Origin of the sequence: Comamonas terrae (genome assembly GCF_001544075.1) — a bacterium.
GTDB lineage: Bacteria > Pseudomonadota > Gammaproteobacteria > Burkholderiales > Burkholderiaceae_C > Comamonas > Comamonas terrae.
Genome location: NZ_BCNT01000013.1, coordinates 55196 through 103502, shown reverse-complemented (window position 1 = coordinate 103502; position 48307 = coordinate 55196). Strand labels below are relative to the sequence as shown.

At 65.1% G+C, this 48307-nt stretch carries 37 protein-coding genes and 1 tRNA gene (1 of these 38 only partly in view); 18 read left to right on the top strand and 20 right to left on the bottom strand.

All coding sequences use genetic code 11. The features are described 5' to 3' along the window. Positions 1-432 precede the first annotated feature (432 nt). The 4 genes from Cte04_RS16700 to Cte04_RS16685 all read left to right on the top strand — a co-directional run bounded on the left by Cte04_RS16700 (position 433) and on the right by Cte04_RS16685 (position 3411). Entirely contained in the window at positions 433-1263 is an 831-nt protein-coding gene (locus Cte04_RS16700) for a transporter substrate-binding domain-containing protein (protein WP_066480787.1), read from the top strand. 137 nt (positions 1264-1400) lie between these two features. Further along, complete coding sequence (locus tag Cte04_RS16695) at positions 1401-2069, top strand: amino acid ABC transporter permease (protein ID WP_066480784.1); 669 nt, start codon at positions 1401-1403, stop codon at positions 2067-2069. 3 nt (positions 2070-2072) lie between these two features. Next, positions 2073-2849, top strand: a complete 777-nt coding sequence (locus tag Cte04_RS16690) for an amino acid ABC transporter ATP-binding protein (protein ID WP_066480783.1) — start codon at positions 2073-2075, stop codon at positions 2847-2849. A 91-nt stretch (positions 2850-2940) separates the two neighbouring features. After that, positions 2941-3411, top strand: a complete 471-nt coding sequence (locus tag Cte04_RS16685) for an Lrp/AsnC family transcriptional regulator (RefSeq protein ID WP_066480781.1) — start codon at positions 2941-2943, stop codon at positions 3409-3411. Between the two features lie 155 nt (positions 3412-3566). Here Cte04_RS16685 and Cte04_RS16680 read toward each other — a convergent pair whose 3' ends face one another. Next, the gene (locus tag Cte04_RS16680; protein WP_066480780.1) at positions 3567-4829 is read right to left on the bottom strand and encodes an NAD(P)/FAD-dependent oxidoreductase; all 1263 of its coding nucleotides are present in this window, start codon (positions 4827-4829) and stop codon (positions 3567-3569) included. A 158-nt stretch (positions 4830-4987) separates the two neighbouring features. Continuing rightward, the gene (selD, locus tag Cte04_RS16675; protein ID WP_066480776.1) at positions 4988-6046 is read right to left on the bottom strand and encodes a selenide, water dikinase SelD; all 1059 of its coding nucleotides are present in this window, start codon (positions 6044-6046) and stop codon (positions 4988-4990) included. 277 nt (positions 6047-6323) lie between these two features. On the opposite strand from selD, the gene yfiR reads away from it, so the two are divergent. The 3 genes from yfiR to yfiB are packed head-to-tail and all read left to right on the top strand — an operon-like array spanning position 6324 to position 8637. Beyond that, positions 6324-6896, top strand: a complete 573-nt coding sequence (yfiR, locus tag Cte04_RS16670) for a regulatory sequestration protein YfiR (RefSeq protein WP_245633413.1) — start codon at positions 6324-6326, stop codon at positions 6894-6896. A gap of 8 nt (positions 6897-6904) precedes the next feature. Beyond that, the gene (gene dgcN / locus Cte04_RS16665; protein WP_370671035.1) at positions 6905-8122 is read left to right on the top strand and encodes a diguanylate cyclase DgcN/YfiN; all 1218 of its coding nucleotides are present in this window, start codon (positions 6905-6907) and stop codon (positions 8120-8122) included. Between the two features lie 44 nt (positions 8123-8166). Then, a complete protein-coding gene (gene yfiB, locus Cte04_RS22035) occupies positions 8167-8637 on the top strand; it encodes an outer membrane lipoprotein YfiB (RefSeq protein WP_066480830.1) in 471 nt (156 codons plus the stop codon). A gap of 12 nt (positions 8638-8649) precedes the next feature. On the opposite strand, the gene Cte04_RS16655 is transcribed toward yfiB, so the two are convergent. The 8 genes from Cte04_RS16655 to Cte04_RS16620 all read right to left on the bottom strand — a co-directional run bounded on the left by Cte04_RS16655 (position 8650) and on the right by Cte04_RS16620 (position 19645). Further along, a tRNA-Sec gene (locus Cte04_RS16655) sits at positions 8650-8745 on the bottom strand. Between the two features lie 116 nt (positions 8746-8861). Further along, positions 8862-10823 carry a selenocysteine-specific translation elongation factor gene (selB, locus tag Cte04_RS16650; protein ID WP_066480769.1) on the bottom strand — a complete coding sequence of 654 codons (1962 nt, stop codon included), beginning with the start codon at positions 10821-10823 and terminating at the stop codon, positions 8862-8864. Positions 10824-10916: 93 nt separating this feature from the next. Then, on the bottom strand, positions 10917-12377 hold the full coding sequence (selA, locus tag Cte04_RS16645) for an L-seryl-tRNA(Sec) selenium transferase (RefSeq protein ID WP_066480763.1): 1461 nt from the start codon (positions 12375-12377) through the stop codon (positions 10917-10919). Positions 12378-12500: 123 nt separating this feature from the next. Then, positions 12501-13478 (bottom strand): formate dehydrogenase accessory protein FdhE, encoded by a 978-nt coding sequence (fdhE, locus tag Cte04_RS16640; protein WP_066480762.1) that lies wholly within the window; start codon positions 13476-13478, stop codon positions 12501-12503. A 77-nt stretch (positions 13479-13555) separates the two neighbouring features. Beyond that, on the bottom strand, positions 13556-14182 hold the full coding sequence (locus tag Cte04_RS16635) for a formate dehydrogenase subunit gamma (protein WP_066480761.1): 627 nt from the start codon (positions 14180-14182) through the stop codon (positions 13556-13558). Next, the gene (fdxH, locus tag Cte04_RS16630; RefSeq protein ID WP_066480759.1) at positions 14182-15126 is read right to left on the bottom strand and encodes a formate dehydrogenase subunit beta; all 945 of its coding nucleotides are present in this window, start codon (positions 15124-15126) and stop codon (positions 14182-14184) included. The genes Cte04_RS16635 and fdxH overlap by 1 nt, the downstream gene beginning before the upstream one ends. A gap of 10 nt (positions 15127-15136) precedes the next feature. Then, positions 15137-18196 carry a formate dehydrogenase-N subunit alpha gene (gene fdnG, locus Cte04_RS16625; RefSeq protein ID WP_157082074.1) on the bottom strand — a complete coding sequence of 1020 codons (3060 nt, stop codon included), beginning with the start codon at positions 18194-18196 and terminating at the stop codon, positions 15137-15139. 261 nt (positions 18197-18457) lie between these two features. After that, positions 18458-19645 (bottom strand): AI-2E family transporter, encoded by a 1188-nt coding sequence (locus Cte04_RS16620; protein WP_066480749.1) that lies wholly within the window; start codon positions 19643-19645, stop codon positions 18458-18460. A 219-nt stretch (positions 19646-19864) separates the two neighbouring features. On the opposite strand from Cte04_RS16620, the gene Cte04_RS16615 reads away from it, so the two are divergent. The 5 genes from Cte04_RS16615 (at position 19865) to Cte04_RS16595 (ending at position 27825) form a co-directional block, all read left to right on the top strand. After that, positions 19865-22744, top strand: a complete 2880-nt coding sequence (locus tag Cte04_RS16615) for a 2-oxoglutarate dehydrogenase E1 component (protein ID WP_066480747.1) — start codon at positions 19865-19867, stop codon at positions 22742-22744. Positions 22745-22895: 151 nt separating this feature from the next. After that, entirely contained in the window at positions 22896-24140 is a 1245-nt protein-coding gene (gene odhB / locus Cte04_RS16610; protein ID WP_066480744.1) for a 2-oxoglutarate dehydrogenase complex dihydrolipoyllysine-residue succinyltransferase, read from the top strand. An 89-nt stretch (positions 24141-24229) separates the two neighbouring features. Further along, positions 24230-25657 carry a dihydrolipoyl dehydrogenase gene (lpdA, locus tag Cte04_RS16605; protein WP_066480742.1) on the top strand — a complete coding sequence of 476 codons (1428 nt, stop codon included), beginning with the start codon at positions 24230-24232 and terminating at the stop codon, positions 25655-25657. Between the two features lie 177 nt (positions 25658-25834). After that, entirely contained in the window at positions 25835-26932 is a 1098-nt protein-coding gene (gene zapE / locus Cte04_RS16600) for a cell division protein ZapE (protein ID WP_066480741.1), read from the top strand. Between the two features lie 137 nt (positions 26933-27069). Then, complete coding sequence (locus Cte04_RS16595) at positions 27070-27825, top strand: hypothetical protein (protein WP_066480740.1); 756 nt, start codon at positions 27070-27072, stop codon at positions 27823-27825. Positions 27826-27980: 155 nt separating this feature from the next. On the opposite strand, the gene Cte04_RS16590 is transcribed toward Cte04_RS16595, so the two are convergent. Beyond that, a complete protein-coding gene (locus tag Cte04_RS16590) occupies positions 27981-28754 on the bottom strand; it encodes a PP2C family protein-serine/threonine phosphatase (protein WP_066480738.1) in 774 nt (257 codons plus the stop codon). Between the two features lie 166 nt (positions 28755-28920). Here Cte04_RS16590 and yoaA point away from each other — a divergent pair, with 166 nt between their 5' ends. Continuing rightward, positions 28921-30996, top strand: a complete 2076-nt coding sequence (yoaA, locus tag Cte04_RS16585) for a DNA repair helicase YoaA (protein WP_245633412.1) — start codon at positions 28921-28923, stop codon at positions 30994-30996. Positions 30997-31067: 71 nt separating this feature from the next. On the opposite strand, the gene Cte04_RS16580 is transcribed toward yoaA, so the two are convergent. Further along, the gene (locus tag Cte04_RS16580) at positions 31068-31889 is read right to left on the bottom strand and encodes an outer membrane protein assembly factor BamD (RefSeq protein WP_066480733.1); all 822 of its coding nucleotides are present in this window, start codon (positions 31887-31889) and stop codon (positions 31068-31070) included. Between the two features lie 176 nt (positions 31890-32065). On the opposite strand from Cte04_RS16580, the gene dnaE reads away from it, so the two are divergent. The 3 genes from dnaE (at position 32066) to clpA (ending at position 38593) form a co-directional block, all read left to right on the top strand. Beyond that, positions 32066-35599 (top strand): DNA polymerase III subunit alpha, encoded by a 3534-nt coding sequence (gene dnaE, locus Cte04_RS16575; RefSeq protein ID WP_066480731.1) that lies wholly within the window; start codon positions 32066-32068, stop codon positions 35597-35599. A 244-nt stretch (positions 35600-35843) separates the two neighbouring features. Beyond that, entirely contained in the window at positions 35844-36212 is a 369-nt protein-coding gene (clpS, locus tag Cte04_RS16570; protein ID WP_066480729.1) for an ATP-dependent Clp protease adapter ClpS, read from the top strand. Between the two features lie 62 nt (positions 36213-36274). Then, positions 36275-38593, top strand: coding sequence for an ATP-dependent Clp protease ATP-binding subunit ClpA (clpA, locus tag Cte04_RS16565; RefSeq protein WP_066480727.1), 2319 nt, complete (start codon positions 36275-36277; stop codon positions 38591-38593). Between the two features lie 315 nt (positions 38594-38908). On the opposite strand, the gene Cte04_RS16560 is transcribed toward clpA, so the two are convergent. The 7 genes from Cte04_RS16560 to cyoA form a co-directional block, all read right to left on the bottom strand. Further along, positions 38909-39460 carry a response regulator transcription factor gene (locus Cte04_RS16560; RefSeq protein WP_066480725.1) on the bottom strand — a complete coding sequence of 184 codons (552 nt, stop codon included), beginning with the start codon at positions 39458-39460 and terminating at the stop codon, positions 38909-38911. Positions 39461-39495: 35 nt separating this feature from the next. Then, the gene (locus tag Cte04_RS16555) at positions 39496-40803 is read right to left on the bottom strand and encodes an ATP-binding protein (protein WP_245633415.1); all 1308 of its coding nucleotides are present in this window, start codon (positions 40801-40803) and stop codon (positions 39496-39498) included. Between the two features lie 211 nt (positions 40804-41014). After that, complete coding sequence (locus Cte04_RS16550; RefSeq protein ID WP_066480724.1) at positions 41015-41740, bottom strand: SURF1 family protein; 726 nt, start codon at positions 41738-41740, stop codon at positions 41015-41017. Between the two features lie 56 nt (positions 41741-41796). Beyond that, positions 41797-42204 carry a cytochrome o ubiquinol oxidase subunit IV gene (gene cyoD, locus Cte04_RS16545; RefSeq protein WP_066480722.1) on the bottom strand — a complete coding sequence of 136 codons (408 nt, stop codon included), beginning with the start codon at positions 42202-42204 and terminating at the stop codon, positions 41797-41799. Further along, on the bottom strand, positions 42205-42837 hold the full coding sequence (cyoC, locus tag Cte04_RS16540) for a cytochrome o ubiquinol oxidase subunit III (RefSeq protein ID WP_066480720.1): 633 nt from the start codon (positions 42835-42837) through the stop codon (positions 42205-42207). It lies immediately after the preceding gene. Continuing rightward, the gene (cyoB, locus tag Cte04_RS16535; protein ID WP_066480715.1) at positions 42830-44833 is read right to left on the bottom strand and encodes a cytochrome o ubiquinol oxidase subunit I; all 2004 of its coding nucleotides are present in this window, start codon (positions 44831-44833) and stop codon (positions 42830-42832) included. Before cyoB ends, cyoC begins: the two co-directional genes overlap by 8 nt. Positions 44834-44901: 68 nt before the next feature. Then, positions 44902-45948, bottom strand: a complete 1047-nt coding sequence (gene cyoA, locus Cte04_RS16530) for a ubiquinol oxidase subunit II (protein ID WP_066480714.1) — start codon at positions 45946-45948, stop codon at positions 44902-44904. 393 nt (positions 45949-46341) lie between these two features. On the opposite strand from cyoA, the gene Cte04_RS16525 reads away from it, so the two are divergent. Continuing rightward, entirely contained in the window at positions 46342-47682 is a 1341-nt protein-coding gene (locus Cte04_RS16525) for an MFS transporter (RefSeq protein WP_066480712.1), read from the top strand. Between the two features lie 61 nt (positions 47683-47743). Here the strand turns inward: Cte04_RS16525 and Cte04_RS22030 are convergent, their stop codons facing one another. Then, complete coding sequence (locus Cte04_RS22030; protein ID WP_245633411.1) at positions 47744-48175, bottom strand: hypothetical protein; 432 nt, start codon at positions 48173-48175, stop codon at positions 47744-47746. A 121-nt stretch (positions 48176-48296) separates the two neighbouring features. On the opposite strand from Cte04_RS22030, the gene alaS reads away from it, so the two are divergent. Next, on the top strand, positions 48297-48307 hold the 5' end (the start) of the coding sequence (gene alaS / locus Cte04_RS16515; protein ID WP_066480710.1) for an alanine--tRNA ligase. Its footprint extends 2614 nt past the window's final position; 11 of the gene's 2625 nt are visible here — the first part of the coding sequence; its start codon is at positions 48297-48299; its stop codon lies beyond the right edge, outside the window.

Here is a 48307-nt window from a genome sequence, read left to right as displayed (position 1 = left end):
AGGTTCGAGTCCTTCCTCCCCTGCCAAGATAGAAAACCCCGTCTGTGAAAGCAGGCGGGGTTTTTGCTTTGCGCGCCTGGTTTCCATGCCGTGGCGGGTATTCCGGCCTCGCTTTTCGTGCGCGGGGGATGCCGCGCACTCCTGTTCCACCATGAGCGGCCTGTTGCGTCTGGCGTGTGTTGCCCTGCCGTTGTGCGGCTGAACGAAGGGAACCGAATCTGCCTGCGGCAGTGCGCCGGAGCCGTCTGGAAGGCATGATGGGATGCACGTATTACTACGTACAAGGCGAGGAAATTGCAATCTTTTGTTCAAAATGACGAAATGTATTCGTCAAGTCGTCATTTTTTTCAAAGATAAATTGCGAGCAGCTTATAGACTCTGCGCTCTTTTGTTCGATTTTTATCGTTGCTGATCTCAATCCCTAGGAGCGGTATGCCTTCCAAACGTCTATTTCTTCAGTCCGCGGCCCTGGTGGCTGGTTTGTGCCTGGGCGCCGCAGCCGTGGCACAGGAGAGCACCATGGCGCGTGTGGAGCGCACCAAGGTGCTGCGCGTGGGCGTGATTTCGGGGGCGACGCCGTATTTCCACAAGGACCTGGTTTCGCAGAAGTGGGAGGGCTTCGGCCCCGACTTTGCCGAGAGCCTGGCCAAGAAGCTGGGTGCCAAGGTGGACCTGGTGGAAACCACCTGGGGCAATTCGGTGATGGACCTGCAGGCCAACAAGATCGACGTGATGTTCGGCATGGGCCCGACGCCGGCCCGCCGCGAGATGGTGGACTTCTCGGACATGCTGTTCAATAACACGCTGACCGTGGTCTGCAAGAAGGGCTTCGGCCCCGTCAAGACCTGGGAGCAGCTCAATGATCCCAAGGTCAAGATCGTGGTGGACGTGGGTTCGAACCAGGACCAGTACGCGACCAAGATGCTGCCCAAGGCCACGATTTCCCGCCTGGACAGCTCGGGTGCGGCCTCGATGGCCGTGCAGACCGGCCGCGCCGACTGCCAGGTGCTGATGGTGCTGCTGGCCCAGCCGCTGCTGGCCAAGCGCCCGGACGTGGGCCAGATGTTCGTGCCCGAGCCGGTGACGACCTCGCCCACGCACATCGGCCTGCCCAAGAGCGCGAACAAGGATTTCGAAAACGCGGTCAACGCCTGGCTCAAGGATGCGCGTGGCCGCGGCGAGGTCCAGTCCGTCATCGTCCGGAACATGGAAAAGCTCGCGGGCGTGAAGCCCGAGAGCTTCCCCAAGCAGGTGAAGTTCTGAGGGTTTGCCTGCGGGCGTGGCCGATGCCCGCGGGCCGCTGCGGCGAATGACGGGCAGCCAGTCCCGTGAGCGTGGCAGGCCGTTGCCCGGGCGGCGGCCCGCGGGTCCATAGGCTGGCGAGTCCGAGAGGAGTTTGAATGTACGAGTGGGATTTTTCCCTGCTGTGGACCTACCGCACGCTGTTTCTGCAGGGCATAGGCTACACGCTGCTGTTCACGGCGATCTGCGTGCTCGGCGGCCTGGCCGTGGGGCTGGTGGCCGGCCTGGGTCGGCTGTCGCACAGCAAATGGGTGACGGGGCCGCTGCGCGCCTTCGTCGAGGTCTTTCGCTGCACGCCGGTGCTGGTGCAGCTGGTATGGTTCTATTACGCGCTGCCCGTGCTCACGGGCATCGAGATGTCGGCTCCCATGGCGGCGGCGCTGTGCCTGTCCCTGTATGGCGGCGCATTCTATTCCGAGATCATCCGCGGCGGCATCATTTCCATCGACCCGGGGCAGACCGAGGCCGGGCAGGCGCTGGGCATGACGCGCTTTCAGGTCATGCGCCGGGTGGTGCTGCCCCAGGCCTTCAAGCGCATGGTGCCGCCCCTGATGAGCCAGTCCATCATGCAGCTCAAGAACACCTCGCTGCTGTCCGTGCTGGCCGTGCCGGACCTGCTGTACCAGGGCCAGGTGATCGCGCACGACACCTATCGTCCGCTGGAGGTCTATACCTTCATCGCCGTGGCGTATTTCGTGATCCTGCTGCCGGCCACGATGTGGGCCAAGCGCATGGAGCAGAACCATTCTTCGGGCAAGGAGGCGTAAGCGATGTCTGCTCCAGTGATCGAGATCAGGGGCCTGAGGAAATCCTTCGGAGATCTGGCCGTGCTCAAGGACATCCACCTGACGGTGGAGCGCGGCTCCGTGGTGGCGCTGATCGGGCCGTCCGGCTCGGGCAAGTCCACGCTGCTGCGCTGCGTGAACCTGCTGACCGTGCCCGACGGCGGCGATATACGCGTCGGCGAGCAGTCGCTGTCCTTCCGCGGCAAGGACACCCAGCTGCCGACCGACAAGGTGCTCGCGGGCTTTCGCGCCCGTACCGGCATGGTGTTCCAGCATTTCAATCTGTTCCCGCACATGACCGTGCTGCAGAACGTGATGGAAGGGCCGGTCACCGTGCTCAGGAAGAGCCGGCCCGAGGCCGAGGCCAGGGCGCGTGCGCTGCTGGCCAAGGTGGGCCTGGCCGAGCGCGCCGACATGTATCCCGACAGGATGTCGGGCGGCCAGAAGCAGCGCGTGGCCATTGCCCGTGCCCTGGCCATGGAGCCCGGCGTCATGCTGTTCGACGAGGCGACGTCGGCGCTGGATCCCGAGCTGGTGGCCGAGGTGCTGGGCGTGATCCAGTCGCTGGCCAGGGAGGGCATGACCATGATCCTGGTCACCCACGAAATCGCGTTCGCGCGTGAAGTGGCCGACAAGGTGGTGTTCATGCGCGACGGGGTGGTGGTGGAATCCGGGCCGCCGTCCCAGGTGATCGACAACCCCGAGCAGGAGGCGACGCGCAGTTTTCTGGGCCGCATCCTGGGGAGAGCACAGGTCGCGTGACCGGGTTCGACAAGGCTGGCTTGCGCACGACAGAACCAGCGCGCACTGCCGCGATGCGCTCCTGCGGGAGCAAGTTCTACAAGGATGGGGTATGGAATACCGTTTGGATGAAACCGATCGCCAGTTGCTGCGCCTGCTGCAGACCAATGCACGGGCCTCGACCGCACACCTGGCCCGGCAGATGAATCTGGCCCGCACCACGGTGGTGGCGCGCATTGCCAAGCTCGAGCAGGAAGGCGTGATAGCGGGCTACGGGGTGCGCCTGGGTTCGCGCCTGGAGCAATCGGCCGTGCGCGCCTATTGCGGCATCCGCGTGCAGCCCAAGACGGCGACCTCGGTGATGCAGGCGCTCAACCGCTTCACCGAAGTGGAGGAAGTTTCGGCCGTCAGCGGCCAGTATGACTACATGGTGTTCGTGCGCTGCGAGAGCAATGAAAAGCTCGACGCCCTGCTGGACCGCATCGGCCTGATCGACGGCATTCAGCAGACCTATACCTCGGTGGTGCTGAGCCGCAAGATCGATCGCCGCACGACGGCCGAAGTGGTGAGCCAGCCCGCCTGAACGAGCCGCGCAATTCGCCCCTGGCCCCTGGCGGCGCACTCGCCGCCAGGGTGGAATGAGGGTGAAAACGCATTCAAACGCTTATGTGGCAAGCGCTTGAAGCTATGAAAAAAGGATTTGTCTGCCGGCTGGCCGCCCCGGCCAGCCATTCCTGCCTACAGAAAGCGGCTGGCCCTGAACGGGTGGGGGTCCAGCGGCAGCCGGGTGTCGCCCTGCATGAGGGCGCCTAGCAGCGCGGCCGTGCCCGGACCGGTGGAAAAGCCGATGTGCTGATGGCCGAAGGCCAGCCACAGGCCGGGGCGGCCCGGCATTTCGCCGATCACGGGGCGGGAGTCGGGCAGGGTGGGGCGGCGGCCCATCCACAGCGGCTGGTCCAGGCGCGGGCCCAGCGGCAGCGCCTGGCGCGCGGCGGCTTCGGCCAGCTCCAGCTGCACGGGCTTCATCGGAGCGTCGCAGTCATTGAGTTCCACGCCCGTGGACAGGCGCATGCCGTGCTCCATGGGCGAGAGAACATAGCCGCCTGCCGTGTCGTAGATGGGCCGCTGCAGCGACCTGGCGCCGGCGCCCTCTGCATAGTGCAGGTGGTAGCCGCGCTCGAAGCCCATGGGGATTTCCACGCCCAGGCCGGCCAGAAACTGCCGGCTCCACGGGCCCAGGGCCACCACCACGCGGTCATAGGCCTGGCCCGTACCGCTGCTGTCGATCACGGTCCATAAGCCATCGCCCGTCTGCTGAACCGTGCGCAGCTCCGTGGTCTGCACACGTCCGCCGCGCGCGGCAAAGGCATCGGCGTAGGCCCTGACCACGGCGCCCGGGCTGTTGACGGAATAGCTGTCCTTGATCCACAGGGCCTTGGCAAAGAGGGGGTTGAGCACGGGCTCGAGCGCCTGCAGCTCGCCGGCCTGCAGCACCTGCGTGGCAATGCCGTATTGCGCCATGGTCTCGCGGCCCAGCCGTGCGCCAGGCGCCTCGAAGCTCGCCGCGTGGCGGTAGAGAAACAGCCAGCCGTTGTCGCGCAGCCTATCGAGTGCGTTGACTTCGGCGAGCAGGCGGCGATGCTCGTCGGTGGACAGGCGGATCAGGCTGTCGAGCGCCGCGGTGGTCTCGCGGAACACGCTGCGGCGCGCATTGCCGACAAAGCCCAGGGCCCAGCGCAGATTGGAAGCCACGAAGGCAGGGCTGTAGCGAAAGCCCGTACCCCGGTTCCCGAGCAGGCCGGGCAGCGTACCCCAGAGCCTGGGATGGTTGAACGGCATGAGCGAGCTGCGCGCGATCACGCCGGCATTGCCGTAGGAGGTTTCAAGGCCCGGCGCACGCCGGTCCAGCAAGGTGACGGCCATGCCGCGGCGCTGCAGTTCGAGCGCGGTGGCCACGCCGACCATGCCTGCGCCGAGTACGGCGACGGAAGGGGTTGTCATGAGTGCATGTGCGCTGCGCTACAAGGCTTGCGCAGCGCCGTGGGGTCCATCGGAACAAAGGGCTGCCGCGCGCCTGCACGTCGGCCTGGCCTCCATTGTCGCGCTGCAGCGGGGCGGGCGCGGCGTTCGCCGCAGGATTTTCCCGTGCGGGCAGGCTTTCAGTCCACGATCACGCGCGGCTCGCCGGCTTCCATGCGGCCCACGACGGCAGCCTCGGCAAAGCCGCCATCGGCAAAGACCTGGAGCACCTGTTGGGCGGCTTCCGGGGCGCAGGACACCAGCAGGCCACCCGAAGTCTGCGGGTCCGTCAGCAAGGCACGCTGCGCGTCGCCCAGGCCGGCCGGCAGCTGCACATTCTGGCCGTAGGAGGCCCAGTTGCGGCCCGAGGCTCCTGTGAAGATGCCTTGCTCGGCCAGGGCCTGCACGCCGGGCAGCACCGGCAGCCTGCGGCTGTCGATGCGGGCCGTGAGCTGCGCGCCGCGGGCCAGTTCCAGGCCGTGGCCCAGCAGGCCGAAGCCCGTCACATCGGTCAGCGCGTGCACGCCTTCCAGCCTGGACAGCGCTGCGCCCGGGCGGTTGAGCTGGGTGGTGGCTTGCACCATGGCGCGGTAGCCGGCTTCGTCGAGCAGATTTTTCTTGAGTGCGGCCGACAGAATGCCGACGCCCAGCGGCTTGCCCAGGATCAGAACGTCGCCGGCTTTGGCATCGGCGTTGCGCTTCATCTGCCTGGGGTTGACGATGCCTATGCCCACAAGCCCGTAAATGGGTTCGACCGAATCGATGGAATGGCCGCCGGCCAGCGGAATGCCGGCATCGCGGCAGACCGATTCGCCGCCTTCGAGGATCTTGGCGATCACGTCATGGGGCAGCACGTTGATGGGCATGCCGACGATGGCCAGGGCCATCAGCGGCGTGCCGCCCATGGCATAGATGTCGGACAGTGCATTGGTGGCGGCGATGCGGCCGAAGTCGTACGGATCGTCGACGATGGGCATGAAGAAGTCCGTGGTCGCGACGATGGCCTGCTCGTCGTTGATGCGGTAGACGGCTGCATCGTCCGCAGTCTCCGTGCCCACGAGCAGGTCGGGAAAGAACTGCCGGGGCAGATTGCTCCTGGCTAGCAGTTCGGACAGTACGCCGGGCGCGATCTTGCAGCCGCAGCCGCCGCCATGGGACAGGGAGGTGAGTCGGGGAGCTTGGATGGTATCGATGGTCATTGGAGATTCTTTGGCTGGCGGTACGGGCGGCTCGCGCAGCCTGCATGCGCAGGCCGGCGCGGGAAACCGGAAATCGGTGCAAGTATTATCGGCAGCCCGCGCCTGCTCTGCGCGGACAGTGGGACAAGCATGCGGCTGCGTGCTGTAATTGCGGGGCTTTTTGCTGGAGAAGGCTTACACGGCATTCTCCAAAGTTGTGAAAAAATGTTTGTCCTCGGACGTGCACCGCTTGCCGTGGGCCATCCGCAGGGCCGCCGCAGTCCCCAGGGAGCCGTTGTTGACATCTTTCAAGCCAGATCGTGGTCATGGAGTGCCGCCCCGCCGTGCCGGCGGCCGGGCATGGTTGCTTGCCGCCTGCCTGGCCTGGACGGCCGTGTCTGCGCGGGCGGACGCCGCGGCCGAAGACCATGTGCAGGGCGTCGCGCGCACGGTGATCGGCATCCTGGGCTACACGCATTGGCCGGCTGAAAGCGGAGGGCTGCGCCTGTGCGTGGTCGGCTCCACGGAATATGCGGCCGGGCTGATGCACAGCTCGGGGCAGGCGGTGGGCAGCCGCCAGCTTGACGTCAGGCGGGTGGAACTGGATCAGGTGAAGAACGCCGACTGCGACGGCATCTATGCCGGCGAGATGGACGAGCAGCAATGGCGCAGCCTGATGCGGCAGCAGGACGGCCGACCGCTGCTGACCATCAGCGAGCGCGGTGCGCTGTGCCGTATCGGCGCCATGTTCTGCCTGCGGCGCCAGGGCGAAGGGCCGGGCTTCGAGGTCAACCTGGATTCCGTGGCGCGCAGCGGCCTGCGCATCAGCCCCAAGGTGCTGCAACTGGCCCGTACCAAGGCGGCACCATGAGCTTGCCCATGAGCAGCAATGATTCATTGCATGCGGTGATCCGCCGTGCCCATCTGCGCATGGCGGGCATGGCCATTTCGCTGGCCGGCGTGCTGCTGCTGCTGGTCGGCGTGGTGGTGCTGCGCCTGTACCTGCTCAACAACCTGCATCTGATGGCCCGCTCGCTGGCCTATACGGCCGAGGCATCGCTGGTCTTCAACGACCGTGACGAGGCGGCGCGGATGCTGGAGCAGATGCTGCGCGGCGAGGATGTGGCGCGGGCCCAGGTGTTCGATGAGCGGGGGCAGGTGTTTGTGCGCTGGTCTTCGGGCCAGTCCGCCACGGGCGGTGCCGGCGAGGTGCTGGCCGCCGTCATCGGGATGCAGCCTGGAGAGGCCGAAGTGCGCCAGAACGGCAAGCCGGTCGGGCGCGTGGTGCTCTACAGCGACGGTGCCGGCTTTGTGCGTTTTCTCTGCGCCGGCCTGGCGGTGCTGGCCTTGTGTGTGGGCATCAGCGGCTATCTGGGCATGCGCCAGTCGCGCCGCATGCTGGCGGATATCGCGGAGCCGCTGCAGCAACTGGCCCGGGTGGCCCGGGCCGTGCGGCACGACCGTTCCATGGACCAGCGCGTGCCTGCCGCCCGCATTGCCGAACTGAACGAACTGGGCGACGACTTCAACGCCCTGCTGTCCGAGCTGCAGATGCGCCACGAGCGCCTGCAGCAGCAGAACTCCGTGCTGGAACTGAAGGCTTCGCGCGACAGCCTGACCGGCCTGGCCAACCGCTCGCATTTCGAGCAGCGCCTGCGGCAGGCGCTGCTCGATGCGGACCAGGCGGGGCGCAAGCTGGCCGTGCTGTTCCTGGACAACGACCGCTTCAAGCAGGTCAACGATGTCTATGGCCACGCGGCGGGCGATGCATTGCTCAGGGCCGTGGGAGAGAGGTTGCATTCGCTGGTGCGCGAGGCGGACCTGGTCGCCCGCCTGGGCGGTGACGAATTCGCCATCCTGCTGTACCCGGTCGGCGGCGTGGACGATGCCCGGCTCGTGGCGGACAAGATCGAAGAGGCAATGCGCGAACCTGTGGTGACCGGTACAGGCGTGCTGCTGAATCCTTCGGTCAGCGTCGGCATTGCCGTCTTTCCGCGCCATGGCCGCGACATGGAGACATTGCTGAACCATGCGGACCAGGCCATGTACGAAGCCAAACTTGCGCGGCATGCCGGGCATGCCGCCATCAGGGGATGATGCATATGGAATGGAACAGAAAGATTCTGGGTGGGCGGCGGTTCATGGACTGGAGCCGCTGGTGCATGGCCATGGCGCTGGCCCTGCTGCTGGCCGCCTGCCAGACCCCGCAGCCCCAGGGCCTGACAGCACAGCAGCAGCAGGTCCTGAGGGCCCAGGGCTTCGCGCCCGGCGAGGATGGATGGGAGCTGCAGATGTCGGGCAAGCTGCTGTTTGAATTCGACTCCGCAGAAGTCGGTCAGCAGGCGCGGGGCAAGGTCTCGGATCTGGCACGGGCGCTGCTGAAGGAGGGCATAGACCGGTTGCGCGTGGAAGGCTATACGGACGACCGCGGCAGCGATGCCTACAACCTGCGGCTGTCCCTGCGCCGGGCGCAGGCCGTGGCGGATGTACTGGCGGAGGCCGGCATGCCCAGGCAGAACATCGAGGTCAAGGGGCTGGGCCGGGCGGCACCCGTGGCGGCGGGCAATGCTGCGGAAAACCGCCGCGTGGCCATCATCGTGCCCCTGCTGTAGCTGCCGGCACAGTGGCGGAAAGCAGCTGGAGTCGAACCAACCCGGGAGCGGCTGACGCCCCCCACCGGGTTTGAAGCCCGGCCGCGCCACCGGGCGCGATTGCCTTCCTTCTTGTAGAAGATGCGCGGATTGTATCCAGCATTCATGGCTGGCGGGACCAACTGCAGCGGCACACCCTCTATGAATGCTGTAGCAACCGGCGCTTGTCCTTGCCGGGCCGCAGGCTATGTGGTGCGGACGGCGCTGCCGGCAGCCGGGGCCGGATTCCATTGCACATCGGGCCGCAGCAAATGGGCGTCGCGCACGCGGCGCGTATAGCCGATGCGGTCGAAGAACTCCAGGATCTGGATGGCGCGCTTGCGGCCCAGGCCCGTGGCATCGCGAAAGGCCCGGGCTTCGACTTGCGCATTGTCGGCTCCGCTGGCCAGGGCTGCCACCAGCGCCGCCAGCTCGTCCATGCAGGATGCGGCATAGAACAGGTCCTTGACCACCTGGAACAGCTGGCCCTGGCGCGAGAGCTTGCGCAGCAGCTGGCGCACCACTTCCTCGCCCGCGCCATGGTCGCGGGCCAGATCGCGCACCCAGGGCGGATCGAAGCGGCCGGCCGCAATCGCGGGCAGCAGCTTCTGGGCCAGAGCCTGTTCCGCATCCGAAAGCTGCACGCTGTGGCCCGGCAGGTGCAGCCAGGCGCCTGTGCCGGCCAGCTGCCGCTGCGCAAGCAGGCTGTCGAGCAGCCCCTGGTACAGCGCATCGTGCGCCGCCTGCTGCAGACCGGGCAGGGCCATGCGGCGCAGGCGCGCCGCATTCACGCCGGGCTCGTCGGGCGATTTCTCGTGGAAGCGCGTCAGCGCCTGCAGCACCTGTGCCTGCAGTGCCTGCCAGCGGGCGGCATCCATGACCAGGGCATCGTCGCCAGCCATGGGCAGAAGGACCGCATGCGCGGGCAGCTGGTCTGCATGAAGGGCCCGGCCGGCCAGGCGCATGAGCTGCGACAGCGCAGTGCCATAGGGTGCCTGGGCTATCAGCGGCGCAAGGTCGCCATGCGCAACCAGCTGTTCGATGGCATCGAGGTAGGCCATGCGCTCGGCGCCGCGGCGCTTGCGCGCGGGAGCGTAGGGGTCCAGCACCATGCCGCCGGCGATCGTGCGGGTGGCCTGCGCGTTGCGCAGGATCAGGCGGTCGCCGGGCATGGCAAACACGGGTGCGTCAAGTACCAGCTGCGCGCGCGCCGCGGTGCCGGGGGCGATCGGGCCGTCCTGCAGCAAGGCCACATGGCCGGTGCAGCGCCGTGTGCCCAGGTGAACATGCACGGGCGTCCACTGCTGCATGGGCGCGGCATCGGCCAGCAGCTGCAGCGCGATGTCGATGCGATCCGTGGCCTGCAGCGCGCGTGCATCGGCCACCCAGTCGCCGCGCTCGATGTCCTCCCTGGCAATGCCTGCGAGATTGAGCGCGCAGCGCTGGCCGGCCACGCCGGTGTCGCTGGACTGGTTTTGCGCATGGATGCTGCGCACGCGCACCGCCCTGCCGCTTGCCGAATGCAGCAGCGTGTCGCCCACGGCCACCTGCCCGCCGAAGACGGTGCCGGTCACCACCGTGCCCTGGCCGGCCAGCGTGAAGACGCGGTCCACTGCAAGGCGGAACAGCCCGTCGCGTTTGCGCGCGGGCATGGCCTGGGCCTGCTGGTCGAGGTGCTGGCGCAGCGCAAAGATGCCTGAAATGTCGGGGTTGTCGGCCACTGCCGCCGCGGTCTCGAAGATTGGCGAGCTGGCCAGGGCCGTGTCCGCGAGCAGCGCGGCGATCTGCCCGCGCACTTCGTCGATGCGCGTGCGCGGCACACGGTCCACCTTGGTCAGGGCCACCGTGCCCTGCCGGATGCCCAGCAGCTGCAGGATCTCCAGGTGCTCGCGGGTCTGGGGCATGATGCCGTCGTCCGCTGCCACCACCAGCAGCGCGTGGTCTATGCCCACGGCGCCGGCGGCCATGGTGTGCACGAATTTCTCATGGCCCGGCACGTCGATGATGCCCAGCACATCGCCATTGGGCAAAGGCGCATAGGCATAGCCCAGCTCGATGGAAATGCCGCGCGCCTTTTCCTCCTTGAGGCGATCGGTTTCCACGCCGGTCAGGGCGCGCACCAGGGTGGTCTTGCCGTGGTCGATATGGCCGGCGGTGCCGATGATCATGTGTGGGTCGCTCCGTGTCGCACCGCGTTGCCGATGCGGTCAATCTTTTTGATGGAAATTATCTCGGGATGCTTGATTGGCAAGCGTTTCTTGCTATTTTCCCAGTAGCGAAAGCTGTTCGCTGAAGGCGTGCTGCATGGCCGCCTCCAGGCAGCGCAGGTCCAGCCACAGCGCGTCATCGCGCAGGCGCGCGATCACGGGGCGGGGCAGGGCGCGCAGGCGCGCTTCCAGCTGTGCGAGCTGGCGGCCTGCCTGCCTGCCGCTGGCCGGATGGATCCTGAGGCCGAAGCTGGGCAGGCTTTCAACGGGCAGGGCGCCGCTGCCGATCTGGCTGGTCATGGGCGCGGGCTCGACCACGAAGGCCGGGCCCAGCGCCTGTTGCAGCACGGGCTGCAGCTGCAATGCCTGTGCCTGCATGTCGGCCTGCGGCCGGGTGAACAGGCGCAGCGTGGTCAGCTGCTCGGCCAGCTTTTCGGGATGCAGGTACAGGCGCAGCGTGGGCTCCAGCGCCGCCAGCGTGATCTTGCCCACGCGCAGCGCTCGCTTGAGCGGGTTCTTCTTGATCCGGGCGATCAATGCCTTTTTGCCCACGATGATGCCGGCCTGCGGGCCGCCGAGCAGCTTGTCGCCGCTGAAGGTGACGAGGTCGGCGCCGGACTCGATGGTCTCGCGCACCGTGACCTCGTAGGGCAGTCCCCATTCGCGCAGGTCGATGAGGGTGCCGCTGCCCAGGTCGACGATCAGGGGCAGGCCCTTGTCGTGCGCAATGCGGGCCACCTGCGCATCGCTCACGGCCTTGGTGAAGCCGGTGATGGCGTAGTTGCTGCAATGCACCTTCATGAGTGCGGCCGTGCAGTCGGTGACCGCTTCGCTGTAGTCGCGCTCGTGGGTGCGGTTGGTGGTGCCCACTTCCACCAGGCGCGCACCGGCGCGCGTCATCACATCGGGGATGCGGAATGCACCGCCGATTTCCACCAGCTCGCCGCGCGAGACAACCACTTCCCTGCGCTCGCCGGCCGCAGCCAGCGTGGAAAGCACCAGCAGCACGGCCGCGGCATTGTTGTTGACGATGGTGGCGGCCTCCGCGCCCGTGAGCTCGCAGATCAGCGCCTCCACCAGATCGTCGCGGTCGCCGCGCCCGCCGTCTTCGAGGTCGTATTCCAGATTGGCCGGGGACGTCATGGCCTGCACCACGGCATCCACGGCCGCCTGCGGCAGCAGCGCGCGGCCCAGATTGGTGTGCAGCACCGTCCCCGTGAGATTGAAGACGGTGCGCAGCCTGGGGGCAAAGATCCGCTGCAGGCGCAGCCCCGCCGCCTGCACAATGCTTGCCGGATCCGCCTGCAAGCCGGCCGCGGGCGCTTCTTCGCCGCCCAGCAATTGCTGGCGCAGGCTGCCCAGCACGTCGCGCACGGCCCGGGTGCAGGCATCCAGGCCATAGGCTTCGCGCAAGGGCTGCAGGCTCGGGTGCAGCAGGATCTTGTCCACGGCCGGCAACTGGGAAGGGTGCGTGATGTCAGCGGTTGGGGGCTCGGGCGCTTGTGTGGCGTGCATGGGTGCTTCGGGAAGTGAAGTGGGCGCGAGATTCCTGCCGATGCGGGCGGTCATCGTCCTGAAATGAAAAAGGCGGCTGGCGCAAGGCCTGCCGCCCTTTATTGTGGCGCAGCGGACAGGCTGTCAGGCGCAGGGATCGATCAGCGCGCTGTCCGCCTCGGCCTCGGCCTGCTCCTCGGCAAACGCCACGTAGAGCAGCGGGTTGGGACTGGCCCGCTGGAATCGGGTTTCGCTCATCAGCAGATCCAGCATCAGCGTGGCCAGGTCGTCGGCCAGCGGGTCGAGCATGGGATTCTTTTCCTGGTTGACGATCTTGCGGTAGCTGCCGCACTCGTCGCAGGTTTCGGCCAGAACTTCCTCGCCCGCGCCTTCGACGCCCTGGTAATGAATGCCCTTGGTCGATGCGCAGTGCGAGCATTTGACGCGCACCATCTGCCATTCGCAGGCACAGGTGCCGCAGTGCAGATAGCGGTGGCCGGAGGCCCTGCCGCCGATGCGGACCACGCTGGCCACGGGCTCGCTGGCGCAGACCGGGCAGATGGTGGCCGGATCGGTGTAGGGCACGTCCTGGGCCGTGAGGTCGGCGGTGCGCCGGGTGAACGTGACCTGCAGCGCCGCCATGATGAAGGGCGCCATGCCCACGTGGCGCGCGGCGACTTCCTTTTGCAGCAGCTTCCTGGCGATGTCGTCACGCGTCTCGGCCGGCAGGCTGCGCAGCTCCTGCAGCAGCGGCTGCAGCGGCGCGGGCAGGGCGGCGGACCGATCGCCGTCCTGCAGCGTGTCCAGCATGGCGTCCAGCACGCCTTGCCAGGCCGGATCGATGTTCTCCACGGCGGGCAGCAGCGGCATCGAGTGCTCCTGCGCCCGCGCGATCAGTGCGGCATCGGGCGCTGCCAGCGTGAGGCCGGCGGCCGCATTGTGCTGGGCGTCCATGATCTTCGCGACGAACTGCAGGTAGTCGGCAATGGGATTGCCGTCGGCCAGCTGGCGCAGCCGGGCCGCGCGCTCGGCAAACAGGCTGGCCGTCGCCGGCAGGAGCACGCGGGGAAAACTGGTGTGGTCCAGGGCTTCGATCTCGCCAGGTTGAAGAATGCGTTGCATTGGCAGGGATCTCCAAAAAGTTCAGCCGCCAAGCGCCTGGTGAGCGCTTGGCGGCCGGATGTCAGAACAAGGGGGCGTCAGTCGTTGTCACCGGTGACCTTGCGGTACCAGCCGCGGTGGTGCTGCTTGGCCCAGGCGCGGGTCACCGTGCCATAGAGCATGGCGCGGATCGTACCGCGGGTCCAGATGGCCGCGTAGACGTGCAGGATGATCAGGCCGATCATCCACACGGCCGCGACGGCGTGGACCAGCGATGCCGCGCGCACCACGTTCACGGGCAGCGTCCACCAGGCGCGCCACATCAGAAAGCCGGTGACGACGATGAACAGCATGCCGATGACCAGGCCCCAGAACAGGAGCTTCTGGCCGCCGTTGTACTTGCCCTGCTCGGGCATGTCATGGTCGTCGCCATCGATCATCTTGTTGACGTTCTTGAGCCATTCGATGTCGCGGGGCTCCACGACATTGAGCTTGGCAAAACGGCCGGCCATGACGATGAAGAACAGGGCCATCACCACCCCGATGTAGGGGTGCAGGATGCGGGTCCACGGGCCGCCGCCGAACAGGTTGGTCAGCCAGAAGAACGCCGGATGGAAGAACGCCAGGCCGGACAGGGCCAGCAGGATGAAGCAGATGCCCACGATCCAGTGGTTGGCACGTTCCGACGCGGTGTAGCGTACGAGGTCACGAGGATTGCGTTGCATCAGCGGGCCTCCTTTCCGGCGCTGTGGGCGGCACTGTCGGCAGCCCGGTCCTTGCGTTCCATTTCATCCTCGAGATCCTTGGACACGTCGTTCGGACCCTTGGTGATGTAGTGGAACAGGCTGCCGACGGCGGCGGCGCCCAGCGCCGCCATGGCCAGCGGCTTGGCGACGCCCTTCCACAGGGACACCATGGGGCTGATCGACGGATCGTCAGGCAGGCCCTTGTACAGCGAAGGCTTGTCCGCGTGATGCAGCACGTACATCACATGCGTGCCGCCCACACCCTGCGGGTCGTACAGGCCAGCCTCGGCATAGCCGCGCTCCTTGAGGTCGACCACGCGGTGCGCGGCCTGCTCCTTCATGGCCTCCTTGGTGCCGAACATGATGGCGCCCGTGGGGCAGGTCTTGACGCAGGCGGGTTCCTGGCCGACGGCCACGCGGTCCGAGCACAGCGTGCACTTGTAGGCCTTCTTGTCCTTCTTGGAGATGCGCGGGATGTTGAACGGGCAGCCGGTCACGCAGTAGCCGCAGCCCACGCACTGATCCTGCTGGAAGTCCACGATACCGTTGGCATACTGCACGATGGCGCCGGGAGACGGACAGGCCTTGAGGCAGCCGGGATCCTCGCAGTGCATGCAGCCGTCCTTGCGGATCAGCCACTCCAGGTTGCCCGTGGCTTCGTTCTCGTACTCGGTAAAGCGCATCACGGTCCACGATTCCGATGTGAGATCCGTCGGGTTGTCGTAGACGCCGGCTGCAGCCGTGCCGATCTCGTCGCGCAGGTCGTTCCACTCCATGCAGGCTGTCTGGCAGGCCTTGCAGCCTATGCACTTGGAAACGTCGATCAGCTTGGCCACCTCGCCCGAATGGGCGCCACGCGCGCCGGGGGCGGGCGTGGTGGTGGCCGAGCGGCGCTTGATATCTAAAGACATGGTGGATGACATCAGCTGCTCCTTAGATCTTTTCCACCTTCACGAGGAAGGTCTTGGATTCAGGGGTCAAGCTGTTACCGTCACCCACCGAGGCCGTCAGGTTGTTGGCCAGATAGCCCTTGCGTCCCGTGGACGAGAAGCCCCAGTGGATCGGCACGCCCACGTGGTGGATGGTCTTGCCGTCGATCTTCATGGGCTTGATGCGCTTGGTCACGATGGCTGCCGCCTTCACGAAGCCGCGCTTGGAACTGACCTTGACCTTCTGCCCGGTTTCGATGCCGAGCTCCTTGGCCAGCGCCTCGCCGATTTCCACGAACTGCTCGGGCTGGACGATGTTGTTCAGCTGCACGTGCTTGGTCCAGTAGTGGAAGTGCTCGGTCAGGCGGTAGGTCGTGCCCACGTGCGGGAACTCGCTGGGCGAGCCTGCCGTGTCCTTGACCGAGTCGAAGATGCGCATCGCGGGGTTGATGACTGCCTGCTTGTTGTTGGGATACATGGGGTTGTAGCCCAGCGGGTTGTCGAAAGCCTCGTAGTGCGTGGGGAACGGTCCCTCGTTCATGCCCTTGCGCGCAAAGAAACGCGCAACGCCCTCTGGGTTCATGATGAAGGGGTTGGTGGTCTCGGGCGGCATGGTCAGGCCCATGTCGGGCACATCGAAGCCGGTCCAGCTGGTGCCGTTCCACTTGACGAGCGCACGCTTGGGGTTGAATGGCTTGCCTTCGCGGTCGCAGGATGCGCGGTTGTACAGCACGCGGCGGTTGGCCGGCCAGGCCCACGCCCAGTTCAGCGTGTTGCCCAGACCGCTGGGGTCCGAGTTGTCGCGGCGCGCCATCTGGTTGCCGGACGAGGTCCAGCAGCCGGCCCAGATCCAGCAGCCGCCCAGCGTGGAGCCGTCGTCGCGCATTTCGCCGAAGCCCGCCAGCTGCTCGCCGGCCTTGCGAATGACCTTGCCTTCGGCGTCCTTCAGGTCCAAGAGTGCGCGGCCGTTATATTCCTTGGCGATCTCGTCGGCACCGGGATGGGCCGCCTGGGCGTAGGGCCAGTACAGATTGACAATGGGGTCGGGGAACTTGCCGCCGTCCTTCTGGTACAGAGCCTTCATGCGCAGGTGCAGTTCGGACATGATGTTGATGTCCGTCTTGGCCTCGCCCGGCGGCTCGGCCGCCTTCCAGTGCCACTGCAGCACGCGCGAGGAGCTGACCACGGCGCCGTCTTCCTCGGCAAAGCAGGTCGTGGGCAGGCGGAACACCTCGGTCTGGATGGATGCGGATTCCACGTCGTTGAACTCGCCATGGTTCTTCCAGAACTCGGAGGTCTCGGTGACCAGCGGGTCCATGATGACCAGGAACTTGAGCTTCTTGAGGCCTTCGCGCACGCTGTTGCTGTTGGCCAGCGCCGCCAGGGGGTTGAAGCCCTGGGCGATGTAGCCGTTGACCTTGCCCTGGTTCATCAGTTCGAAGATCTGCAGCATGTCGTACTGGCGGTCGAGCTTGGGCAGGTAGTCATACGCCCAGTTGTTCTCGGCCGTCGCCGCGGGGCCCCACCAGGCCTTCATCAGGCTCACATGGAACTTGGGCGTGTTCTGCCAGTAGTTCATCTGGCCCGGACGCAGCGTCTTGGGTGTGCGCGCGGCGATGTACTGCTGATAGTCCTGCTCTGCGTCATTGGGCAGCGTCAGGTAGCCGGGCAGAGAGCCCGAAAGCAGGCCCAGGTCCGTCAGGCCCTGGATGTTGGAGTGGCCGCGCAGCGCGTTCATGCCGCCGCCAGCCACGCCGATGTTGCCCAGCAGCAGCTGGATCATGGCGCCGCAGCGCAGCATCTGCGCACCGATGGTGTGCTGGGTCCAGCCCAGGGCGTACATGATGGTGGCCGAGCGTCCGGCCTGCGCCGTCGAGGCCAGCTTCTCGCACACATGCAGGAACTTTTCCCTGGGCGTTCCGCAGATCGCCTCGACCTTCTCGGCGGTGTAGCCGGCGTAGTGCTTCTTGAGCAGCTGATAGACGCAGCGCGGATGCGCGAGCGTGGGGTCGATCTTGACGAAGCCGTCGTCGCCCAGCTCATAGTCCCAGCTGCTCTTGTCGTAGCTGCGCTTTTCGGGGTTGTAGCCCGAGAAGATGCCGTCGTCGAATGCGAAGTCCTCGCGCACGATGAACGAGAAGTCCGTGTAGTTCTTCACGTACTCGTGATGGATCTTGTCATTCGAGAGCAGATAGTTGATCACGCCGCCCAGGAAGGCGATGTCGGAACCGGAACGGATGGGCGCATAGAAGTCGGCCACCGATGCCGAGCGGTTGAAGCGCGGATCGACCACCATGAAGTGAGCCTTGTTGTGCTCCTTCGCTTCGGTCACCCACTTGAAGCCGCAGGGGTGTGCTTCGGCGGCATTGCCGCCCATGATCAGGATAACGTCCGCGTTCTTGATGTCGACCCAATGGTTCGTCATCGCTCCACGGCCAAACGTCGGGGCAAGACCTGCCACCGTCGGGCCGTGTCAGACACGTGCTTGGTTGTCGAATGCAAGAAGGCCCCAGGAACGGGCCACTTTGTGCGTGACGTAGCCGGCCTCGTTGCTGGCTGCGGAGGCGGCCAGCATGCCGGTGGTGAGCCAGCGGTTGACCTTCTGGCCCTTGTCGTTGGTCTCGATGAAGTTGGCGTCGCGGTCGTCCTTGAGCAGCTTGGCGATGCGGTCCAGGGCTTCATCCCACGACATGCGCTTCCACTCGCTGGAGCCGGGGGCGCGGTATTCGGGGTACTTGAGGCGGTGCGGGCTGTGCACGAAGTCCAGCAGCGAGGCGCCCTTGGGGCACAGCGTGCCGCGGTTGACGGGGTGGTCCGGGTCGCCTTCCACGTGGATGACGGACAGCTTGGCATTCTTGACGCCGTCGCCCAGCGAGTGCATCAGGATGCCGCAGCCTACGGAGCAGTAGGTGCAGGTCTGGCGGGTGACCGTGGTGGCGGACAGCTTGTACTGCCGCACCTCGGCGAGCGCAGCCGTGGGCGAGAAGCCCATCAGCGCCAGGCTCGAACCCGCCAGCGTCGAGCCAGTCACTTTCATGAACTGGCGTCTGGAGAATTGGACCATGTGGGTACCTTTTCGGATTAACGCTTTTATGTGAAAGCAAATTCTACGTAGGTACCTCTTGACGCCGGTGGTTACAAACCCTGAATTCTTGAGCTGTGCCCTGCGGTATTGATGGCGATGGGGCCTGTTGCTATGAAATTTAAGCGCCTGGAGGCGGAAGCGGGTGGTTTCTCAAGAAAGTGCAACGGCCCAAGGCCATGAAGCCCGCAGGGGCAGTTGTTTGCTTGTCCGGTCAGGGAGGGTGCGCGGGGATGACCACCCTCAGGCTTTGACCTCTCCTTGATCCGATTCCGGCACGGGCGGTATCTCCCGTGCCCCGGCTGGAGCCGGTGGGACTTCTACCGGTGTGCCAACTGGCGCCAGGGCCTCGCCCTGCGGCGACAGCAGGGGCTGCTGCTCCGCTTGGCGCTGCATTTCGGCAAACATGTCCCAGGCAGCGATGAAGAGCGCAGCGATGGCCGGTCCCAGTACAAAGCCCGTCAGTCCGAACACGGCCATGCCGCCCAGCGTGGAGATGAGGACGATGTAGTCGGGCATCTTGGTGTCCTTGCCCACCAGCAGGGGACGCAGCACGTTGTCGACCAGGCCGATCACCAGAAAGCCATAGGCGGCCAGGACAACGCCCTTGGCCGTATCGCCGGTGGCAAGGAAATAGATGGCGACCGGCCCCCAGACCAGACCGGCCCCCACTGCGGGCAGCAGGGAAAGAAATGCCATGACCACGGCCCACAGCACGGTGGCCTGAATGCCCAGTATCCAGAAGATCAGGCCGCCCAGCGCACCCTGCGCGGCAGCAACGGCGAGATTGCCCTTGACCGTGGCGCGGATGACGGTAGTGAACTTGCTGGCCAGCTCGCGCTTGTGCTCGGGCTCCAGCGGCATCGCTTCGCGGATGCGCTGCATCAGCAGCTTGCCGTCGCGCAGCAGAAAGTACATCAGGTACAGCATCACGCCAAAGCTCACGACGAAGCCCAGCGTGTTCTGTCCCAGGCCCACGGCGCGGGTGGCTGCGAGCTTGCTGGTCTGTACCGCCACCTCGGTGAGCTTTTCCTGGAGCTCGCTCAGCGACCCCAGGTGCAGCCTGTCCAGCCATGGGGTGATCCAGGGTGGCAGTGCGTCGAATATCTGCTGCAGATAATTGGCGGAGGACAGGTTGCCGCTGCTGACCCGCTCGTAGATGGCGGCGGTCTCCCGCACCAGCGAGATGCCGATCAGCACCAGTGGAAGGATGACCACCACAAGGCAGAGCAGCAGGGTCAGCAAGGTGGCCAGGTTGGGGCTTCTGGGCATGCGCACCAGGATGCGCCTGTGCATGGGGGCGAACACGATGACGAGGACCACGCCCCAGAAGATGGCACCCACGTACTCCCATAGCACCACTCCAAAACCCAGCGTGACGGCCGCCAGCAGCAGGATGAACGTGCGTTTGTGAAGCTGCGAAAGGGGCATTTGATTCCTTGGTTGTCAATAAGCGCCAATGTAAGCGAGTTCGATGAAGGGAAACGCTAGGTCTTTCATAAGAGTACGGCTTTGAAAAGTGGCACAATGCCAGACGCAACCTAAGGCCCTTCCCAGCCACAGTCGCATCCGCCAACCGGTACAGCCGTGTCGCGGAAGGTTCTACAAACCAGCTAATGCTTCCTCAAGGGAGGCGGAGGTCAGCGCAATATGAGCGATCAGTCATCGATCTATCAAGCCTATCAAGGCAATACCTATCTCTTTGGCGGCAATGCGCCGTACGTCGAAGAGATGTATGAGAACTACTTGGCCAACCCCGGCAGCGTGCCGGACTCCTGGCGCGAGTATTTCGATGCCCTGCAACACGTGCCCGCCGTGGACGGCACGGACAGCAAGGACGTTCCCCACCTGCCCGTGATCAATGCCTTTGCCGAGCGTGCAAAGCAGGGCGGCACCAAGGTGGTGGTCGCCTCCGGCGCCGACTCCGAGCTGGGCCGCAAGCGCACCGCCGTGCAGCAACTGATCGCTGCCTACCGCAACGTGGGCCAGCGCTGGGCCGACCTGGATCCTCTCAAGCGCACCGAGCGCCCCGAAATTCCCGAGCTGGAGCCGTCGTTCTACGGCTTCACCGACGCCGACCAGGAAGTGGTGTTCAACACCAGCAATACCTTCTTCGGCAAGGAGTCCATGACGCTGCGCGAGCTGATGAATGCCCTGCGCGAAACGTATTGCGGCACCATCGGCGCCGAATACATGTATGCCACCGACCAGAACCAGAAGCGCTGGTGGCAGCAGAAGCTGGAAACCATCCGCAGCAAGCCTTCGTTCAATGCCGACGAGAAGAAGCGCATCCTGGACCGCCTGACGGCGGCCGAAGGCCTGGAGCGCTATCTGCACACCAAGTACGTGGGCCAGAAGCGCTTCTCGCTGGAAGGCGGCGAATCCTTCATCGCCGCGATGGACGAGCTGATCAATGCCGCCAGCCTCAAGGGCGTGCAGGAAGTCGTGATCGGCATGGCCCACCGTGGCCGCCTGAACGTGCTGGTCAACACCCTGGGCAAGATGCCCAAGGACCTGTTTGCCGAGTTCGACCACACCGCCCCCGAGAATCTGCCCGCAGGTGACGTGAAGTACCACCAGGGCTTCAGCTCCGACGTGTCCGCCAAGGGCGGCCCGGTGCACCTGTCGCTGGCGTTCAACCCTTCCCACCTGGAAATCGTGAACCCCGTGGTCGAAGGCTCGGTGCGCTCGCGCATGGACCGCCGCGACGACCCCCATGGCAAGCAGGTGCTGCCCGTGCTGGTGCACGGCGACGCCGCCTTTGCCGGCCAGGGCGTGAACCAGGAAACCCTGGCGCTGGCCCAGACCCGCGGCTACTCCACCGGCGGCACGGTGCACATCATTATCAACAACCAGATCGGCTTCACCACTTCCGATCCGCGCGACGCACGCTCCACGCTGTACTGCACCGACATCGTCAAGATGATCGAATCGCCCGTGCTGCACGTCAACGGCGACGATCCGGAAGCCGTGTGCCTGGCCATGCAGCTGGCGCTGGAATTCCGCATGGAATTCTCCAAGGACGTGGTGGTGGACATCATCTGCTTCCGCAAGCTGGGCCACAACGAGCAGGACACGCCGGCACTGACCCAGCCGCTGATGTACAAGAAGATCGGCGCCCACCCCGGCACCCGCAAGCTGTACGCCGACAAGCTGGCCACGCAGGGCCTGGGCGATACGCTGGGCGACGACATGGTCAAGGCCTACCGCGCCGCCATGGATGAAGGCCGCCACACGGTGGACCCCGTGCTGACCAACTTCAAGAGCAAGTACGCCGTGGACTGGAGCCCGTTCGTGGGCAAGTCCTGGACCGATGCCGGCGACACGGCCATCCCGCTGACCGAGTGGAAGCGCCTGGCCGAGAAGATCACCACCATCCCCGGTACCGTGACGCCGCATGCGCTGGTCAAGAAAGTCTATGACGACCGCGCCGCCATGGGTCGCGGCGAAATCAACGTGGACTGGGGCATGGGCGAGCACATGGCCTTCGCCTCGCTGGTCGCGTCGGGCTACCCCGTGCGCCTGTCGGGCGAGGACTGCGGCCGCGGCACCTTCACGCACCGCCATGCCGTGATCCACGACCAGAAGCGTGAGAAGTGGGACGAAGGCACCTACATCCCGCTGCAGAACGTGGCCGAGAACCAGGCTCCGTTCGTCGTGATCGACTCCATCCTGTCCGAAGAGGCAGTGCTGGGCTTCGAATACGGCTATGCATCCAACGATCCCAACACCCTGGTGATCTGGGAAGCCCAGTTCGGCGACTTCGCCAACGGCGCACAGGTCGTGATCGACCAGTTCATCGCCTCCGGCGAAGTGAAGTGGGGCCGCATCAACGGCATCACGCTGATGCTGCCGCACGGCTACGAAGGCCAGGGCCCCGAGCACAGCTCGGCCCGCCTGGAGCGCTTCATGCAGCTGGCCGCCGACACCAACATGCAGATCGTGCAGCCCACCACGGCCAGCCAGATCTTCCATGTGCTGCGCCGCCAGATGGTGCGCCCGCTGCGCAAGCCGCTGGTCATCATGACGCCCAAGTCGCTGCTGCGCAACAAGGATGCGACCTCGCCGCTGTCCGAGTTCACTGCGGGCGGTTTCCAGACCGTGATCCCCGAGCAGGACGAAGCCGTCGTCAAGAACGCCGCCAAGGTCAAGCGCATCATCGCCTGCTCGGGCAAGGTGTACTACGACCTGGTCAAGAAGCGTGCCGAAGGCGAGGCCAAGGATGTGGCCATCATCCGCGTCGAGCAGCTGTATCCCTTCCCGCACAAGGCCTTCGCTGCCGAAGTCAAGAAGTACAGCAACGCGACCGAGATCGTCTGGTGCCAGGACGAGCCCCAGAACCAGGGCGCCTGGTTCTTCATCCAGCACAACATTCACGAGAACATGCGTGAAGGCCAGAAGCTGGGCTACTCGGGCCGCGCCGCATCGGCTTCTCCGGCTGTGGGTTATTCGCACCTGCACCAGGAGCAGCAAAAGGCGCTGGTCGATGGCGCATTCGCCAAGCTCAAGGGTTTTGTCCTGACCAAGTAAGGCTGTAAACCCACTCACATACGCGGTTACCTCACAGACAAAACACCTAGGACTTACGCAAACCAGCATGCATATCGCCGTCTTGCCCATGGGCAGATGCCTTGCTAGAACCTGATTGCGTAAGTCGTCACACTTTTGGAAAGAATTCAAAATGGCTATCGTAGAAGTCAAAGTTCCCCAGCTGTCCGAGTCCATCACGGAAGCCACCATGCTCACTTGGAAGAAGAAGGTGGGCGAGGCCGTGGCCGTCGATGAAATTCTCATCGAGATCGAAACCGACAAGGTCGTGCTCGAAGTGCCCGCTCCCTCGGCTGGCGTGATCACCGAAATCCTGCAGGGCGACGGCGCCACCGTGACGGCCGAGCAGGTGATCGCCAAGATCGACACCGAAGCCGTGGCCGGCGCCGCCGCACCCGCCGCTGCTCCCGCGGCTGCAGCATCGGCTCCTGCCGCAGCGCCCGCCGCTGCCGCTCCCGCCAGCGCCGACAAGAGTGGCGTGGCCATGCCTGCCGCCGCCAAGATCCTGGCCGACAACAACCTGTCCGCCGCCAATGTGGCCGGCACCGGCAAGGACGGCCGCGTGACCAAGGGCGATGCCCTGGCTGCCATCAAGGGTGGCGCTGCCATCCCCACCGGCGTGCCCACCAAGGCCCTGCCCCAGGTCGCCGCACCGGCCGCCAAGGAAGACCTGGGCGAGCGTCCCGAGCAGCGCGTGCCCATGACCCGCCTGCGCGCCCGCATCGCCGAGCGCCTGCTGCAGTCGCAAGCCACCAACGCCATCCTGACCACGTTCAACGAAGTGAACATGGCTCCCGTGATGGAAATGCGCAAGAAGTTCCAGGACCAGTTCGTCAAGGAGCATGGCGTGAAGCTGGGCTTCATGTCCTTCTTCGTCAAGGCCGCGGTGCATGCGCTGAAGAAGTTCCCCGCGGTGAATGCCTCCATCGACGGCAACGACATCGTCTACCACGGCTACTTCGACATCGGCATCGCCGTGAGCTCGCCGCGCGGCCTGGTGGTGCCCATCCTGCGCAACGCCGACCAGATGAGCTTTGCCGACATCGAGAAGAAGATTGCCGAGTTCGGCCAGAAGGCCAAGGAAGGCAAGCTGGGCATCGAAGAGATGACCGGCGGTACCTTCTCCATCTCCAACGGCGGCACCTTCGGTTCGATGATGTCCACCCCCATCATCAACCCGCCCCAGTCGGCCATCCTGGGCGTGCACGCCACCAAGGACCGCGCCGTGGTCGAGAACGGCCAGATCGTGATCCGTCCGATGAACTACCTGGCCATGTCCTATGACCACCGCATCATCGACGGCCGCGAAGCCGTGCTGAGCCTGGTGGCCATGAAGGACGCGCTGGAAGATCCTTCGCGCCTGCTGTTCGACCTGTAATCCGCCACGGGTCCCTCGCACGAAAACCCACCCAGGCCAGGCGCCCAGCGGTGGGTTTTTTCAAGCACCAAACACAAGAGATTTGAGCCATGAGCAAGCAATTTGACGTCATCGTGATCGGCGCCGGCCCCGGCGGCTACATCGCGGCCATCCGCGCGGCCCAGCTGGGCTTCAACGTCGCCTGTATCGACGAGTGGAAGAACGCTGCCGGCGGCGCCGCGCCCGGCGGTACCTGCACCAACGTGGGCTGCATCCCCTCCAAGGCGCTGCTGCAGTCGTCCGAGCACTTCGAGCATGCCAACCTGCATTTTGCCGACCACGGCATCTCCACCGGCAAGGTCGAGATGGACGTAGCCAAGATGATCGCCCGCAAGGATGCCATCGTGAAGCAGAACAACGACGGCATCCTGTACCTGTTCAAGAAGAACAAGGTCACCTTCTTCCACGGCCGCGGCTCGTTCGTGAAGGCGGTTGAAGGCGGCTACGAGATCAAGGTGGCCGGCAAGGAAGAGGAAACCATCACCGGCAAGCAGATCGTGGTGGCCACAGGCTCCAATGCCCGCGCGCTGCCCGGCGTGCCCTTCGACGAGGAAAACGTGCTGTCCAACGACGGTGCGCTGCGCCTGGGCAAGACGCCCAAGAAGCTGGGCCTGATCGGCTCGGGCGTGATCGGCCTGGAAATGGGTTCGGTCTGGCGCCGTCTGGGCACGGAGGTGACCGTGCTCGAAGGCATGGACAAGTTCCTGCCCGCCGTGGACGAGCAGATCGCCAAGGAAGCCAAGAAGGCCTTCGACAAGCAGGGCCTGAAGATCGAGCTGGGCGTGAAGGTCGGCGAAGTCAAGGTCGGCAAGAAGGGCGTGTCCGTGGCCTACACCAACGCCAAGGGCGAAGCCCAGACGCTGGACGTGGACAAGCTGATCGTCTCCATCGGCCGCGTCCCCAACACCAATGGCCTGAACGCCGAAGCCGTGGGCCTGCAGCTCGACGAGCGCGGCTGCATCGTGGTCGACGACCTGTGCAAGACCAATCTGCCCGGCGTGTGGGCCGTGGGTGACGTGGTGCGCGGCCCCATGCTCGCGCACAAGGCCGAGGAGGAGGCCGTGGCCGTGGCCGAGCGTATCGCCGGCCAGCACGGCCATGTGAACTTCGGCACCATTCCCTGGGTGATCTACACCAGCCCTGAAATCGCCTGGGTGGGCCGTACCGAGCAGCAACTCAAGGAGCAGGGCGTCAAGTACAAGGCCGGCAGCTTCCCGTTCCTGGCCAACGGCCGCGCGCGCGCGCTGGGCGACACGACCGGCATGGTCAAGTTCCTGGCCGATGCCGAGACCGACGAGATCCTGGGCGTGCACATGGTGGGCCCGATGGTGTCCGAGCTGATTTCCGAAGCCGTGGTGGCCATGGAGTTCAAGGCATCGAGCGAAGACATCGCCCGCATCTGCCACGCACACCCCTCGCTGTCCGAATCCACCAAGGAAGCGGCCCTGGCCGTGGACAAGCGCACGCTCAATTTCTAAGAGCGTGGGCTCTGCCCGGACGACCCGGCTTGCGCACAGGCAATGACATGGCAATGAAGCGCCGGTGCGCAGGCTGAAGTGGTTCGGGTTTGGAGTGGAAATGGCTGCTAGTGCTTGATACGCAAGCGTTAGCAGCTATTGTTTTTTTGAGCGTCTGGATGGGAATGGAGACGGAGAGTGAACGTAAAACAGGCCTATGAGGCAGAACTGGCAGCCAAAGGCTTTCACAGCGACCCCGCGCAGCTGCGGGCCGTGGAGGCCCTGCAGCGTTGCGCCGACGACTGGGCGGCCTACAAGCAGCGCCGCTCCAATGCGCTCAAGAAGCTGATCAACCATCCCGACCTGCCCAAGGGCGTCTACATGTACGGCGGCGTGGGGCGCGGCAAGAGCTTTCTGATGGAGTGCTTCTTCAACGCCGTGCCGATCAAGCGCAAGGTGCGGCTGCACTTTCACGAATTCATGCGCGAGGTGCACCGCGAGATGCACCTGATGCAGGGCACGCAGAACCCGCTCGATGCACTGGGCGCCAAGATCGCCAAGAAGTACAAGCTCATCTGCTTCGACGAATTCCATGTGGCGGACATCACCGACGCGATGATCCTGTACAGGCTGCTCGAATCGCTGTTCGCCAACGGCGTGGGCTTTGTGACCACGTCCAACTTCCGGCCCGACGACCTGTATCCGGGCGGCCTGCACCGCGACCGCATCCTGCCCGCGATCGCGCTGCTCAACGAGCGCATGGAAGTCGTGAACGTGGACAACGGCACGGACTACCGCCGCCGCACGCTCGAGGATGCCAAGCTCTACCACTGCCCGCTGGGGCCCGAGGCCGATGCCGCCATGCAGGACACCTTCAACCGTCTGGCCGAGGCCCATGACGAAGAGCCCGTGGTGCAGATCGAGACGCGCAGGATCGCCGCCAAGCGCCGCGCCGGCGGCGTGGTCTGGTTCGATTTCCGCGAGCTGTGCGCGGGTCCGCGCTCGCAGAACGACTATCTTGAAATCGCCACGCAGTTCCACACCATCCTGCTGTCGGACGTACCGCAGCTGCATGTGAACATGGCCTCGGCCGCGCGGCGCTTCACGCTGCTGGTGGACGTGCTGTACGACCGCCATGTCAAGCTCATCATGTCCGCCGCCGTGCCGCCCGAGCAGATCTATACCGAGGGCCCGCTGGCCCACGAGTTTCCGCGCACGGTCTCGCGCCTCAACGAGATGCGCTCCAAGGAATACCTGCAGCTGGAGCGGCGCACCGTCGATACCAGCTTGACCTGAACTTTGCGGGGTGGATTGCGGCAGGCCGTAAGATGGCAGCCTGTCCATCGATCCGCCGGATCCAACCACGACTTGCGCAGGCCCGTTCCGGGAAGGCCGCTGCGGCCGGACCATGGCTTGCGCAAGCCCTGCCCCACATGCTGAAACTCAAGTTCCTACACGCCCGGCCGTTGCAGCTGGCGCTTTCCCTTTCGGTGCTGCTGGCCGTGGCGGCCCCCCAGCCTGCGGCACGGGCCGCCGAGCCGGCCACCGCCGCGCAGCGGGCGCAGCGCGACCAGCAGCGCGCGCAGGTCAAGGCGCAGCGCGAGGCCGAGCGTGTGGAAATCGCCCGGAAACGCGCCGTCATCGAAAGCCAGCAGATGGCGGCCGAAGCGCTTTGCTACAAGAAGTTCGCCGTGGAAGACTGCCTGCTGGAGGCCCGGCGCGAGGCGCGTGACAAGGATGCACCGCTGCGCGCGCGCGAACTCGAGATGAACGAGGCCGAGCGCCGTGAACGCGCGGCCGAGCGCCTGCAGCAGATCGAGGAGAAAAAGGCCAACAAGGCGGCTTCGCCGATGAAGGGCCAGCAGCGCGACAAGGCGCCGGGCGTCGCTACGCCGGGCGCCGCCTCCGCGCCTTCGGGCAAGGGTCCCAAGCCGCCCGTGGACGAGCAGGCCATGCAGCAGCAGCGTGCGCAGGAGGCCCAGCAGCGCGCGGCCAAACAGGCCGACTATGTGCAGCGCCACCAGGCCGAACAGCAGCGGCGCCAGGCCGAAGCGGCGCAGCGCGAGCCCAAGGCGCGCGCAGACTACGAAGCCAAGCTCAAGGCCGCAGCCGAGCACAAGGCCAAGGCCCAGCAGGCGCTCAAGGAAAAAGGCCAGACGGCTGCGCCGCTGCCGCCGCCTGCGCCCTGAAAGCATCCCTGCTAGGGCCGTACCAGCTCTGCTCCTTGAAAAGCAGCTGTTTGCGCAATACAGGCAATGGTTTCAAATGAATAAAAGCCTGGAATCAGGAGCCGGCAAGCGCAGCAAGCTATTGTTTCAGTAGTGACGCAGGGCGTTCGGCCCGGTCAGGCCGAAGAGGCCTCGGGCAAGGCCGCAAACTTGAGCACGGCCAGCGACAGATTGTCGCCGCCGCCCGCGGCGCGGGCGCGCGCCTTGTCGATCAGAAAGGCCGTGGCTTCGCGGGGCGCCAGGCCGGCCAGCACCGTGCCCAGCTCCTGCGTGCTGAAGTAGTGCCAGATGCCATCGGTGCAGGCCATCAGCGCGTCCCCGGGCTGCAGCCGCTCGATCAGGTGATGGGTCAGCGTGGGCGGCTCCTGCGTGCCCAGGCAGCCCAGCAGGATGTTGGACTGCGGATGGTGATGGGCCTGTTCCTCGGTCAGGGTTCCGCGGTCCACCAGCGCCTGCACATAGGAGTGGTCCTTGCTGCGGAAAAGCAGTTGCTGGCCGTGGTAGTGGTACAGGCGCGAATCGCCGGAATGCAGGCAGTGGCAGCGCCCGCTGGGCAGCACCACAAAGGCGGCCAACGTGCTGTGAGGTTCCTGCTCGGTCGAAATGGCCGTGAGCCGGATCATCGTGTGGGCATCGTGCACAATGCTGCGCAGCAATTGCTCGCCGCTCTCCGTGGCGGGATCGAAGTGCTCGAACAGCTGCCGCGCCGTGAGCATGACCTGGTCGGAGGCCTTTCGCCCGCCGCTGCGCCCGCCCATGCCGTCGGCCACCACGCCCAGCACGCAGCCCTGCACATGCGGATGCGGCATGAGCAGGACCTGGTCCTGCTGGTATTCCCTGTCGCCGCGGTGGATGCCGGTGGCGGCCTGGATGCGGTAGCTGGAAGACATGTGGGCAATGAAGGCGCGAAGGCGCCTGCCAGTGGCGAAGCTGCGTATTATCGGCCGCGCTGCCCGGCCTTGCGGCCAAGCCGCGCAAAACCCTGGTGGGGCGTGAAGGCGGCAGGGATGCGGCCGCAGGCCGGCGCTGCCGGGCCATGCAGAAAGTGACAAGGACTTGGATTCCCAGACAAACTCCCTGGCCCGCGCCGTGAGCGAGGCCTTTGCGCCGGGCGGAGTGCTTTCCCGGGCCGAGCCGGCCTACCGGCCGCGCGCCGGCCAGATCGCCATGGCCGAGGCCGTGGCCCAGGCCATAGAGGCGCGCCGCGTGCTTGTGGTCGAGGCCGGTACCGGTGTCGGCAAGACCTATGCCTATCTCGTGCCGGCCCTGCTCAGCGGCCAGCGCGTGCTGGTCTCCACGGCCACGCGGGCCCTGCAGGACCAGCTCTTTGCGCGCGACCTGCCGCGCCTGGTCCATGGGCTGGGCCTGCCGCTGCGCATGGCGCGGCTCAAGGGGCGCAGCGCCTACCTGTGCCTGGAGCGGCTCGATCAGGTCCGTCAGGGGCGCACGGCGCCGCAGGACCCCCAGGTGCTGCGCGGCGTGGCGGCGGTGGAACGCTGGGCGCGCACCACGCACACGGGCGATCTGGCCGAGCTGCCCGCGCTGGACGAGCGCTCCCCCGTGGTGCCGCTGGTCACCTCCACCAAGGACAACTGCCTGGGCTCGGACTGCCCGCACTGGCAGGACTGCCATGTGAACCGGGCCCGCCGGCAGGCGCTGGAGGCCGATGTGGTGGTGATCAACCACCACCTGCTGTTCGCGGACCTGGATGTGCGCGAATCGGGCGTGGCGCAACTGCTGCCCAGCACCGGCGTGGTGGTCATCGACGAGGCGCACCAGCTCAACGACACCGGGGTGCAATTCGCGGGCGAGGCGCTGACCAGCCAGCAGCTCATAGGCTATGCCCGCGATGTGCTGCGTACCACGCAGGCCCATGCACGCGGAATGGCCGACTGGCTGGTGCTGTGCGCCACCGTGGAGCAGGCCGTGCGGGAGCTGCGCCTGCAGGTTGCCGGCACGGCGGCCGGCTCGCGCCTGGCCTGGCAGGGCGTGACGCCCCAGGGGCTGGATGCGCAGCGCTGGCGTGCGGCACTGGTGCGCCTGGGGCAGAGCCTGCGCGCGCTGCTGGCGCCCCTGGCCGCCATGGAGGCCATGGCCGCCGAACTGCAGCGCGTGCACGAGCGTGGCGCCGTGCTGCTGTCCCGGCTGGCGGCCTTTGCGGCCAGCGCCGAAGAGGACAGCGTGCGCTGGCTGGAAGTGGGATCACAGCACCTGCGGATGCTGGCCTCGCCCCTGAACATCTCCCGCATCATGCGCGAGCGTCTGCTGGGCCGCAGCCTGGAAGCCGGGGCTGCCCCGGAGGAGGGCGACGCCGGCGAGGCCGGACGGGTGGCCTGGATCTTCACCTCGGCCACGCTGGGCAGCGACGCGCAGCTGAGCTGGTTCACCGAGCCCTGCGGCCTGCGCGGCGCGCATGTGCTGCGCGTGGACAGCCCTTTCGACTATGCGAACCATGCGGCGCTGTATGTGCCGCAGCCGTTTGCGGCGCCCGGCTCGCCGGCCCATGGCCTGCAGGTGGCCCAGCTGGTGCGCGATGCGGCCGAGCGCATCGGCGGGCGCGCGCTGGTGCTCACCACCACGCTCAAGTCCCTGAACCTGATCGGCGAGCAGTTGCGCCAGTCCCTGGGGCTGTTCAGCAACCTGGAAGTGCTGATGCAGGGCCAGGCTCCCAAGCTGGCGCTGATGGAGCGCTTCATGGCTGCCGGAGCGATGGCGCCGCATGGCAAGGACGCCGGTGCCGGCCGCGGCTGCATTCTCGTGGCCTCGGCCACGTTCTGGGAGGGAGTGGATCTGCCCGGCGATGTGCTGCAGCTGGTGGTGATCGACAAGCTGCCGTTTCCGCCGCCCGACGACCCGCTGGTGGAGGCGCGCGCGCGCAGGCTGGAGAGCGTGGGGCGGCACGCCTTCCACGATTACATGCTGCCCGAGGCGGCCATGGCGCTCAAGCAGGGGGCGGGCCGCCTGATCCGCAGCGAAACCGACCGCGGCGTGCTGGTGGTCTGCGATCCGCGCCTGCAGACCATGGGCTATGGCGCCGAGCTGATGGCGGCGCTGCCGCCCATGCGGCTGCTCGCCAGCAAGGCAGAATTCCACAATGCGCTGGAGGCCCTGGCGGCAACTCGCGGCCTGTAAGGCCGAAAGGGCTTCCATCGAAGATGCCCCCTCTCCCGAAGAGAAGGGGTGTGAAGCGCCTCAGAGGCGGATTACCAAAGCTTCCACCAGGAGTCTTTCTTGTCCGAGCTCAGCGTGAGCTCGCTGTCCTTGCCGTAGGTGCTCTCCATGACGCGCTGGGCATCGTCGCGCAGCTGGGTCATGTTCAGGGCGTCGTAGGACTTGATCAGAATTACCATGGCATCGCGGATCGCGGGCACGCCCTGGTATTCCTTGATGGCGGTCTGCGAGCGCGCAATGGCGGCCACATAGGCGCCGCGGTCGTAGTAGTAGCGCGCCACGTGCACTTCGTACTTGGCCAGGGAGTTCACGATGTACTGCATGCGCAGGCGCGAATCCTCGGCGTACTTGGAGTCGGGAAAGCGCGTGACCACCTGGCGGAAGGACTCGAACGAATCCTTGGCGGCCTTCTGGTCGCGCTCGGACAGGTCCTGGCGCGACAGCCAGGCGAACATGCCCAGGTTGTCGTTGAAATTGACCAGACCCTTGAGGTACAGCGCGTAGTCCATGGCCGGGCTGGCCGGATGCAGCTTGATGAAACGGTCCAGCGTGGCCAGGGCCTGCACTTTTTCGCCGCCCTTGTACTGGGCATAGGCCTTCTCGAGCTGGGCCTGCTGGGCCAGCGGCGTGCCGGCCGCGCGGCCCTCGAGCTTCTCGAACAGCGGTACCGCCTTGTCGTAGGCGCCGGAGGAGGACTCGTCGCGCGCTTCGGTGTAGATGCGATCGGGTGTCCACTTGGCCGTGGGATCGTCCTTGGTGCTAGAGCAGCCGGCCAGCACGCTGGCAACCAACACGGCGGGGACAAGGGTCAGTGAAATACGACGCGGCATGATGGACAGTTTTCTAGCAATCATTGGCTGTAGGGAAGTGCAGGGCGGCCATGCCGCACGGCGCCCAAGATGCGCACCGCGGCGCCGCGCCCGCGGCACCCCTGAAAAGGAATCAGGGCATTGTAATGGGCTGCCGCCGCAGCCTGCCGACTTCGTCCCGCAGGCTCCAGGGGTGAGGCAGGCTTTCTACAATAGCGCCCATGTTTGTCCATTTGCGCCTGCACACAGAATTTTCCGTCGTTGACGGAACCAACCGCATAAATGCCGTGGTCAAGGCGGCTGCAGAAGACGGGCAGGTGGCAATGGCCATCACCGACTTCAACAGCCTGTTCGGCGGCATCAAGTTCTACAAGGAAGGGCGGGCTAAGGGCGTCAAGCCCGTGCTGGGCGCTGAGATCGTCATGGAAGGCGAAAACGGTGCGCCGGCTTCGCGCATCATCGTGCTGGTCCAGAACACGCTCGGCTACCGCAACCTCTCCGAACTGCTGGCGCGCGGCTGGACGCGCGGCGTGGTGCGCGACCAGGCTCAGCACAAATGGGAATGGCTGCAGGAACTGGGCGAGGGCCTGATCGTGCTTTCGGGCGCCCAGGCCGGCCCCGTGGGCCAGGCGCTGATGCGCGGCGACGAGGCCGGCGCCGCAGCCATCGCGCAGCGCATGGCCAGCATGTTTCCCCACCGCTTCTTCCTGGAGCTGCAGCGCGCGGGCCGTGCGGACGACGAGGCGCATGTCGCCGCCTGCGTGAGGCTGGCCCACCGGCTCAACCTGCCGGTGGTGGCCACGCATCCCATCCAGTTCTTCGGGCCCGACGACTACGAGGCCCATGAGGCGCGCGTCTGCATTGCCGAAGGCGAGATCCTGGGCAATGCCAAGCGCGTGCGCCGCTTCACGCGCGAGCAGTACTTCAAGACGGCGCAGCAGATGCAGGAGCTGTTCGCCGACATTCCCAGCGCGATTGCGAACACCGTGGAGATCGCGCGCCGCTGCAGCCTGACCCTGGTGCTGGGCAAGCCGCAACTGCCCAGGTTTCCCGTGCCCGAGGGCATGACGGAGGAGGAGTTCTTCCGCCAGGAGTCCTATGAGGGCCTGGACGAGCGCCTGCGCCATCTGTACCTGGACCCGGCCAGGCGGGAAGCCGAGCGGCCGCGCTACGTGGAGCGCCTGGAGTTCGAGCTGAACACCATTTTGAAGATGGGTTTCCCGGGCTACTTCCTCATCGTGGGCGACTTCATCAAGTGGGCCAAGCAAAACGGCTGCCCCGTCGGGCCGGGCCGCGGCTCGGGTGCCGGCTCGCTGGTGGCCTATGTGCTCAAGATCACGGACCTGGACCCGCTCGAATACAACCTGCTGTTCGAGCGTTTCCTCAACCCCGAGCGCGTGTCCATGCCCGACTTCGACGTGGACTTCTGCCAGGCCAACCGTGACCGCGTGATCGATTACGTGAAGGAGCGCTACGGCCGCGATGCCGTGAGCCAGATCGCCACCTTCGGCACCATGGCCGCACGCGCCGCCATCCGCGACGTGGGCCGCGTCATGGACATGAGCTATACCTTCTGCGACAGCATCTCCAAGCTCATTCCCAACAAGCCGGGCCTGCACGTCACGCTCAAGTACCCGCCCAACCCGAAGAAGGAAGGCGACAAGTACACCTATGCCATCGAGGCCGAGCCGCTGCTGGCCGAGCGCATCGAGAAGGAAGAGGACGTCAAGACCGTCATCGAGATGGCGCAGAAGCTCGAAGGCATGACGCGCAACATCGGCATGCACGCGGGCGGCGTGGTGATCGCCCCCGGCAGGCTGGCCGACTTCTGCCCGCTGTACCAGCAACCGGGCAGCGACTCGGCGGTGGCCATGTACGACAAGGACGACGTGGAGGCCGTTGGCCTGGTGAAGTTCGACTTTCTGGGCCTGGCCACGCTGACCATCCTGGAGATCGCGCGCGAATTCATCATGAAGCGCCACAAGGGCCAGGAGAATTTCGCGTTCGAGAACATTCCGCTGGACGACTACGCGACCTACAAGCTGTTCTCCGACGGCAAGACCGAGGCCGTGTTCCAGTTCGAATCGCGCGGCATGCAGCAGATGCTCAAGGAGGCCAAGCCTTCGCGCCTGGAGGACCTGATCGCCCTGAACGCCCTGTACCGCCCGGGCCCCATGGACCTGATTCCCAGCTTCATCGAGCGCAAGCACGGGCGCGAGGTGGTCGAGTACCCGCATCCGCTGGTGGAGAAGGTGCTGGCAGAGACCTACGGCATCATGGTCTACCAGGAGCAGGTGATGCAGACGGCCCAGGTGCTGGGCGGCTACTCGCTCGGCGGCGCCGACCTGCTGCGCCGCGCCATGGGCAAGAAGAAGGTCGAGGAAATGGTCATGCACCGCGGAATCTTCCGCGAGGGGGCGGCCAAGAACGGCATCGACGAGGCCAAGGCCGACGAAGTGTTCGACCTGATGGAGAAGTTCGCGGGCTACGGCTTCAACAAGTCGCACGCGGCCGCCTATTCGCTGCTGGCCTACCACACGGCCTGGCTGAAGGTGCACTACACGGCCGAGTTCTACTGCGGCAACATGACCGTGGAAATGGACAACACCGACAAGCTGCGCGTGCTCTACGAGGACGCGCTGCGGATGGGCATGAGCTTCGAGCTGCCGGACGTGAACCGCGGGGTCTACCGTTTCGAGCCCGTGACCGACAAGGTCATCCGCTACGGCCTGGGTGCGATCAAGGGCACGGGCCAGGCGGCCATCGAGGCCATCGTGGCGGCCCGCAACGGCGAGGGCACCGGCCCCCATGGCGGCGAGAAGGGGCCGTTCAAGAGCCTGTTCGACTTCTGCCTGCGCGTGGACCGCAGCCGCCTGAACAAGCGCACGCTGGAGGCGCTGATCAAGGCCGGCGCCTTTGATTCCCTGGACATGAACCGCGCCTCGCTGGTGGCGTCCATCGACACGGCCTTCGAATTCGCCAACACCTCGATCGCCAATGCCAACCAGGGCGGCCTGTTCGACATGATGGGCGACGATGCGCTGGGCTCCAGCACGGCCGAGCCGCCTCTGACCGAAGCGCTGCCCTGGGGCGTGAAGGAGCGGCTGACCCAGGAAAAGACGGCCGTGGGCTTTTACCTCACGGGCCATCTGTTCGACGAGGTGGAGGCGGAAGTGCGCCGCTTCGTGCGCACGCCCATCGCCGAAATGCGCGACAGCCGCGAGCCCCAGACCATGGCCGGCATCATCAGTGAGTTCCGCACCATCAACGGCCAGCGCGGCCGCCTGGCCATCTTCAAGATCGACGACAAGTCGGGCGTGATCGAGGCTTCGGCGGACGAGAAGGTGCTCAATGCCTGCAAGGACCTGCTCAAGGACGACGAGTTCGTGGTGGTCACCGGCAAGCTGCAGCCCGACCACTTCAGCGGCGGGCTGCGCATGAAGGTGCAGCAGATGTGGAGCCTGGCCGATGCGCGTTGCCGCTTCGCGCGCTATCTGCAGGTCGACGTGGGCGAGCAGATGCCGGACGTGCCCGGCCTGCTGCGCCAGTTTCCGGCCCGGGTGGAGGAGACCGAGCACGGCGCGCTCACGCACGGGCTCAAGGTGCGCCTGGGCCTGGTCTGCAGCGACGAGCGCGGCTCGGCCGCCTGCGAGCTGGCGCTGGGCGAAGGCAGCCGCTTCTATCCCAGCGATGCGGCCCTGGCTGCCTGGTATGCCCAGGCCGGCTCGGCCCAGGTCAAGGTGGTTTACGAATGAGGCGCGGGGCGGTAGCCCTGTTTCGCCTCAAGGCGCGCATCGCGGCGCATGCCTTTTTGTATCCAGAGGTACTGGGTCCGGCCTGCGTTGTCCATCATGGTAAAAAATGTAGCAGCTGACGCAAGTGGGGCCTGGGTTTGTGTACAAAAAACCATTGAATGCCCCGTGCCTGCAAGCGAGGCCTTGAAATCCCTAACAATGCTATGCATATGCCAGCGCAAAAACAGCGTCTTGGCTCGCTAGAATGGATTTCATGGCAACCCAACCTCCATCCGTCCCGCCCGTATCGCCTTCGGTCAAGAACACGCCCGATGAAGGCGGAGCCTTGGTGCTGGAACGCCGCAGGCAGCGTACCGAGCCGCCGCGCATGTACCAGGTCGTGATCCTCAACGACGACTTCACGCCCATGGAGTTTGTGATCGTGGTATTGCAGGAATTCTTCGGCAAGGACCGCGAGACGGCCACCCAGATCATGCTCAAGATCCATCTGAACGGCCGCGGCGTCTGCGGCGTGTATTCCCGCGACGTGGCGGCCACCAAGGTCGAGCAGGTGCTCCAGGCAGCCCAGAAGGCAGGCCATCCGCTGCAGGCCACATCCGAGCCTGTTGAATAACTGCCGGACGACCTCAATTAAGGTTCAGTCAATCATTCCAAGCAAGCGTAAAGGAGTCGCAAATGATCGCTCAAGAACTGGAAGTCAGCTTGCACATGGCGTTCGTCGAGGCGCGTCAACAGCGCCACGAATTCATCACCGTGGAGCATTTGCTGTTGGCGCTGCTGGACAATCCCAGCGCGGCAGAGGTGCTGCGTGCCTGCTCTGCCAATATTGATGACCTGCGCTCGTCGCTGTCCAACTTCATCAAGGACAACACGCCCCAGGTCGACGGAACCGACGAGGTCGATACCCAACCCACGCTGGGCTTCCAGCGGGTGATCCAGCGCGCCATCATGCACGTGCAGTCCACGGGCAATGGCAAGAAGGAGGTGACGGGCGCCAACGTGCTCGTGGCCATCTTCGGCGAAAAGGACTCCCATGCCGTGTACTACCTGCACCAGCAGGGCGTGACGCGCCTGGACGTGGTCAACTACATCGCCCACGGCATCAAGAAGGGCGAGCCGCCCGAGCCTGCCAAGTCCGAAGCGCCTTCGGATGCGGAAGAGGGTGCCGGCGGCGAGCGCAACGAGAAGGCCTCGCCGCTGGAGCAGTTCACGCTCAATCTCAACCAGGCGGCCAAGGACGGCAAGATCGATCCGCTGATCGGGCGCGACTACGAGGTCGAGCGCACCATCCAGATCCTGTGCCGCCGCCGCAAGAACAACCCGCTGCTGGTGGGCGAGGCCGGCGTGGGCAAGACGGCGATTGCCGAAGGCCTGGCCTGGCGCATCACCGAAGGCACGGTGCCCGAGGTGCTCAAGGAGGCCGTGGTCTATTCGCTGGACATGGGCGCGTTGCTGGCGGGCACCAAGTACCGCGGCGATTTCGAGCAGCGCTTGAAGGGCGTGCTCAAGTCGCTCAAGGACAAGCCCCAGGCCATCCTGTTCATCGACGAGATCCACACCCTGATCGGCGCCGGCGCGGCCTCGGGCGGCACGCTGGATGCCTCCAACCTGCTCAAGCCCGCGCTGTCCAGCGGCCAGCTGCGCTGCATCGGGGCGACCACGTTCACGGAATACCGCGGCATCTTCGAGAAGGACGCCGCTCTGTCCCGCCGCTTCCAGAAGGTGGATGTGGTGGAGCCCACGGTGCCGGAGACCATCGACATCCTCAAGGGCCTGAAGTCGCGCTTCGAGGAGCACCACAGCGTCAAGTACGCTGCGGAAGCCCTGCAGGCGGCCGCCGAACTGTCGGCCAAGTACATCAACGACCGCCATCTGCCCGACAAGGCCATCGACGTGATCGACGAGGCCGGTGCCGCGCAGCGCATCGTGCCTACCGAGCAGCGCAAGGAAACCATCGGCAAGGCCGAAATCGAGGCCATCGTGGCAAAGATTGCGCGCATTCCGCCTGCCAATGTGTCCAACGACGACCGCAGCAAGCTGCAGACGCTGGAGCGTGACCTCAAGAGCGTGGTCTTCGGTCAGGACAAGGCGCTGGAAGTGCTGGCAGGGGCCGTCAAGATGTCGCGCTCTGGCCTGGGCAAGGTGGACAAGCCGATCGGCTCCTTCCTGTTCAGCGGCCCCACGGGCGTGGGCAAGACCGAGGCTGCCAAGCAGCTGGCCTACATCCTGGGCATCGACCTGATCCGCTTCGACATGTCCGAGTACATGGAGCGCCATGCGGTCAGCCGCCTGATCGGCGCGCCCCCGGGCTATGTCGGATTCGACCAGGGCGGCCTGCTGACCGAGGCCATCACGAAGAAGCCGCATTCGGTGCTGCTGCTCGACGAAATCGAGAAGGCGCATCCGGACATCTTCAACGTGCTGCTGCAGGTCATGGACCATGGCACCCTGACCGACAACAACGGGCGCAAGGCCGACTTCCGCAACGTGATCATCATCATGACCACGAATGCGGGCGCCGAGACCATGAACAAGGCCACCATCGGCTTCATGAATCCGCGTGAAGCCGGCGACGAGATGGCCGACATCAAGCGCCTGTTCACGCCGGAGTTCCGCAACCGCCTGGACGCGATCGTGAGCTTCAAGCCGCTGGACGAGCAGATTATTCTGCGCGTGGTGGACAAGTTCCTGCTGCAGCTGGAGCAGCAACTGGCCGAGAAGAAGGTGGAAGTCACCTTCACCGACGGCCTGCGCAAGCACCTGGCCAAGAAGGGCTTCGATCCGCTCATGGGCGCCCGCCCCATGCAGCGCCTGATCCAGGACACCATCCGCCGCTCGCTGGCCGACGAGCTGCTGTTCGGCCGGCTGGTCAACGGCGGCCGCCTGGAGGTCGATTGGGACGAAGCTGCGGCCGAGGGCAAGGGCGAGGTCAAGCTCGTCATTACCGAGCTGCCCAAGGACACGCCCAAGGCCGAACCCGCAGTTGCCGAATAAGCAGCAGCGTTGAAAACAAAAAAGCCGACAGTTTCGACGCTGTCGGCTTTTTTGTTGGTGGCCGGTTGCTTGTCTGCGAACGCTATGGTGCTTTGGGACGGACTGCGCGTGCGACGAGATTCGCCAGGCCCACCACAATGCCCTTGCTCAAGGGCAAGGCCGCGAAGGCCAGAAAGAAGATGTGGTTGGCCAGCCAGATGGGCTGAGTGCACGGATGGCGCAAAGCAGCACCGGCGTGGCCGCCTGTTATGGCAAAGGCCACGCCAGCGATGAGCAGTGCCAGCAGCAGCAAGACGAGCGGGCCGAGTGGGCTGGCTACTTGATCTGCCGCTTTTCCAGCTTGCGCGCCAATGTCCTGCGGTGCATGCCCAGACGCCGCGCGGCCTCGGAGATATTGAAATCGGTCTCGGCCAGGGTTTCGTGGATATGTTCCCACTCCAGGGTCTTGATCGAGGTGGTCTGGCGGCTCACCTCCACGTCCGTGCGGCCTTCCACGCGGCTGAACGCGGCCTCGATGTCGTCGGTGTTCGATGGCTTGGCCAGGTAGTGGCAGGCGCCCAGCTTGACGGCTTCCACGGCCGTGGCAATGCTGGCATAGCCGGTGAGCACGACGATGAGCGCTTCGGGATTGTGCTGATGCAGCATCTGCACGCAGTTCAGGCCCGAGGCATTGCCGGCCAGCTTCAGGTCCATGACCGCGTATTGCGGGCCCTGGGCGGGGCCGTAGTCGGCCAGCAGCTCCTGCACTTCCTCGGCGCTGACGGCGTGCAGCACGCGGTAGCCGCGCCGCTCGAAGGAGCGCCGCAGCGTGCGGGCAAAGGCCGCATCGTCTTCCACAAGCAGCAGTAATCGTTGGCGTTCTTCCATGCGATGCGAAAAGAAAATGCGTTGACAGGCTGTCCTCAGATGGCGATGGCCGAGCGAGGAATGCATACCTGCACCTGGGCACCGCCGCCCGCATGGGAGGGCAGGTTCAGCGCCTGGACGCTGCCGCCCAGTGCACGCACCACGTTCATGACCAGGAACATCCCGAGGCCGCGGCCCGGGCGCTCCTGCTTGGTCGATACGTGGCGCTGGCCCAGCTGCTGCAGCACGGCAACATCGAAGCCGGGGCCGCGATCCTGCACCTGCAGCAGCACCTGGCGGTCGTCGGAGGCGATGGACAGCTCCACCCAGCCGGGAGATGCTTCCAGCGCATTGTCCAGCAAATTGCAAAGCATTTGCTGCAGCGCGGTATCCGAGAGCATGGCGAAGTCCGTCACGCCCCGGTCGCGCAGTGCGAAATGGTCCACATGGTGGTGCATCTGCCAGTGGCTGACCACGTCGCGGATGAAAGTCTGGAACGTGGTGCTTTCCGTGCTTTCGGCTCGGGCTTCGCCTGCCGACAGCAGCACGCCGGAGACGATGGACTTGCAGCGCAGCAGCTGCTGCTGCATCTCCTGCAGGTCTTCCTGCAGGTCCCGGTCCTGCATCAGCGCCGGCATATGCTGCCAGTCGCCCAGGATCACCGACATGGTGGCCAGCGGCGTGCCCAGCTCGTGCGCGGCGCCGGTGGCCAGCAGACCCATGCGCACGATGTGCTCCTCCTCGCTGGCGCGCTGGCGCATGTCGGCAATGCGTGCATCGCGCCGGCGCAGGTTGCCTACGATGCGGGTGAGAAACACGATGGTCAGGGTGCTGGTCAGAAGCAGGCTGATGAGCACGCCGATCACGTAAAGCCGCGACAGCCCCTCGGCGCTCTCGAACGACACCTGCAGGGGCTGGTGCAGAAAGCCCAGGCCCAGTGCACCAATGGCCGTTGCAGCAGCCACGCACCAGGCGTAAAAGGGCTGCAGCAGCACGGCACCCAGGATGGCCTGCAGCAGATACAGGTAGATGAAAGGGTTGCTGGCGCCGCCGCTCAGGTACAGCTGGATGGTCAGCGCCAGCACGTCGGCCAGCAGCGCATAGGCCAGGCTGCTGGCATTGACGGTGCGCGGCCCCTGGCTCCAGTAGATATAGGCGAGATTGGTGGCCACCAGGGCCACGAGGACCAGCGCCATGGGCAGAAGGGGAAGGGCAATGCCCAGGCCGTAGTGCACCAGGGAGATGGTGACCACCTGCCCCACGACGGCGATCCAGCGCAGCTGGATCAGCAGCTGCATGTTCTGGCGCTCGGTCAGGCGCTCGACCCGGAACAGGGAATCGGAAGTTTTGTTCACGGCGGCCATTTTCCACGAGGAGAAGGCAGCCTGCGGGCCGGAGGCCTTGGCGTTCTGGTGTAGATGCCAGCACAGTCCCCGTTTCGGGATCGGCATGAGTTCCTCACTGCCCCATGCATCGCCTCTTTCGCGTGGGACACCGGGCAAGGGCCTGGGCAGCTCGCCGTTCCGCAGCGAAGGCGTCGGCGCCCTCCCGAAGAAGGAGGGCAAGCCCCGTAGCTCAGGGAGTGCGCCGTACGAACCAGGCTGCCACCAGCACCATGGCGGCAAGGCCGTACCAGGTCAGCGCATAGACCAGGTGGCTGTTGTGGAACTGGATCACCGTCATGCCCGAACGCAGTATGCCCGCCTGTTCGGCGGCGGGCCTGGCCTCGCCGTAGGCAGGATTGCCGGTAGGCAGGCCCTGGTCGATGAAATAGGGCGCCGCATGGGCCAGGCCCTGGCTTCGGGCAATGGCTGCCACATCGCGCGAGAACCACTGCTGCGTGGCGGCATCGTTGTGGCGCAGAAAACCGCCGCCGGGCTCGCTCATGCGCATCAGGCCGATCACCGTGACAGGCACTGCCGAAGGGCTGGCTTCGGCAATCTGCTTGAGCCATTCGGCGCGCATTTTCTCGGGCGTGAAGCCGCGATTGACGAGGATCTGCGTGCCGTCGGCCTGCTGCAGCGGGGTGAGGAGCCAGAAACCGGCGCCGTCCTCGGTCAGTGCCTTGGTCAGCACACTCTGTTTTTCCAGCCATACGCCCTGCGCCTTGACCGGCAGGTATTCGTAGCCGGCCGCGTCGATCCGTGGCCACTGGTCCGGAGTTGGCACGGCCACGGGAGCCGCGTGCACGCGCTGCTCTACGCGCGCGATCAGGTCCAGTTTCCAGGCGCGGCGCTGCACCTGCCAGGTACCCAGGGCCGTGAAGCCCAAAAACAAGGCGATGCCCACGCAAATGAGCATCGCCTTGGCGAGGGGGGAGCGCCGGCGGGCGGCGCTCCGGTCTTTGGCTGTCCCGGTCAAGGTGTGACGGTGGCGGGCGCCGATGCGGCGGGGGCCGCGGGCATCACATGCTCGGGCATCATGTTGGTGTTCATGTGGTACATGACCCACAGCGTGCCCGCGATGCCGATGGCCACGAAGACCACGGTGAAGATGGTGGACAGCATGGTCCAGCCGCCCTGGATCTTGCCGTTCATGTGCAGGAAGTAGACCATGTGGACCACGATCTGCACCACGGCGAACAGGCCCAGCACGGCCACGGCGGTGGGCCGGTCCTGGATCACGTTGCCCATCACCAGCCAGAAGGGGATGGCGGTCAGGATCACGGCCAGGATGAAGCCCTTGACATAGTCGCCCTTGGAAACATGCAGATCGTCATGATCGTGGTGGACGTCATGGTCGGCGTGAATATCGTGTGCGCTCATTTACAGCACCCCCATCAGGTACACAAAGGTGAACACGCCGATCCAGACCACGTCCAGGAAGTGCCAGAACATGGACAGGCAGTTGATGCGGCGCACATTGGCTTCGATCAGGCCGTGCTTGCTGATCTGGATCATCAGCGTGACCAGCCAGATCAGGCCGAAGGTCACGTGCAGGCCGTGCGTGCCCACCAGCGTGAAGAAGGAAGACAGGAAGGCGCTGCGCGTGGGGCCGGCGCCTTCGTGGATCAGGTGGTGGAACTCATAGAGTTCCACGGCCAGGAAGGCCAGGCCGAACAGGCCGGTGATGGCCAGCCAGGTCAGCGTGCCCTTCACGTTCTTCTGCTGCTTTTGCAGCATGGCAAAGCCGAAGGTGATCGACGACAGCAGCAGGAAGGCCGTGTTGACGGCCACCAGGCTCAGGTCGAACAGCTCCTTGCCGTTGGGGCCTGCCGCATAGTTGCGGCCCAGCACGCCGTAGGTGGCGAACAGGGCGGCAAAGATCAGGCAGTCGCTCATCAGGTAGAGCCAGAAGCCCAGCGAGGTGCCGTTTTCCGGATGCGGCTCATGGGCGAGGTGGTACTCGCGCGGAGCCAGGGCGGCCGCGCCGCCTGCGTTGATATGCGTATTAGACATGGGCTGCTGCAAGCTGCTTGGTGCGGGCTTCTTCCGTGGCGGCCACTTCGGCTGCGGGGATGTAGAAGTCACGCTTGTAGTTGAACGTATGGATGATCGAGGCCAGCACGGTGGCGGCGAACGAGGCCGCGGCCAGAGGCCACATGTGCCAGATCATCGCAAAGCCGAACACGGTGGACAGGCCGGCGATCACGATGCCGGCGCCGGTGTTGGCGGGCATGTGGATGGGCTCGAAGCCTGCCAGCCTGCGCTGGTAGCCATGCTTTTTCATGTCGGCCCAGGCGTCGATCTCGTGCACCACGGGAGTGAAGGCGAAGTTGTACTGGGGAGGAGGCGAGGAAGTAGCCCACTCCAGCGTACGACCGCCCCAGGGGTCGCCGGTCTCGTCGCGCAGCTCGTCGCGCTTCATGATGGAAACGGCCAGCTGGATGAAGAAGCAGGCAATGCCCAGTGCGATCAGCGCGGCACCGAAGGCAGCCACGATGAAGTAGATCTGCAGCGAGGGGTCCTCGAAGTGGTTGGCACGGCGCGTCACGCCCATCAGGCCCAGGATGTACAGGGGCGTGAAGGCGACCCAGAAGCCGACCAGCCAGAACCAGAACGATGCCTTGCCCCAGAACTCGACCAGGCGGAAGCCGAAGGCCTTGGGGAACCAGTAGTTGATGGCCGCGAACACGGCAAACACCACGCCGCCGATGATCACGTTGTGGAAGTGGGCGATCAGGAACAGCGAGTTGTGCAGCACGAAGTCTGCGGGAGGCACGGCCAGCAGCACGCCGGTCATGCCGCCGATGGCGAACGTGCACATGAAGCCCACGGTCCACAGCATGGGCACCGAGAAGCGGATGCGGCCCCGGTACATGGTGAACAGCCAGTTGAAGATCTTGGCGCCCGTCGGGATCGAGATGATCATCGTCGTGATGCCGAAGAAGGTGTTCACGCTGGCGCCGGAGCCCATGGTGAAGAAGTGGTGCAGCCACACCAGGTAGGACAGGATGGTGATACACACCGTCGCATACACCATGGAGGTGTAGCCGAACAGGCGCTTGCGGCTGAAGGTGGCCACGACTTCGGAGAACACGCCGAAGGCGGGCAGTACCAGGATGTAGACCTCGGGGTGGCCCCAGATCCAGATCAGGTTCACGTACAGCATGGGGTTGCCGCCCAGGTCGTTCGTGAAGAAGTTCGTGCCGATATAGCGGTCCAGCGACATCAGCACCAGGGCTGCGGTCAGCATGGGGAAGGAGGCGACGATCAGCGCGTTGGTGCACAGCGAAGTCCAGACGAAGACGGGCATCTTCATCAGGTTCATGCCGGGCGCGCGCATCTTGATGATGGTCACGATCAGGTTGATGCCCGATAGCGTCGTGCCGACGCCTGCGACCTGCAGGCCCCATATGTAGTAGTCAAGACCCACGCCCGGATTCTGGTGGCCCAGGTTGGACAGGGCCAGCCAGCCGGAAGTGGAGAATTCGCCCAGGAACAGGGACAGCATCACCAGCACGGCGCCGCCGGCCGTCATCCAGAAGCTGAAATTGTTCAGGAACGGGAAGGACACGTCGCGTGCGCCGATCTGCAGCGGCACCAGATAGTTCATCAGGCCGGTCACGAAAGGCATGGCCACGAAGAAGATCATGATCACGCCGTGGGCGGTGAAGATCTGGTCGTAGTGGTGCGGGGGCAGGTAGCCCATGTTCTCGCCGAAGGCCATGGATTGCTGCAGGCGCATCATCACCGCGTCGGCAAAGCCGCGCAGCAGCATCACCAGGCCGAGGATCATGTACATGATGCCGATCTTCTTGTGGTCGATCGAGCAGATCCAGTCCTTCCAGAGCGGGCCCCAGAGGCGGAATTTGGTGATCGCGGCCAGCACGACGAGGCCGCCGAGCACCACGGCGATAAAGGTCCACAGCACGATGGGCTCATGCGCCATGGGAATCTGGTCCCAGGTGATGCGGCCCAGCAGCCAGTGGGCCGGGGAGTTTGTTTCAGACATGTTCGGTCTCTTGTGTCTTCATGGCGCGGAGGGCGCAGCCTAAGCAGCAGTCCGCAGCCGTTGATTGCTTATTGCTGTGCGACAGCTCCTGGGGTTGCGCGCTGGTCCAGCAGGGCCACCACACGGTCGGCATTGCGCACCGTGCACACGTCCTGCGGCAGATTCAGTCCGGCGCTCTTCAGATAGGCTTCGCCGCCAGCGGCATCGATGGCCATCATGTGGTGCATGCACATCTTGCCGTCCTCGACGCAGCGGTTGAGGATCTTGTTGTACAGGCCTTCATCTACGGCAGAGAAACGCTCCACGGGGTTGCGTTCGCTGGGCTTGGCCAGTGCCAGATAGGCATCGCGCGTCAGGGGCTTGCCATCGGTCTTCGCCTTGGCAACCCACTGCGCAAACTCTTCGTTGCTCACGCCGTGGAACTTGAAGGTCATGCCTGCAAAGCCCGCGCCGCTGTAGTGCGAAGCCAGGCCGTTGTAGACGCCGGGCTTGTTGATGACGGCGTTCAGCTCGGTCTGCATGCCGGGCATCGCATAGATCATGCCGGCCAGGTCAGGCACGTAGAACGCATTCATGGTGTTGGTCGAGGTCAGCTTGAAGCGGATGGGGCGATCCACCGGGGCTGCGAGTTCGTTCACCGTGGCGATGCCCTGCTCGGGGTAGAAGAACAGCCATTTCCAGTCCATGGCCACGACTTCCACTTCCAGGGGCTTGACATCGGCCGTCAGCGCCTTGCTGGCGGAGATGCGGTCCAGGGGGCGATAGGGGTCGAGCTTATGGGTGCTGATCCAGGTCAGCGCGCCCAGGGCGATGATGATCAGCAGGGGAACCGTCCAGATCACCAGTTCCAGTGCCGTCGAGTGGTGCCACTCGGGGTCGTAGTGCGCTTCGGTGTTCGACTGGCGGTATTTCCAGGCGAACAGCAGCGTCAGGAAGATCACTGGAATGATGATGATGAGCATCAGCAGCGTGGCTGTGATCACCAACTGGCCTTGCTGGGCGGCAATGTCGCCAGCAGGATTGAGCACGACGGCTTTGCTGCAACCAGCGAGACTGGCTGCCAAAGCTGCCGCGATGAGCCACGCAGGCCCACGGGTTTCCTTGAGTTTTAACATGCTATAGGCGTGACGAAGGCGCGTTTAGGTGTAAACGCGGATTACTGGATCTGGTCAAATGTAATACGAAGTTTGCATTTGTCGATTGGACATTTTGTCCAAGGTCAAAGGGTATGGGTTGACATTTCCCGGGGCAATCCCCATGCCCCGCCGCCATGCTCTCATCTGTGTCGCGACCTGTTTCCATCTGTTGTCGATCCTTGCCATCCCTGGGCGGGCCGTCGTTTTTCAAAGTCGTGCGCCGGGGGCAGCCGCTGACAGTGTTCAGGGTGAAACCGCTATTGCAGGCTTCATGTCTTGCGCGTAGAACGGATGGCGTCAGCTGAGAAAGTGGCAGACACAGAAACCTGTAGGTGTCGAGAGACAGCAAGTAAGACAAGGAGTTGCGTTCATATGAGTAGCCTCAATCCGTCCGTTGGTCTTACTCCCCAAGACTATGTGAATTCCGAAACCCTGGCCCTGGCAGATACGCATGAAGAAGCGACCCCCGGCGAAATCGCCGTGGGCGTGATCATCGGCCGTTCGTCCGAATACTTCGACTTTTTCGTGTTCGGCATTGCCTGCGTGCTGGTGTTCCCGTCCGTGCTGTTCCCCTTCCTGTCCAAGCTCGACGGCACGCTGGCCGCATTCGCCATCTTTGCGCTGGCCTTCATCGCGCGCCCCATCGGCACGGCGATTTCCATGGCCGTGCAGCGCCACTGGGGCCGGGCGACAAAGCTGACTTTGGCCCTGTTCCTGCTGGGCAGCTGCACCGTGGGCATGGCCTTCTTGCCTACCTATCAGAGTGTGGGCATCAATGCCATCGTGGCCATGGCCATTTTGCGCATAGGCCAGGGCCTTGCGCTCGGCGGCTCCTGGGACGGGCTGCCGTCGCTGCTGGCCATGTCGGCACCGAAGAACCGCCGCGGCTGGTATTCCATGATCGGCCAGTTGGGTGCGCCGCTGGGCTTCGTGATCGCGGCCAGCCTGTTTGCCTATCTGTACGGCAATCTGACGGCCGACGAATTCCTGACCTGGGGCTGGCGCTATCCGTTCTGCGTGGCGTTTGCGATCAACGTCGTGGCGCTGTTCGCGCGCCTGCGTCTGGTGGTCGGCCAGTCCTATACGGAGATGCTGCAGGAGCGCGAACTCGAGCCCATCAGCGTGACCAGCCTGATGCGCGACGAGGGCCGCAATGTGATGCTGGGCGCATTTGCCGCACTGGCCAGCTTTGCGCTGTTCCATCTGGTGACGGTGTTTCCGCTGTCTTGGATTTCGATGTTTTCCGATCAGGCCGTGACGGAAGTGCTGATCGTCCAGATCATCGGCGCGTTCTGCGCGGCCATTGCCATTGTGGTGTCCGGCTGGCTGGCTGACCGCGTGGGGCGTCGCAACACGCTGGGCACCATGGCCTGCCTGATCGGCATCTTCAGCTTCCTCGCGCCCTGGCTGCTGGGTAGCGGCACGGCCGGGAACAATGTGTTCATCATCGTGGGTTTCATTCTGCTTGGCCTGTCCTATGGTCAGTCCTCGGGCACGGTGACGTCCAACTTCTCCTCGCATTACCGCTACACGGGCGCTGCGCTGTCCGCCGACATGGCCTGGCTCATCGGTGCGGCATTCGCCCCGCTGGTCGCCCTGGGGGTTTCCGCACGCTTCGGCCTCGTGGCCCTGGGCGCTTACCTGCTGTCCGGCGCGCTGTGCACGCTGGCGGCCCTGGGCATCAACCGCGCGGTGGAGGCGCGCGACCAGTGAGAGGGCACCTTGCCTGAAGAAAAAAGCCGGGCTCGCCCCGGCTTTTTTCATGGCCCGGTCCCTAAGGATTGGCCTGGTACTTGGATTTGTAGGCAAACTCCAGTTGCTCGCAATCGGCCCGGGAATTGAATTCATGGGTCTTGCGTTCGGCCTCGGGTTTCTGGATCTGCTTCCAGCAGAGCTTGACGGTCTCGCCTTCGACCCAGCGCTGCTTGCTTTCGGGGTCGTCCATCAGCGAGCCGACCAGCATCAGCACGCCGAAAATGCCGACCGGCAAGCCGATGAGCCAGGGCACCAGCCGGTTTCCGGGGGAGCTCCGCTGCCCCTCGGTGGATTTTTCGGACGCGTTGGATGTCTTTGGATCGGTCATGCTCTTCCTTGTACCGCCGATTATCTGCGCATGCCGCAGGCCTGGATTGAGCGGCGTCAAGTCGCCTGCCGTGTAAGCACGCGGATGCCGGATCCGGCGGGCCTGCGTGGCAAGTGCCGGCATGGGCCAGGGCTGCAAGCGCAAACCTATAATGTCTGGCTGATTTGCCCTGACTTGCGCATTGCAGGTTGCTGCAACCCTGCAGGCCGCTGGTGCTGCGCCTTGCACCTCCATTCCAAAGACCATGAGTACACC

Bases quoted from the DNA above. Each gene is read 5' to 3' on its own strand.
- Cte04_RS16700 (WP_066480787.1), top strand. From the start codon at position 433: ATGCCTTCCAAACGTCTATTTCTTCAGTCCGCGGCCCTGGTGGCTGGT.
- Cte04_RS16695 (WP_066480784.1), top strand. From the start codon at position 1,401: ATGTACGAGTGGGATTTTTCCCTGCTGTGGACCTACCGCACGCTGTTT.
- Cte04_RS16690 (WP_066480783.1), top strand. From the start codon at position 2,073: ATGTCTGCTCCAGTGATCGAGATCAGGGGCCTGAGGAAATCCTTCGGA.
- Cte04_RS16685 (WP_066480781.1), top strand. From the start codon at position 2,941: ATGGAATACCGTTTGGATGAAACCGATCGCCAGTTGCTGCGCCTGCTG.
- Cte04_RS16680 (WP_066480780.1), bottom strand. From the start codon at position 4,829: ATGACAACCCCTTCCGTCGCCGTACTCGGCGCAGGCATGGTCGGCGTG.
- selD (WP_066480776.1), bottom strand. From the start codon at position 6,046: ATGACCATCGATACCATCCAAGCTCCCCGACTCACCTCCCTGTCCCAT.
- dgcN (WP_370671035.1), top strand. From the start codon at position 6,905: ATGAGCAGCAATGATTCATTGCATGCGGTGATCCGCCGTGCCCATCTG.
- yfiB (WP_066480830.1), top strand. From the start codon at position 8,167: ATGGACTGGAGCCGCTGGTGCATGGCCATGGCGCTGGCCCTGCTGCTG.
- selB (WP_066480769.1), bottom strand. From the start codon at position 10,823: ATGATCATCGGCACCGCCGGCCATATCGACCACGGCAAGACCACCCTG.
- selA (WP_066480763.1), bottom strand. From the start codon at position 12,377: ATGCACGCCACACAAGCGCCCGAGCCCCCAACCGCTGACATCACGCAC.
- fdhE (WP_066480762.1), bottom strand. From the start codon at position 13,478: ATGCAACGCATTCTTCAACCTGGCGAGATCGAAGCCCTGGACCACACC.
- Cte04_RS16635 (WP_066480761.1), bottom strand. From the start codon at position 14,182: ATGCAACGCAATCCTCGTGACCTCGTACGCTACACCGCGTCGGAACGT.
- fdxH (WP_066480759.1), bottom strand. From the start codon at position 15,126: ATGTCATCCACCATGTCTTTAGATATCAAGCGCCGCTCGGCCACCACC.
- Cte04_RS16620 (WP_066480749.1), bottom strand. From the start codon at position 19,645: ATGCCCCTTTCGCAGCTTCACAAACGCACGTTCATCCTGCTGCTGGCG.
- Cte04_RS16615 (WP_066480747.1), top strand. From the start codon at position 19,865: ATGAGCGATCAGTCATCGATCTATCAAGCCTATCAAGGCAATACCTAT.
- odhB (WP_066480744.1), top strand. From the start codon at position 22,896: ATGGCTATCGTAGAAGTCAAAGTTCCCCAGCTGTCCGAGTCCATCACG.
- lpdA (WP_066480742.1), top strand. From the start codon at position 24,230: ATGAGCAAGCAATTTGACGTCATCGTGATCGGCGCCGGCCCCGGCGGC.
- Cte04_RS16595 (WP_066480740.1), top strand. From the start codon at position 27,070: ATGCTGAAACTCAAGTTCCTACACGCCCGGCCGTTGCAGCTGGCGCTT.
- Cte04_RS16590 (WP_066480738.1), bottom strand. From the start codon at position 28,754: ATGTCTTCCAGCTACCGCATCCAGGCCGCCACCGGCATCCACCGCGGC.
- Cte04_RS16580 (WP_066480733.1), bottom strand. From the start codon at position 31,889: ATGATTGCTAGAAAACTGTCCATCATGCCGCGTCGTATTTCACTGACC.
- dnaE (WP_066480731.1), top strand. From the start codon at position 32,066: ATGTTTGTCCATTTGCGCCTGCACACAGAATTTTCCGTCGTTGACGGA.
- clpS (WP_066480729.1), top strand. From the start codon at position 35,844: ATGGATTTCATGGCAACCCAACCTCCATCCGTCCCGCCCGTATCGCCT.
- clpA (WP_066480727.1), top strand. From the start codon at position 36,275: ATGATCGCTCAAGAACTGGAAGTCAGCTTGCACATGGCGTTCGTCGAG.
- Cte04_RS16560 (WP_066480725.1), bottom strand. From the start codon at position 39,460: ATGGAAGAACGCCAACGATTACTGCTGCTTGTGGAAGACGATGCGGCC.
- Cte04_RS16555 (WP_245633415.1), bottom strand. From the start codon at position 40,803: ATGGCCGCCGTGAACAAAACTTCCGATTCCCTGTTCCGGGTCGAGCGC.
- Cte04_RS16550 (WP_066480724.1), bottom strand. From the start codon at position 41,740: ATGCTCATTTGCGTGGGCATCGCCTTGTTTTTGGGCTTCACGGCCCTG.
- cyoD (WP_066480722.1), bottom strand. From the start codon at position 42,204: ATGAGCGCACACGATATTCACGCCGACCATGACGTCCACCACGATCAT.
- cyoC (WP_066480720.1), bottom strand. From the start codon at position 42,837: ATGTCTAATACGCATATCAACGCAGGCGGCGCGGCCGCCCTGGCTCCG.
- cyoB (WP_066480715.1), bottom strand. From the start codon at position 44,833: ATGTCTGAAACAAACTCCCCGGCCCACTGGCTGCTGGGCCGCATCACC.
- cyoA (WP_066480714.1), bottom strand. From the start codon at position 45,948: ATGTTAAAACTCAAGGAAACCCGTGGGCCTGCGTGGCTCATCGCGGCA.
- Cte04_RS16525 (WP_066480712.1), top strand. From the start codon at position 46,342: ATGAGTAGCCTCAATCCGTCCGTTGGTCTTACTCCCCAAGACTATGTG.
- Cte04_RS22030 (WP_245633411.1), bottom strand. From the start codon at position 48,175: ATGCCGGCACTTGCCACGCAGGCCCGCCGGATCCGGCATCCGCGTGCT.